Annotated in this window: 52 protein-coding genes and 3 pseudogenes (2 of these 55 running past the window's edge); 31 read left to right on the forward strand and 24 right to left on the reverse strand. The window is 55.9% G+C overall.

The features are described from left to right. The 4 genes from serS to A7P99_RS09930 form a co-directional block, all read left to right on the forward strand. Positions 1-129: the 3' end of a serine--tRNA ligase gene (serS, locus tag A7P99_RS01855; protein ID WP_067686326.1), read on the forward strand. The gene continues 1,164 nt to the left of window position 1, outside the view; 129 of the gene's 1,293 nt are visible here — the last part of the coding sequence; its start codon lies off the left edge, out of view; its stop codon occupies positions 127-129. Between the two features lie 72 nt (positions 130-201). Next, positions 202-1,035 (forward strand): PHP domain-containing protein, encoded by an 834-nt coding sequence (locus A7P99_RS01860; protein ID WP_067446903.1) that lies wholly within the window; start codon positions 202-204, stop codon positions 1,033-1,035. Between the two features lie 57 nt (positions 1,036-1,092). Further along, entirely contained in the window at positions 1,093-1,368 is a 276-nt protein-coding gene (locus A7P99_RS01865; protein WP_067444782.1) for a hypothetical protein, read from the forward strand. Positions 1,369-1,465: 97 nt separating this feature from the next. After that, on the forward strand, positions 1,466-1,633 hold the full coding sequence (locus A7P99_RS09930; RefSeq protein ID WP_153705441.1) for a hypothetical protein: 168 nt from the start codon (positions 1,466-1,468) through the stop codon (positions 1,631-1,633). Between the two features lie 106 nt (positions 1,634-1,739). Here the strand turns inward: A7P99_RS09930 and A7P99_RS01870 are convergent, their stop codons facing one another. Genes A7P99_RS01870 through A7P99_RS01880 form a run of 3 tightly spaced genes read right to left on the reverse strand, consistent with a single transcriptional unit; the run spans position 1,740 to position 3,458 of the window. Beyond that, the gene (locus A7P99_RS01870; RefSeq protein ID WP_067446905.1) at positions 1,740-2,657 is read right to left on the reverse strand and encodes a tyrosine-type recombinase/integrase; all 918 of its coding nucleotides are present in this window, start codon (positions 2,655-2,657) and stop codon (positions 1,740-1,742) included. After that, the gene (locus A7P99_RS01875; RefSeq protein WP_067439001.1) at positions 2,654-3,103 is read right to left on the reverse strand and encodes a thioesterase family protein; all 450 of its coding nucleotides are present in this window, start codon (positions 3,101-3,103) and stop codon (positions 2,654-2,656) included. The genes A7P99_RS01870 and A7P99_RS01875 overlap by 4 nt, the downstream gene beginning before the upstream one ends. Positions 3,104-3,131: 28 nt before the next feature. Then, positions 3,132-3,458 (reverse strand): thioesterase family protein, encoded by a 327-nt coding sequence (locus A7P99_RS01880; RefSeq protein WP_231866508.1) that lies wholly within the window; start codon positions 3,456-3,458, stop codon positions 3,132-3,134. A 162-nt stretch (positions 3,459-3,620) separates the two neighbouring features. On the opposite strand from A7P99_RS01880, the gene clpB reads away from it, so the two are divergent. Both clpB and A7P99_RS01895 read left to right on the forward strand, forming a co-directional pair. Further along, entirely contained in the window at positions 3,621-6,194 is a 2,574-nt protein-coding gene (gene clpB, locus A7P99_RS01885) for an ATP-dependent chaperone ClpB (protein WP_067527703.1), read from the forward strand. Positions 6,195-6,404: 210 nt separating this feature from the next. Then, positions 6,405-6,964, forward strand: a pseudogene (locus A7P99_RS01895) (tellurite resistance TerB family protein). A gap of 76 nt (positions 6,965-7,040) precedes the next feature. Here the strand turns inward: A7P99_RS01895 and A7P99_RS01900 are convergent. From A7P99_RS01900 to rluD, 5 genes are all read right to left on the reverse strand, one after another. After that, on the reverse strand, positions 7,041-7,628 hold the full coding sequence (locus tag A7P99_RS01900; RefSeq protein WP_067527707.1) for a YhcB family protein: 588 nt from the start codon (positions 7,626-7,628) through the stop codon (positions 7,041-7,043). A gap of 97 nt (positions 7,629-7,725) precedes the next feature. Further along, entirely contained in the window at positions 7,726-8,202 is a 477-nt protein-coding gene (locus A7P99_RS01905) for a DUF4279 domain-containing protein (RefSeq protein WP_067446915.1), read from the reverse strand. A 10-nt stretch (positions 8,203-8,212) separates the two neighbouring features. Beyond that, positions 8,213-8,716 carry a phosphatidylglycerophosphatase A gene (locus A7P99_RS01910; protein ID WP_067446917.1) on the reverse strand — a complete coding sequence of 168 codons (504 nt, stop codon included), beginning with the start codon at positions 8,714-8,716 and terminating at the stop codon, positions 8,213-8,215. Next, positions 8,709-9,695: a thiamine-phosphate kinase gene (gene thiL / locus A7P99_RS01915; RefSeq protein WP_067446919.1), complete on the reverse strand. Its 987-nt coding sequence runs from the start codon at positions 9,693-9,695 to the stop codon at positions 8,709-8,711. The genes A7P99_RS01910 and thiL overlap by 8 nt, the downstream gene beginning before the upstream one ends. 261 nt (positions 9,696-9,956) lie before the next feature. After that, entirely contained in the window at positions 9,957-11,075 is a 1,119-nt protein-coding gene (gene rluD, locus A7P99_RS01920; protein WP_067446922.1) for a 23S rRNA pseudouridine(1911/1915/1917) synthase RluD, read from the reverse strand. Between rluD and A7P99_RS01925 the strand changes: the two genes are divergently transcribed. From A7P99_RS01925 to A7P99_RS01955, 7 genes are all read left to right on the forward strand, one after another. Then, positions 11,074-11,883: an outer membrane protein assembly factor BamD gene (locus A7P99_RS01925; protein WP_067446924.1), complete on the forward strand. Its 810-nt coding sequence runs from the start codon at positions 11,074-11,076 to the stop codon at positions 11,881-11,883. The two genes, rluD and A7P99_RS01925, sit on opposite strands and share 2 nt — an antisense overlap. 86 nt (positions 11,884-11,969) lie before the next feature. Next, on the forward strand, positions 11,970-12,392 hold the full coding sequence (locus A7P99_RS01930) for a DUF4124 domain-containing protein (RefSeq protein ID WP_067446926.1): 423 nt from the start codon (positions 11,970-11,972) through the stop codon (positions 12,390-12,392). Positions 12,393-12,542: 150 nt separating this feature from the next. Beyond that, positions 12,543-13,385, forward strand: coding sequence for a J domain-containing protein (locus tag A7P99_RS01935; protein WP_067446928.1), 843 nt, complete (start codon positions 12,543-12,545; stop codon positions 13,383-13,385). A gap of 2 nt (positions 13,386-13,387) precedes the next feature. Next, a complete protein-coding gene (locus tag A7P99_RS01940; RefSeq protein WP_067446930.1) occupies positions 13,388-14,164 on the forward strand; it encodes a ferredoxin--NADP reductase in 777 nt (258 codons plus the stop codon). Between the two features lie 289 nt (positions 14,165-14,453). Next, the gene (gene aroG, locus A7P99_RS01945; RefSeq protein WP_067446932.1) at positions 14,454-15,506 is read left to right on the forward strand and encodes a 3-deoxy-7-phosphoheptulonate synthase AroG; all 1,053 of its coding nucleotides are present in this window, start codon (positions 14,454-14,456) and stop codon (positions 15,504-15,506) included. Positions 15,507-15,706: 200 nt separating this feature from the next. Further along, the gene (locus tag A7P99_RS01950; RefSeq protein WP_067446934.1) at positions 15,707-16,252 is read left to right on the forward strand and encodes an RDD family protein; all 546 of its coding nucleotides are present in this window, start codon (positions 15,707-15,709) and stop codon (positions 16,250-16,252) included. 170 nt (positions 16,253-16,422) lie between these two features. Next, positions 16,423-16,890, forward strand: a complete 468-nt coding sequence (locus tag A7P99_RS01955) for an RDD family protein (RefSeq protein WP_167508171.1) — start codon at positions 16,423-16,425, stop codon at positions 16,888-16,890. Positions 16,891-16,977: 87 nt separating this feature from the next. Here the strand turns inward: A7P99_RS01955 and A7P99_RS01960 are convergent, their stop codons facing one another. From A7P99_RS01960 to mnmC, 7 genes are all read right to left on the reverse strand, one after another. Further along, a complete protein-coding gene (locus tag A7P99_RS01960; RefSeq protein ID WP_067438959.1) occupies positions 16,978-17,832 on the reverse strand; it encodes a metal ABC transporter permease in 855 nt (284 codons plus the stop codon). Next, on the reverse strand, positions 17,825-18,700 hold the full coding sequence (locus A7P99_RS01965) for a metal ABC transporter permease (protein WP_067438956.1): 876 nt from the start codon (positions 18,698-18,700) through the stop codon (positions 17,825-17,827). Before A7P99_RS01965 ends, A7P99_RS01960 begins: the two co-directional genes overlap by 8 nt. Continuing rightward, positions 18,694-19,620, reverse strand: coding sequence for an ATP-binding cassette domain-containing protein (locus A7P99_RS01970; RefSeq protein WP_067446936.1), 927 nt, complete (start codon positions 19,618-19,620; stop codon positions 18,694-18,696). The genes A7P99_RS01965 and A7P99_RS01970 overlap by 7 nt, the downstream gene beginning before the upstream one ends. Next, positions 19,620-20,501 carry a metal ABC transporter substrate-binding protein gene (locus tag A7P99_RS01975; protein WP_067446938.1) on the reverse strand — a complete coding sequence of 294 codons (882 nt, stop codon included), beginning with the start codon at positions 20,499-20,501 and terminating at the stop codon, positions 19,620-19,622. The genes A7P99_RS01970 and A7P99_RS01975 overlap by 1 nt, the downstream gene beginning before the upstream one ends. A 633-nt stretch (positions 20,502-21,134) precedes the next feature. Next, positions 21,135-22,592: a phosphatidylserine/phosphatidylglycerophosphate/cardiolipin synthase family protein gene (locus tag A7P99_RS01980; RefSeq protein ID WP_067446940.1), complete on the reverse strand. Its 1,458-nt coding sequence runs from the start codon at positions 22,590-22,592 to the stop codon at positions 21,135-21,137. Positions 22,593-22,660: 68 nt separating this feature from the next. Next, on the reverse strand, positions 22,661-22,936 hold the full coding sequence (locus A7P99_RS10375; RefSeq protein ID WP_231863701.1) for an SMI1/KNR4 family protein: 276 nt from the start codon (positions 22,934-22,936) through the stop codon (positions 22,661-22,663). A gap of 344 nt (positions 22,937-23,280) precedes the next feature. Next, positions 23,281-24,831 carry an FAD-dependent 5-carboxymethylaminomethyl-2-thiouridine(34) oxidoreductase MnmC gene (mnmC, locus tag A7P99_RS01985; protein ID WP_067527709.1) on the reverse strand — a complete coding sequence of 517 codons (1,551 nt, stop codon included), beginning with the start codon at positions 24,829-24,831 and terminating at the stop codon, positions 23,281-23,283. 279 nt (positions 24,832-25,110) lie between these two features. Here mnmC and lon point away from each other — a divergent pair, with 279 nt between their 5' ends. The 3 genes from lon to A7P99_RS02000 all read left to right on the forward strand — a co-directional run bounded on the left by lon (position 25,111) and on the right by A7P99_RS02000 (position 29,863). After that, positions 25,111-27,549, forward strand: coding sequence for an endopeptidase La (lon, locus tag A7P99_RS01990; RefSeq protein WP_067686329.1), 2,439 nt, complete (start codon positions 25,111-25,113; stop codon positions 27,547-27,549). Between the two features lie 159 nt (positions 27,550-27,708). Then, the gene (locus tag A7P99_RS01995) at positions 27,709-28,014 is read left to right on the forward strand and encodes an HU family DNA-binding protein (RefSeq protein ID WP_161802039.1); all 306 of its coding nucleotides are present in this window, start codon (positions 27,709-27,711) and stop codon (positions 28,012-28,014) included. Between the two features lie 307 nt (positions 28,015-28,321). Further along, positions 28,322-29,863 (forward strand): peptidylprolyl isomerase, encoded by a 1,542-nt coding sequence (locus A7P99_RS02000; RefSeq protein WP_067527711.1) that lies wholly within the window; start codon positions 28,322-28,324, stop codon positions 29,861-29,863. Between the two features lie 89 nt (positions 29,864-29,952). Here A7P99_RS02000 and A7P99_RS02005 read toward each other — a convergent pair whose 3' ends face one another. Together A7P99_RS02005 and A7P99_RS02010 are read right to left on the reverse strand one after the other, a co-directional pair. After that, positions 29,953-30,822: an NAD(P)H-hydrate dehydratase gene (locus A7P99_RS02005; RefSeq protein ID WP_067686332.1), complete on the reverse strand. Its 870-nt coding sequence runs from the start codon at positions 30,820-30,822 to the stop codon at positions 29,953-29,955. An 80-nt stretch (positions 30,823-30,902) separates the two neighbouring features. Continuing rightward, complete coding sequence (locus A7P99_RS02010; RefSeq protein WP_067686335.1) at positions 30,903-31,463, reverse strand: pseudouridine synthase; 561 nt, start codon at positions 31,461-31,463, stop codon at positions 30,903-30,905. A gap of 227 nt (positions 31,464-31,690) precedes the next feature. On the opposite strand from A7P99_RS02010, the gene rph reads away from it, so the two are divergent. The 3 genes from rph (at position 31,691) to A7P99_RS02025 (ending at position 34,288) form a co-directional block, all read left to right on the forward strand. Beyond that, positions 31,691-32,425, forward strand: a complete 735-nt coding sequence (rph, locus tag A7P99_RS02015) for a ribonuclease PH (protein ID WP_067686340.1) — start codon at positions 31,691-31,693, stop codon at positions 32,423-32,425. A 227-nt stretch (positions 32,426-32,652) separates the two neighbouring features. After that, positions 32,653-33,261 carry a glutathione S-transferase N-terminal domain-containing protein gene (locus A7P99_RS02020; RefSeq protein WP_067686344.1) on the forward strand — a complete coding sequence of 203 codons (609 nt, stop codon included), beginning with the start codon at positions 32,653-32,655 and terminating at the stop codon, positions 33,259-33,261. A gap of 127 nt (positions 33,262-33,388) precedes the next feature. Next, positions 33,389-34,288, forward strand: coding sequence for a Dyp-type peroxidase (locus A7P99_RS02025; protein WP_067446956.1), 900 nt, complete (start codon positions 33,389-33,391; stop codon positions 34,286-34,288). 178 nt (positions 34,289-34,466) lie between these two features. Here A7P99_RS02025 and brnQ read toward each other — a convergent pair whose 3' ends face one another. Beyond that, the gene (brnQ, locus tag A7P99_RS02030; RefSeq protein WP_067446958.1) at positions 34,467-35,798 is read right to left on the reverse strand and encodes a branched-chain amino acid transport system II carrier protein; all 1,332 of its coding nucleotides are present in this window, start codon (positions 35,796-35,798) and stop codon (positions 34,467-34,469) included. Positions 35,799-36,091: 293 nt separating this feature from the next. Here brnQ and A7P99_RS02035 point away from each other — a divergent pair, with 293 nt between their 5' ends. From A7P99_RS02035 to polA, 8 genes and pseudogenes are all read left to right on the forward strand, one after another. Continuing rightward, the gene (locus A7P99_RS02035; RefSeq protein WP_067446960.1) at positions 36,092-37,528 is read left to right on the forward strand and encodes an MBOAT family protein; all 1,437 of its coding nucleotides are present in this window, start codon (positions 36,092-36,094) and stop codon (positions 37,526-37,528) included. Positions 37,529-37,953: 425 nt separating this feature from the next. Beyond that, entirely contained in the window at positions 37,954-38,976 is a 1,023-nt protein-coding gene (locus A7P99_RS02040; protein ID WP_067447366.1) for a DUF459 domain-containing protein, read from the forward strand. A 39-nt stretch (positions 38,977-39,015) separates the two neighbouring features. Beyond that, positions 39,016-40,200 (forward strand): SGNH/GDSL hydrolase family protein, encoded by a 1,185-nt coding sequence (locus A7P99_RS02045; RefSeq protein ID WP_067446962.1) that lies wholly within the window; start codon positions 39,016-39,018, stop codon positions 40,198-40,200. Positions 40,201-40,288: 88 nt separating this feature from the next. Continuing rightward, positions 40,289-41,038 (forward strand): Nif3-like dinuclear metal center hexameric protein, encoded by a 750-nt coding sequence (locus tag A7P99_RS02050; protein WP_067438917.1) that lies wholly within the window; start codon positions 40,289-40,291, stop codon positions 41,036-41,038. A gap of 298 nt (positions 41,039-41,336) precedes the next feature. Beyond that, positions 41,337-41,721 (forward strand): annotated as a pseudogene (locus A7P99_RS10195) (ubiquinol-cytochrome c reductase iron-sulfur subunit N-terminal domain-containing protein). Positions 41,722-41,745: 24 nt separating this feature from the next. Beyond that, a pseudogene (locus A7P99_RS02055) lies at positions 41,746-42,618 on the forward strand (cytochrome bc complex cytochrome b subunit); the annotation flags it as partial. 336 nt (positions 42,619-42,954) lie between these two features. After that, positions 42,955-43,701: a hypothetical protein gene (locus A7P99_RS02060; RefSeq protein WP_067446964.1), complete on the forward strand. Its 747-nt coding sequence runs from the start codon at positions 42,955-42,957 to the stop codon at positions 43,699-43,701. A 343-nt stretch (positions 43,702-44,044) separates the two neighbouring features. After that, positions 44,045-46,831, forward strand: coding sequence for a DNA polymerase I (gene polA, locus A7P99_RS02065; RefSeq protein WP_067686346.1), 2,787 nt, complete (start codon positions 44,045-44,047; stop codon positions 46,829-46,831). An 84-nt stretch (positions 46,832-46,915) separates the two neighbouring features. Here the strand turns inward: polA and lolA are convergent, their stop codons facing one another. After that, positions 46,916-47,533, reverse strand: coding sequence for an outer membrane lipoprotein chaperone LolA (gene lolA / locus A7P99_RS02070; RefSeq protein WP_153705466.1), 618 nt, complete (start codon positions 47,531-47,533; stop codon positions 46,916-46,918). A 331-nt stretch (positions 47,534-47,864) separates the two neighbouring features. Here lolA and A7P99_RS02075 point away from each other — a divergent pair, with 331 nt between their 5' ends. The 3 genes from A7P99_RS02075 to A7P99_RS02085 all read left to right on the forward strand — a co-directional run bounded on the left by A7P99_RS02075 (position 47,865) and on the right by A7P99_RS02085 (position 50,078). Beyond that, positions 47,865-48,512 (forward strand): HAD family hydrolase, encoded by a 648-nt coding sequence (locus A7P99_RS02075; protein ID WP_067438910.1) that lies wholly within the window; start codon positions 47,865-47,867, stop codon positions 48,510-48,512. 226 nt (positions 48,513-48,738) lie between these two features. Continuing rightward, positions 48,739-49,149, forward strand: a complete 411-nt coding sequence (locus tag A7P99_RS02080; RefSeq protein WP_067438907.1) for a hypothetical protein — start codon at positions 48,739-48,741, stop codon at positions 49,147-49,149. Between the two features lie 140 nt (positions 49,150-49,289). After that, positions 49,290-50,078, forward strand: a complete 789-nt coding sequence (locus A7P99_RS02085; protein ID WP_067446969.1) for a molybdopterin-binding protein — start codon at positions 49,290-49,292, stop codon at positions 50,076-50,078. A gap of 352 nt (positions 50,079-50,430) precedes the next feature. On the opposite strand, the gene ribD is transcribed toward A7P99_RS02085, so the two are convergent. The 5 genes from ribD to fabI form a co-directional block, all read right to left on the reverse strand. Beyond that, positions 50,431-51,522 carry a bifunctional diaminohydroxyphosphoribosylaminopyrimidine deaminase/5-amino-6-(5-phosphoribosylamino)uracil reductase RibD gene (ribD, locus tag A7P99_RS02090; protein ID WP_067686348.1) on the reverse strand — a complete coding sequence of 364 codons (1,092 nt, stop codon included), beginning with the start codon at positions 51,520-51,522 and terminating at the stop codon, positions 50,431-50,433. Positions 51,523-51,661: 139 nt separating this feature from the next. Then, positions 51,662-52,693 carry a Holliday junction branch migration DNA helicase RuvB gene (gene ruvB, locus A7P99_RS02095; protein WP_067446971.1) on the reverse strand — a complete coding sequence of 344 codons (1,032 nt, stop codon included), beginning with the start codon at positions 52,691-52,693 and terminating at the stop codon, positions 51,662-51,664. Positions 52,694-52,732: 39 nt separating this feature from the next. Beyond that, a complete protein-coding gene (locus A7P99_RS02100) occupies positions 52,733-53,188 on the reverse strand; it encodes a GCN5 family acetyltransferase (RefSeq protein WP_067446972.1) in 456 nt (151 codons plus the stop codon). 66 nt (positions 53,189-53,254) lie between these two features. After that, positions 53,255-54,883: a YdgA family protein gene (locus A7P99_RS02105; protein WP_067686350.1), complete on the reverse strand. Its 1,629-nt coding sequence runs from the start codon at positions 54,881-54,883 to the stop codon at positions 53,255-53,257. 167 nt (positions 54,884-55,050) lie between these two features. Next, the gene (gene fabI, locus A7P99_RS02110; protein ID WP_067446976.1) at positions 55,051-55,839 is read right to left on the reverse strand and encodes an enoyl-ACP reductase FabI; all 789 of its coding nucleotides are present in this window, start codon (positions 55,837-55,839) and stop codon (positions 55,051-55,053) included. A gap of 445 nt (positions 55,840-56,284) precedes the next feature. Here fabI and tldD point away from each other — a divergent pair, with 445 nt between their 5' ends. After that, positions 56,285-56,829, forward strand: partial view of a metalloprotease TldD gene (gene tldD, locus A7P99_RS02115; protein WP_067527954.1) — the 5' end (the start) only. The gene runs 907 nt beyond the window's last position; the window shows 545 of its 1,452 coding nt (coding positions 1-545); it begins with the start codon at positions 56,285-56,287; its stop codon lies off the right edge, out of view.

Below are 56,829 nucleotides of genomic sequence, written 5' to 3' on the forward strand. Positions count from 1 at the left end.
GGCTCCGGCTTGGCAGTAGGTCGTACCTTAGTGGCGGTGTTAGAAAACCACCAAAATGCCGACGGCAGCATCAACATCCCTGCTGCCTTGCGCCCCTATTTGGGCGGCGTGGACAAGCTTGTTCCCTAAGCCTAAAGGCTACCTGAAAACCTATTTTTGGTTTTTCAGGTAGCCTTCATGTAATATCAATTAGCTGACTAGATGATAGATTTACACTGCCATTCCAATGTTTCAGATGGTGCTCTGCCACCACGCGAAATGGTGAAACTAGCACACGCCAATGGTTGTACCTTGCTTGCGCTTACCGACCACGACCACACCGGCGGCCTGGACGAAGCACGGCAGGAAGCGCAAGCCTTGGGCATTCGGCTGATAAACGGCGTGGAAGTCTCCGTGAGCTGGCGCAAGCGCACCATCCATATCGTTGGCCTCAATTTCGATGACACCGATGCCGTACTGCAAAACCTGCTGGCCAGGCTGCGGCGCGGACGGCTGGAGCGTTTTTTGCGCATGGCGGAAAAGCTTGAGAAGAAAGGCCTTGCCGGTGCCTGCGAGGGCGCGCTCGCGCTGGTGCCCAACCGTGAAATGGCCAGCCGCACCCATCTGGCGCAATGGCTGATGGAACAAGGCCATGTGCGTAATAAACAGCAGGCTTTTAAAAAATATTTGGGTGATGGTAAACCTGGCTACGTAAGGCATGAATGGGCTACGCTCGAAGAGGCCGTAGCTGCTATTTTGGGTGCAGGCGGCATTGCAGTTGTTGCCCACCCCATCCGCTACGGCCTCTCTGCCACCGCTCAGCGTAATTTATTCACTGAATTTAAAGCGCTGGGTGGGCAGGCTATTGAGGTGCACAGCAGCACCACCGACTTGAACGACCGCCTCAACTACGCCCGCCTCGCTGAGCAACACGGCTTTCTGGCCAGCGCTGGTAGCGATTTCCATCGCATAGGCGACTTCGGCAGCGGTCGCCTCGGTGCATGCCCGCCACTGCCCGAGCGCTGTCGGCCGGTTTGGCAAGAATTTTGCTTGTAGTACTCCATTCACGCACTAATGCTTTGTGCACGGGAAAACGATATAAGGAAATGAACCATGATCAAACAGTTTGAAATCAACAACTATGTGAGAAAGCAGCTGCAAGACTACCTTACTGAGAAAAAGCTCACGCTGGAGCAGGCCATGGCTGAAGAAATAAGCAACAACGAAATTGCCGCCATCGTGCATGCCGGCCTGCCCGGCATGGTGCGCAAGATTTATTCCCTAGGCAAAATGCAAACCTTCTTCTGGGAAAAGCGCGAACTTATCCAGGGATTTATTGCAGACCGACTGCAAAGTGTGAATGGAGAAAAGACAAAAAAAGCTAAATAAGGTAACCTGCCGAAAAGTGTCAGGCTGTATTCCTCGTGAGGAAGGAATGTAGGACTGATAATCGAAGATTTTATTAATAATTAGAGGAGTGATAAATATGTTTTTGGTTTTACTAGCCCTGATTTTGGCCGGTGTAGTGGCTTTCTTCTTTTTCCGCAACCGTCGCATTGAACAGGAAATTGAGCGCCAGCGCCGTGAAGAGGAAATTGAGCGTATCTTGGAGCGCAAAAAACAGGAAATCGAGCAGAACAGAACGCTGAACTGATTGCTTGATTGGGCACTGCGCGCGCTATTGCTCAAATTGCCGAAAAAGGCTACCTGAAACCTTTAGGTAGTCCTTTTTTATATCGCACGCTGGCTAATAAGCAACACTATTTCTCTATTTTTCCTTCTTTATCTTGCATTGTTTCAGCTTTGGTTTGCTGCCGCTTGGCACGGGGGTGGGTATCATCGTACACGCGAGCGAGATGGTCGAAATCCAGCTTGGTGTAGTGCTGGGTGGTGGCGAGCTGACTGTGGCCGAGCAGCTCTTGTACAGCACGGATGTCGCGGGTGTTTTGCAACAGGTGGCTAGCATAGCTGTGGCGCAACATATGGGGACTGAGGTGGCAGCTGCCGTAACGGGCGGCGAATTGTTGCAGGCGTTTTTGGATTTGGCGGGCACCGAGGCGGCGGCCGGTACGGCCGGTGAAGAGGGCTGTTTCGTTGGGCGCGGCGGTACGGGTTTTCAGGTAGCCTTCGAGGGTGCGGATACTTTGAGCGGTGAGGGGAAGATGGCGTTGTTTGCAGCCTTTACCGGTGACGGCCACCCAACCGCTTTGCAGGTTAAGGTCGGCCAGGTTGAGAGCACAGGCTTCAGCAAGGCGCAGGCCGCTGCCGTAGAGCAGCTCAAAGATGGCAAGGTCTCGACTGTCGAGCAGATTTTCTGGGGCTTGGTCGAGGAGTTGGTTAAGCGGCTCGGCAGGTACAGCTTTGGGCAGGCGTTCAGGGGATCTGGGGGCTTTAAGACCGTGGGTGGGGTCGGTTTTCAGATAGCCTGTTCGCACCAGCCAGCGGCAAAATTGCCGCCAAGCGCTGAGGCGGCGGGCGATGCTGTGTGGGTGCTGGTTTTGTTGGCCAAGCTGGCGCAGGGCGGCGGTGAACAATGGTCGGGCAAGTGCGCTTTGCGGCTGAAAATTGGCCAGCCAGGCGAGGTCTCGGCGGTAGGCGGCTAGGGTGTGAGGGGAGTGGTTTTGCTGTTGCAGGCTGTGCAGCCAGGCTTCGATTTGTGCTATCCAACCGCTGCTCATTGCTCTGCTCTGTGGTGAGTAAAATGGGCGCGGAAGGCGGCGGGAGTATGCTCGATAAGCTGGGCGGCGTAGTTGAAAAACACCATGCCGCATTGTACGCGGGCGATTTCGGTGTGGTCGGCTGCCCGGGAGAGTTTGGCGAAAAACGGGAAACCGGCCTTGCCAATTTCGCCTAAGGCTACCTGAACTAGCAGCTCTTCGCCATGAAAGGCTTGGGCACGGTATTGCACGACAGCATCGGCCATAATCAGACCGGCACCGAAGGCATCGGTTTCAGTGCAGCCGTGCGCGGCAAGAAAGCGTAAGCGGGCTTCGTGGGCGATGCGCAAAACGGCATCGTTGGCAAGGTGGTTACCATAGTTGAGGTGGCCGACTTCTAGCATGATGCGGGTTTCAAAACAGAAGTGTTCCGGCAGGTTGATTTGGATGCGCTGAGCGGCTGGCATACTAGGGCTCCGCTGATTAAAAACCATGTTATCTTAGCATTTGTTGCCTAATTATTGAACGTGTTGCAACAACATTCTGTAAAAAGGCTACCTGAACTAGCAGCTCTTCGCCATGAAAGGCTTGGGCACGGTATTGCACGACAGCATCGGCCATAATCAGACCGGCACCGAAGGCATCGGTTTCAGTGCAGCCGTGCGCGGCAAGAAAGCGTAAGCGGGCTTCGTGGGCGATGCGCAAAACGGCATCGTTGGCAAGGTGGTTACCATAGTTGAGGTGGCCGACTTCTAGCATGATGCGGGTTTCAAAACAGAAGTGTTCCGGCAGGTTGATTTGGATGCGCTGAGCGGCTGGCATACTAGGGCTCCGCTGATTAAAAACCATGTTATCTTAGCATTTGTTGCCTAATTATTGAACGTGTTGCAACAACATTCTGTAAAACAGCTGTGTAAATACCTTGACAAAATCTGCTCCAAACCCATATGCCTTGCAAGAAAACAATATGCAAAGGAAATAATCATGCGATACGACAAATTAACCGCTAAATTCCAACAGGCCTTGCAAGAAGGCCAGAGTTTGGCCTTGGCTGCGGATAGCAGCTATCTGGAAGCAGGTTTCGTGTTAAAAGCCCTGCTTGACGACCAAAACAGCGGAACATCTGCACTGTTGGCTCATACGGGCGTGAACGTGCCGCAAGTGAAGCAGCGTTTGCAGCAACATTTAAATAGCCTGCCGAAAGTGTCCGGCCAGGGGGGCGATATTCTGCCCAGCCGCGAATTACAGGCGGTGTTGAATCTGACGGATAAGGCCGCCGTCAAACGCGGCGATGCCTATATCGCCAGCGAACTTTTCCTGCTCGCCTTGGTGCAGCAGAACGATGCGACTGGCAAAATCCTGAAAGAAGCCGGTGCGACCGAACAAAACATCAATGCCGCAATTGATGCGGTACGCGGAGGACAAAACGTGAACGATGCCAATGCCGAAGACCAACGCGATGCTCTGAAAAAATACACGCTTGACCTGACCCAGCGCGCCCGCGACGGCAAACTCGACCCCGTTATCGGTCGCGACGACGAAATCCGCCGCGCGATTCAGGTATTGCAACGTCGCACCAAAAACAACCCCGTGCTGATCGGCGAACCTGGCGTGGGTAAAACCGCCATTGTCGAAGGTTTGGCGCAACGCATCGTCAACGGCGAAGTGCCCGAATCCCTGCGCAACAAACGCCTGCTGGTTTTGGATTTGGCGGCATTGATTGCCGGCGCAAAATACCGCGGCGAATTTGAAGAACGCTTGAAAGGCGTGTTGAACGACTTGGCGAAAGACGACGGCAACACCCTGATTTTCATTGACGAAATCCATACCTTGGTCGGCGCTGGCAAAACCGACGGCGCGATGGACGCGGGCAATATGTTGAAACCAGCTTTGGCGCGCGGCGAATTGCACTGCATCGGCGCGACCACTTTGGACGAATACCGCCAATACATCGAAAAAGATGCGGCACTCGAACGCCGCTTCCAAAAAGTATTGGTCGGCGAACCCAGCGTGGAAGACACCATCGCCATTCTGCGCGGTTTGCAGGAACGCTATGAAATCCACCACGGCATCGACATCACCGACCCTGCCATCGTTGCCGCCGCAGAATTGAGCGACCGTTACATCACCGACCGCTTCCTGCCTGACAAAGCGATTGATTTGATTGATGAAGCCGCCAGCCGCATCAAAATGGAGTTGGACAGCAAGCCCGAGCAGATGGACAAACTCGACCGCCGCATCATCCAGCTAAAAATGGAAAAAATGCATGTTGCCAAAGAAAGCGACGACGCCAGCAAAAAACGTTTGGAACTGATAGACGAAGAAATTGACGGTCTGCAAAAAGAATACGCCGATTTGGACGAAATCTGGAAAGCCGAAAAAGCCGCGTCTTCCAGCACCGCCGACATCAAAAAACAGATGGACGACATTAAAATAAAAATCGAGCAGGCCAAACGCCAAGGCGACTTTGCCCGTGCGTCCGAACTCGAATACGGCGAGTTGCCGAAATTGGGCGCACAGTTGCAGGCGGCGGAAAGCAACCCCGACGGCAAAAAACAAAACAAACTCTTCCGCACCGAAGTCGGCGCGGACGAAGTGGCCGAAATTGTATCGCGCATGACTGGTATCCCCGTCGCCAAAATGATGGAGGGCGAACGCGACAAACTATTGAAAATGGAAGAAGTATTGCACCGCCGCGTGGTTGGACAAGACGAAGCCATGCGTGCTGTGTCCGACGCCATCCGCCGCAGCCGCTCCGGCCTTGCCGATCCGAACAAACCTTACGGCAGCTTCCTGTTCCTAGGCCCGACCGGCGTGGGTAAAACCGAGTTGTGCAAAGCCCTGGCAGGCTTCCTGTTTGACAGCGAAGACCACCTCATCCGCATCGACATGTCCGAATACATGGAAAAACACGCCGTTGCCCGCCTCATCGGCGCACCTCCGGGCTATGTCGGCTACGAAGAGGGCGGCTACCTGACCGAACAAGTCCGCCGCAAACCGTACAGCGTGATTCTTTTGGACGAAGTGGAAAAAGCCCATCCCGACGTGTTCAACATCCTGCTGCAAGTATTGGATGACGGTCGTTTGACCGACGGGCAAGGTCGCACTGTGGACTTCAAAAACACTGTCATCGTCATGACTTCCAACATCGGCAGCCAGCACATCCAACAAATGGGCACGCAGGACTACGATGCCGTGAAAGAAGCGGTGATGGAAGAAGTGAAAGCCTACTTCCGCCCCGAAATGATCAACCGTATTGATGAAGTGGTCGTGTTCCACGGCTTGGATCAGGAGAATATCCGCAGCATCGCGAAAATCCAGCTCAAAGGCTTGGAAAAACGTTTGGAAGCGCAGCACCTGCACTTGAAAGTAGACGATGCCGCTTTGGATTTGATTGCCGAAGCCGGTTTCGACCCCGTGTACGGCGCACGCCCGCTCAAACGCGCCATCCAATCGGAAATCGAAAACCCGCTGGCCAAAGCCCTGCTCGAAGGCAAATACGCACCAGACAGCACGATTCATGTGAAAGAAGAAGGCGGCAGATTAGTGTTTGCCTGATTTGAAGGCTTGAATGTTTGAAACAGCAGGCTACCTGAAAATGATTAAACCGATATTTTCAGGTAGCCTGCTTTACATCACGCGGGAAATGCGTTATGTGAAAACTACAGCAAGCTACAATTTCACACAAAAAGGAAACCATATGATATGGATTTCAATAACCTGCTCAACCAAGTATTTGGTGCCGTGCAGTAAAGCGGCAACCAAGTGATGTCTGATAACAATCCGCTCAACTCGTTCGGTGGCGGGCGTTAATCGGCGGGCTGGCTGCGATTCTGCTGAAAAAAGGCGGCGCGAAATCATTGCTGAAGGCCGGTTCGGCTGCTGCCTTGGGGATGATGGCCTATCAGGCCTACCAAAGCTGGCAGGGAGGCCGGCAAAACAACACGGTAGCCGCTTTGCCTGAAGCGGCTTTTGCAGCGCAGGGGCAGCCGGCTGAAGAGCGCAGCCGCGTGATTTTGCGCACCATGATTGCTGCCGCGGCTTCAGACGGCTTGATTGATGAAATGGAAAAGCAGCTGATTGCCCAAGAGGGTGGTGCCGATGCCGAATTGCAGCAGTGGCTGGCCAACGAATATGCCCGTCCGGCTTCTATTAACGAGCTGGCCGAGGCGGTGGGCGGTGATCAGGCGCTGGCTGCCGAAGCCTATTTGGTTGCCCGCGCGGTTTGCGGCGATTTGGTGCGCGGTGAGATTGCCTTCTTGTCCCGGCTGTCGCAGGCTTTGGGGCTGGATGACGGTTTGGTGGAGCAGTTGGAGTTGGCACAATAAAACACCAGCCGTTTGGTATAAGCAAAAGGCTACCTGAAAATTTTCAGGTAGCCTTTAATCCGTTCTGAACGAAGCATCACACCGCAGGCGGGGTTTCTTTGGCGGGTTCGGCGGCTTCATCTGCCGGGGCTGGAGCAGCCGGCTCAGCGGCAGGTACGGTTTCTTTTTCCGGGCTGGCGGCTGGGGCGGGTTCGGTGGTGTTGGCAGGATTGAACACGGTGGCATCGGCAGCGGCGTCGGCTTCGTCTAAGTCGTTTTGCAGGGGTACGGGCGCATCGTGCGGCACGAGTTGTACGCGCTGCTCGGCGTTGCCGGCATGGGCTTCCGGGGCTTGCTCGGCCAGGTAGGAGAGGGTAACGCTTTGGCCGCTGCGCTGTTCGAGCTGGCTGCGGTAGGCTTCGGGCGTCATCAATTCTTCGGCACCACGGCTCAGCTGGGCGAATACGTTTTGATAGCTGCGGGTGAGCTCGTCCACTGCTTCGGCGGTGTCGATAAAGTGGTGGTTTACGGCTTCGCGATAGTCTTGCAGGGCTTTTTTGGCTTCTTCCAATTCGGCTTGCTGTTTGCTGTTGCCACGTTTGAACAGCAGGGTGATGAGCATGCCGATAAGGAAGCCGCCGAGGCCGGTGAGGATAAATTGGGTAATGAGGGGCAGGTTGTTCATGGGATTTTCCTTTGTGGTGGACGGGCGGTATAGCTATTGTATAGCAATTTAGGCGGTTTGTTGCCTTGTGTAAAGGCTACCTGAAAAGTTTGCTGCGTTAATGCAGCACTCTCTGCGGATTATCTGCGCTGTGGCCGGTTTCTTCTTCGGGCAGGCCTTGGTAGATATCGAATTCGATGCGGGCACCCACGGCGTGGCAGAAGCTGATTACTCGGGGAGAAAAGCCGATGGCCGGGGTGGAGTCGCGCTCGTCGGTGCTCACGGTGAGCACAACCATCAAGTAGGCTTCGAGCCGGTGGGCTTTGGCTAACTCGGCAATTTTGTCTTGTACCGGCAGTAAGGCGGCGATGAGTTCGTCGGCGATTTCGTTTAGGCGGAACACGTCATCGCCACGCAGCACGGGTGTGCCGTATTGCCAGCTGGCATGCTGCAGCACTCTGCCGCCTATGCTGCTGCCCTCATACACCGCGCGGGTGGGGGCAAGATTGAGGGCGGCGCTGACGGCGTCGGGGGCGAAACCGCGGCCGGTGAGGGCGAAGTAGAGATAGCATTCGTTGAGGTTGGGCGTATCCATCGACTTATTTTCATTGGATTAAATAGACGGCGAGGCGGATAAGGAGCAGGCTCATCAGCGCGGCGATGATGTCGTCCAGCATCACGCCGAAGCCACCGCCCACTTGGCGGTCGAACCAGCGGATGGGCGGCGGTTTCACCGCATCAAAGAAGCGGAAGGCAGCGAAGGCGGCCAGCCACCACGCCCAAGATTGCGGCGTGAAGGCGAGCACCAGCAGCATGGCCACGATTTCGTCCCACACGATGCCGCCGTAGTCGTGCACGCCGAGGGTGGCTTCGGTTTGGTTGCAAATCCAGATGCCGACGGCAAACAGGGGCAGGCACAGCAGGGCGAGCAGCCAGCCGTCGATGCCCAGCGCCATCAGCGCGGCGGCGAGGGGCAGGGCGGGCAGGGTGCCGAAAGTGCCGGGGGCAATCGGGGCGAGGCCGCTGCCGAAGCCGAAACCGAGGAAACAGGTGGGGCGGCGCAGCAGCCAGGCGAAAGTGGGGCGGAATGCGGGTTTTTGTTTAGCCAAAGTGGTCGAATCCTAAATGGGAAAGGTGCAGTTCGCTGCCGTTGGTACGCAGCAGTTTCAGGTAGCCTGTGTCGTTGATGCAACCGATGCGGGTTACGGGCGTGCGGCTGCTTTCGGCCGCGGCGAGCACGGCTGGGCGCGCTTGCGGCGGGGCGGTGAACAATAATTCGTAGTCGTCGCCGCCGGCGAGGGTGAGCTCGTATACGGTTTGTTCGGGCAGGCATTGGCGCAGGCCGGGCGCGGTGGGCACCAGGTCGGCGTCTAGCTCTGCGCCCACGTTGGAGGCGCGCAGGATGTGGCCGAGGTCTTGGGCCAGGCCGTCGGAAATATCCTGCGCCGCCGTGGCAACGGGCAGCAGGGCTTGGCCGAGGGATACGCGCGGAGTGGGGCGCAGGCGGGCGGCTTCACATTCGGCAAACAGGTTTTCAGGTAGCCTGATGTTCTGCCAGATGTGGTGCAGGGCGGCGGCGGCCAGGCCGATTTGGCCGGACACCCAAATATCGTCACCATTTTGCGCACCGCTGCGACGCAGGCCTTGGCCCGCGGGCAGCTCGCCGGTGATGGCCACGTTGAAAACGAGATCGCCTTTGGTGGTGTCGCCGCCGATGAGGGTGATGCCGTATTGGCACAGCATGGCGAACAGGCTGCCTGAAAATGCTTCCAGCCAGCCGGGATTGAGCTCGGGCAGGGCGACGCTGAGCATCACCCAGCGCGGCCGCGCGCCCATGGCGGCCATATCGGAAATGTTTACGGCCAGGATTTTGTGCGCGAGGTCGGCAGGGGCGACATCGGGGAAGAAGTGGCGGCCAGCCAGCAGCATATCGCTGCTGAAGCATAAATCATGGCCGGGGCGCGGGCGGACGATGGCGGCATCGTCGCCGATGCCGAGCAGGAGCTCGGGGTCGGCCGGCTGTTCGGCAGTGAGGTATCGGTGGATGAAGTCGAATTCGCCGAGGGGTTTTGTAGTGGATTGGGGCATAGCGGGGTGTTTGGGTATAGGGTGGAGGCTACCTGAAAACGAAGTTTCCAAAGGAAGCTGAGTTTCTGCGAAGCTAAAACTAAGCTGCAACGAGGTTAAAACTAGTAGAGAGAGTTTCTGTGAAGCTAAAAATTTTCAGGTAGCCTTTGGTTTATGTTTTCGTTTTGCTGAAGCCGCAGTGTTTTGCTGCGTGGGAACTTGGCTTGGGCTGGGCTGGAGGATTGTTGTTTATTTCGTTGAAGCCGCATTTTCAGGTAGCCTCTAATCGCGCACGTAGATGGTTTCTACGTCGTAATCGTCGTTATCCCAATCATCTTCGTCATCGGGCTCGGCGGGGGGCAGGGTGTGGCTGAGGGCGGAATCCATGCCGCATTCCCAGCGCAATACGGAGAGCAGGTGGTGGATGTCTTCCGGCAGCGGGGCTTCGAATTGTACGGTTTCGCCACTTTCGGGGTGGACGAAGCTGAGCCGGTAGGCGTGCAGGGCTTGGCGGGCAAGTTGGTGTACGGCTTCTTTTACGGCATCCGAGCAGGGGTGGCGCGGGTTGCCGTATACGGGGTCGGCGGCAAGCGGGTGTTTGGCTTCGCGCATGTGCACGCGGATTTGGTGGGTGCGGCCGGTTTCGAGGGCGCATTCGATGTAGCTATGGCTCTGGTAGCGTTCGAGCACTTTGATGTGGGTAACGGCTTTTTTGCCGCCGAAGCCGACTACGGCCATTTTGAGGCGGTTGTGCGGGTCGCGGCCGATGAGGGTGTCGATTTTGCCGTCGAACGGCACGATGCCGTCGGCCACGGCACGGTAGATGCGCTTCACGCTGCGCTCTTGCAGCTGCTGCACGAGGCTGTTTTGTGCGGCCGGGGTTTTGGCCACCACCATCAGGCCGCTGGTGTCTTTGTCGAGGCGGTGCACGATGCCGGCGCGGGGGATTTCGGCCAATGCCGGGCAGTGGGCCAGCAGGCCGTTGAGCAGGGTGCCGCTCCAGTTGCCGGCGGCAGGGTGGACGACAAGGCCGGCGGGTTTGTTCAACACAATCACGCTGTCATCTTCAAACACAATATCCAGCGGCATGGGCTCGGGCGTAAAGGCAGCGGTTTCGTGGCTGTGCTGGATATGCACTTCCAAGGTTTCGCCGCCAATGAGCCGCTCTTTGGTGCGGGCAACCTGGCCGTTGAGCAACACGTTGCCGTCTTTAATCCAAGTGCTCAGGCGGCTGCGGGAATAATCGAGCAGCAGTTTGGCCAGCGCGGCATCGAGTCTTTGGCCGGCCAAATCGGTGGGCACGGTTAAATTTATACAATTTTCCGCGTCTGCCCCTGCCGAAAAGTCGAAATCATCGTTATAATCGGCGTCATTGTTGGTATAGGAAGAAATGTTCTGCATGAAAAAGATTCTTTTAGTTACCGGCCTGGCAGTGATGCTGTCGGCCTGCTCCAGCACTTCAACCACCGCTGTGAGCCAAGATGCCCAGATTACGCAGGATTGGTCGGTAGATAAGCTGTATGCCGAAGCGCACGATGAAATGGAGAGCCGCAATTATAGCCGTTCGGTGCGTTTATATGAAATTTTGCGGGCGCGTTTCCCCAACACCCGCCAAGCGGTGCAATCGCGGCTGGATACGGCTTATGTGTATTATAAAGACGAGCAGCAGCCGCAGGCGCTGGCGCATGTGGAGCAGTTTTTGAAGCTGTATCCCAACCATCCGAACACCGATTATGCGCTGTATCTGAAGGGCTTGATTGTGCTCAATCAAGACAAATCCATCTTCAACAAGCTGGCTTCGCAGGATTGGTCCGACCGCGACCCGAAAGCAAACCGCGAAGCTTATCAGGTGTTTAACGAGCTCATCACTCGCTTCCCCAATAGCAAATACGCCAACGACGCGCGCGAAAAAATGACGCGCTTGGTAGATGCCTTGGGTGGTAACGAAATGGCCATCGCCCGCTACTACATGCAGCGCGGCGCTTACTTGGCCGCCGCCAACCGCGCACAGGGGATTGTGAGCCGTTATCAGAACACGCGCTATGTGGAAGAGGCGCTGGCGATTATGATGACCGCTTACACCCGTTTGGAAAAACCGGAGTTGAGCAGCGACACCCGCCGCGTGTTGGCGCAAAACTTCCCGCAAAGCCCTTATTTGCAGAAAGAATGGCAGCCAAACGATATTCCGTGGTGGCGCTATTGGAAGTAGTATAGAACTTGGAGGCTAACTGAAAGCGGTTTTTCAGGTAGCCTTTATCAGCTAGAACGTCTTAACTTCAAAACAAGGATATGAAAATGAAAAAATTACCCCCTTTCTTCGCCGCCTGCCTGCTGGGCTTCTGTGCCGTAGCCAGCGCCACCACCTACGAATGCACCGACCGACAAGGCCGCCGCACCTACACCGCCACCCCCGGCCCTAATTGCCGTGCCGTCACCCTTGGCCGCGTGACCACCTATCCCGCCCCCGTAAGCACCGCGCCTGGCAGCCCGAGCTACAGCAGCCCAGCTGCCGCCACCCCAGCCGCCCAGCCTGCTGCCAATGAAAGCCAGCGCCAAGCCGCCACCGAGCGCCTGCGCCAAGCCCAGCAGAATCTGGAAGAAGGCCGCAAAGTGCGCTATGGCAACGAGCGCAACTACGCCCGCTATCTAGAGCGCATCGGTAAGCTGGAAGAGGAAGTGAACAAAGCCCAGCAGGAAGTGAACAACCTGAATAAATAAATCCGGTTGTGCTTTAATTTCTTGCAGTAACGTTTTCAGGTAGCCTTTGGTGTGATGCAGGCTACCTGAAAAACGAATCAACCCAATTTTTCCCGTTTAACATCCCACCCGATTTAACTTCGTTGCAGCTTACGCTTTCAGGTAGCCTTTATGCCCGCCATCCCCACGCACTACCGCAACCTGCGCGTGTCCGAGACCGCTTCGGATAAGGAGATACGCGAGGCCTACCGCCGCCTGTCGAAACGCTATCATCCCGATTTTAATCCCGACAATTCTGAAGCCCTGCGCATCATGCAGATGGTAAACAAGGCCTATGCTGTGTTGTCCGACCCCGAGCAACGCAAACGGCACGATGCCTGGATTGCCGCCCAGCGCCAGGCCAAAGCTACCAATCCCTTGCTGCAGCAAGCCGCTGCACGGCAGCAGGCCAAGCTGGTGCCTTGGGGGCAGAAGCTGAAAGCGCAGTGGCAGCGGCTGCGTGCCAACAAAGCATTTTGGCTGGTGTTCGGCACCGGCTTGTTGCTTGGGCTGCTCGTGTTGCAACTTTGGTGGTGGCTGGATAAAACTCCGGCTGCGCCTCAAGATACGCCTTCCGCCGTGAGCCAGCTGGCCGCCCAAGGCAGCGCCTACCAACGCCCGGCCAAAGCCCCCAACGGCAACATCTGGCCGTATTTTTCTGACTATATTTCAGGCTACCCTGTGGCCGCGCAAAACGGCATGTCTATCGCCAGCATTGCCAACCACGGCGCCGACCGCATGGTGGAGCTGCAAATGCAGCAAGACGGCAGCTGGCAAAACATCCGTACTTTCTACATGCCCGAGAAGGGGTTCTTCACCCTCTACGAACTCGGTGCCGGCCAATACCGCTTGCTCTATCTTGATTTAGACAGCGGCCGCCACACCCAAACCGATGTTTGGCAAATAGAAAAACAAAATGATGCGCCGGTGTACCCCGATGCCAGCATCACCCTCCCGCCCACACAGCAAGGATAATCATGAGCGCCTCTCCCGCCGCCAAATACACAGAAGAAACCGTACTTTGGGTAAAACGCCACACGCCCAAACTGATGAGTTTCGCCATCAGCCGCCCCGAAGAATACCGCTTTGCCGCCGGCCAATTTTCCCGCCTCGGCTTCCCCGAAGGCAGCGGCTTCATTTGGCGCGCCTATTCCGTGGTTTCCGCCGAATACGACGACACCCTCGAATACTTCGCCGTGCTCATCGAAGGCGGCCCCATGTCGGCTCGATTCGAACAGATGGAAGCCGGCAGCACCATCTTGCTCGACAAAACCGCCACCGGCTTCCTGCTGCCCGAACGCTTCCCCGACGGTAGCGACCTCATCATGCTCAGCACCGGCTCCGGCATCGCCCCCTTCCTCTCCATTTTGCAACAGCCGCAGATTTGGCAGCGCTTCGACCATCTCGCCCTGGCTCACTCCGTTTCCCATGCCAACGAAGCCGTGTTCAACCAGCATATCCGCGATTTGGCCGAACACCCATTAGTGGGCGAGTATTACGATAAACTGCGCTTCGTTCCCGTGCTCACCCGCGAGCAGCAGCCCGGCAGCCTCAGCCAACGCCTGCCGCAGCTGTTGGAAAACGGCAGCCTCAGCCAAGCCTTCGGCCTGCCGTTCAGCACCGAGCGCAGCCGCTTCATGCTGTGCGGCAATCCCGCTATGGTAAAAGACACTTTCCAAGCTCTGCTCAAGCTTGGCTTTGCCATGCACCGCAACCGCATCCCCGGCCATATAATGATGGAAAACGGCTTTTAATGCCTTTAACTAATATCGGAAATTGCAAGGCAGGATGTTGCCAACGTTTTCAGGCAGCCTCAATTAACAGGCTACCTGAAACCGATTTTTGGCTCGCAAGATTACAGGCTGGCTGAAATTCATCAGAGCTAACGAGATGCTGATAAACCACAGGCTCGTGCATCAAGCATCTATTAATTCTCAAGTATCCTCAAAAGCCCATCCAAGGCTACCTGAAAATTAAGCCCTTGCCACCAGCCGCTGCTCAGTCCACAATAAGACTCTTCCCCACGAACAGCAAAACACAGCCATGAGCCATTCCCAAGCCTTCAGCCGCACCGACGACGTACGCATCCGCAGCATCAGTGAGCTGCTGCCCCCCATCGCCCACCTCTACGAATTGCCCATCAGCGAAGCCGCCACCGATTTGGTGGAAACCACCCGCCATCAGATTGCCGACCTGGTGCACGGCCGCAATAAACGCCTGCTCACCATCATCGGCCCCTGTTCCATCCACGATCCCAAAGCCGCCCTCGAATACGCCCAGCGCCTGTTGCCCCTGCGCAAAAAATACGAGAAAGAGCTGCTTATCGTGATGCGCGTTTATTTTGAAAAACCGCGTACCACCGTGGGCTGGAAAGGGCTCATCAATGACCCTCATCTCAACGGCACCTTCGATATCAACTTCGGCTTGCGCCAGGCCCGCCGCCTGCTGTTGGATTTAAACAGCCTCGGCGTGCCCGCTTCCACCGAATTTCTCGACATGATCACCCCGCAGTATTATGCCGACCTCATCTCCTGGGGCGCCATCGGCGCGCGCACCACCGAAAGCCAGGTGCACCGCGAGCTTGCCAGCGGCCTATCCTGCCCGGTCGGCTTCAAAAACGGCACCGACGGCAATCTCAAAATCGCCATCGATGCCATTGGTGCCGCCTCTCACCCGCACCACTTTCTTTCCGTCACCAAAGCCGGTCACTCCGCCATCGTCCACACCGCCGGCAACCCTGACTGCCACGCCATCCTGCGCGGCGGCAAAGAGCCGAATTACAGCGCAGAACACGTTAAAGCCGCTGCAGAACAGCTGGCCAAAGCCGGCGTAACGCCCAAATTGATGGTGGATTTCAGCCACGCCAACAGCCGCAAAGACTACACCCGCCAAATAGAAGTGGCGCACGATGTGGCCGTGCAGCTGAAAAACGGCGAGCAAAACATCATGGGCATCATGGTGGAAAGCCACTTGGTGGGAAGCCGCCAAGACAAACCCGAAACCTACGGCCAAAGCATTACCGATGCCTGCATCGGCTGGGATGCCACCGAAAAGTTGCTTGCGCTGATGGCCGAAGCTAATCGCGGCAGAATATGAGCAAAGCGGCTTTTGCCGATTTTTTACTAAATACAATGCCTCCAATACGCTTCAGATAGCCCAATACAACAAAAGGCTACCTGAAAACCTATAAATATTTACAAATTACACCAAACTGTTAGAATCTATAATTTTTCAACGATGCCATTAACCTGCAGGGCAGGAGCAAAGGTTTGCGGCTGCCTGAGGGAGATACACTTATGCAAGATTTCCGTGAAAACCCAAACGAGGATTTCCGCCAAGCCTATGCTTCCACCGCATTGGAAAATGATTTATTCGATAACGGTAAAATGGAAGTGGATCTGGCCAGCCCTTGGCAGCGGATAGGTGCACGATTGCTAGATATAGTGATTTTTGCCGCTATTTTTATGGTCTTCTTTTTTGTTATCGCAATTTTTATCAAAGATTCGATGATGGTTATCGGACTTAGTTTGCTCTTCGTTTTCGCCTTTGGTATTTACCAAATGGTCATCATGTCCCGCGATGGGCAAACGATAGGTAAAAAAGCCTTGAATATCCGCGTGATCACTGAAAATGGCAACAACCCCGGTTTCGTTAAATATTGCTTGGTGCGCGAATTTGGCTACAACTTCATTTTTACCCTTATCGGAATTGTTAGCAAATCATTGGCCAATTCGCTGGCACTTATCGCCACCATCGCCTGTATCGTGCTGCTGTTTATGGAAAGCCGCAACCGCCAAACCTTACAGGATTTGCTGGCAAAGACATTGGTCATCAAAAACTAAGCCATTTTTTATTCATACACAAGGCTACCTGAAATCATTTTCCCGCTTTCAGGTAGCCTTATTTATCTGCCCTAATTTGAGGACAAACCATGCAAAACTTCCGCCAAGCCTATCGGCCTCCTCAATCAGAAGCCGCACCGCAGGCAGCGGATCGGATGAAGGAAGTAGAGTTGGCCGAGCCGTGGCAACGCTTGCTGGCCGGGGCAATCGACCGCATCCTGCCTATTATATTTTTCATTCTTACCATAACGGTTGGTGCGAACCCACGATATGCACGTGCCAAATTGCTGTGGTTGTATGATTCTATACTAATCATTGGTTGTCTAACTGTGCTGTCATTTCTCTGGCAGGCTGTTATCATGAGTCGAAGCGGTCAGAGTATCGGCCAGAAAATCCTGCGTATCCGTGTGATTACGGATACCGGCGAGAACCCGGGCTTTGCTAAATATGTGCTGGCGCGCGAAGTGTTTTTCTTTGCCGTTTTGCTTTCGCTATGCGGGCTGCTCAGCGGCCTGGGTTTGGGCCACATTATCTATTGTGCTGTGCAATTGCTGTACCTGATTATGCTATGCCGCAAGCGCGGCAATTATCAAACGCCGCAGGATTTGATGTTGCAGACTTTGGTGGTGAAGGTGTGAGTGCCGGCATAACGAAAGGCTGACTGAATCATTCAGGTAGCCTTTCGTATTATGGTGGGCGGATATGAAACTTGTTGTGGCGAGGTTTCAGCTAGCCTCTACTACTTCCTCCTTGCCAAACGCCTGCCGCAGTTTGCTCCAGATGAGGGCGAGCAGAAATAGGATAGCCTGCAAAATCACGATACTGGGGCCGGTGGCGGAGTTAATGTGGTAGCTGAGCAGGGTGCCGGCGAGGCAGGTGAGAACGGAGGCGGCCATGACGATGATCATCATGTGCTCAAAGCGTTTGGTAAGCAGGAAGGCGGTGATGCCGGGGGAAATGAGCATGGCCACCACCAGCACTACACCGGCCACCTGCATGGCGGTGATGATGGTAAGGGCAAGCAAGGCAAGTAGGCCGTAATGCAGAAGCTGCGGGGATAGGCCGGCGATGCGCGCTTGGGCAGGGTCGAAACAGTAGAGCATGAAGTCGCGCCGTTTGAGCAGCATGACCAAGGCCACGGCGGTGCAGATGGCGAAGGTTTGCAGCAGCTCTTCGCGGCTCACGCCCAGCACGTTGCCGAACAGGATGTGGGTGAGGTGTTGGTCGGTTTCTACTTTAGTAAACAATACGAGACCGAGCGCAAACATACCGGAGAAGACGATGCCCATCACGGTATCTTCTTTGAGGCGGCTGTTGTTTTTCAGGTAGCCTACTCCCACGGAACAGAGCAGGCCGGAGACAAATGCGCCGATTTGCAGCGGGATACCGAACACGAAGGCAAGCACAATGCCGGGCAGCACGGCGTGCGACACCGCGTCGCCCATCAGCGACCAGCCTTTGAGCACCAGATAGCAGGACAACAGCCCGCATGTGATGGATACAATCAGCGCGGTGAGCAGGGCGTTCTGCATGAAGGGGAAGGCGAGCGGCGTGGCAAACCAGTTGATCAGCTCAGACATAGCCGGCCTCCGTTTCTTCGGCTGCCTGTGGCGCAGCGCCGAATTTTTGCCGCAACAGGCCGTACTTGGGCGCAAACACGAAGGAGAACAGGAACAGCAGGCTTTGCAGGGACACAATCACGCCGCCGGTGGCACCATCGAGGAAAAAGCTGATGTAGGCGCCCAGGGCACAGGTAAGTATGCCGAGCGATACGGCAATCAGCACTAGTTTGCCGAAGCGGTCGGTAAGCAAGTAGGCGGTGGCGCCAGGAGTAACCACCATGGCAATCACCAAAATCGCACCCACAGTTTGCAGCGCAGCCACCACGCAGGCGCTGAGCAGACAGAAAAACAAAATTTTATAGCGCAGTGGCGAGAGGCCGACAGCCACGGCTTGAGTTTCGTCAAAAAACACCAAGAGCAAGTTTTTCCAAGTGGGCAGCAGAAACAGCAGGCATACGCCAATGATGATGGCTACCTGAAAAATATCTTCGTCGGCAATGCCCAAAATATTGCCCAACACAATTTCCTGCACGTTTACCGCAGTCGGGTTCACCGACACGATAAACAGGCCGATGGCGAAAAAAGTGGTGAAGATAAAGCCGATCACCGCGTCTTCCTTCAGCTGCGTGATGGCACGTATCCACAAAATCGACAGTGCTGCCAAAATGCCGGATACAAACGCGCCGGCAGAATAGGGCAAGCCGAGCGCATAGGTAACCGCCACGCCAGGCACCACCGAGTGCGATAGTGCGTCGCCAATCAGCGACCAGCCTTTGAGCATTAAATAAGACGACAAAAACGCGCACATACCACCCACCGCCGCGCTCAGCACGATGGCCTTCACCATGTATTCATAGGCAAACGGCTCCAGCAGCATCTCTAGCATGAACTTTCCCCTTCACTGCCGTTTTCCTGCTCCGCGCCGCTGCCTTGGGCATCGCTGCAGCAAGGTACGGCTGGTGGATCATTTTTGGCTTGGCCGTAGAACACGGCGGGGCGTTCGTCGTCGGTAAGTACAGTGAGTACACGGCTATCTTCGTCATCGTGCAAATCGCTGCCGGAGAGGCGGAAGTGGCGCAACACGCCGCCGAAGGCCAGCTCGAGGTTGTGTTGGTTGAAAGTGTGCTCAGTGCAGCCGGCAGCCAGCACGGTGCGGTTGATCATCACCACTTGGTCGCAGAAGTCCGGCACCATGCCGAGGTTGTGGGTAGACACCAAAATCAGATGCCCCTGCTCGCGCAGCTGGCCGAGCAAATCCACAATCGCGTCTTCGGTTTTCACGTCCACGCCAGTAAACGGCTCGTCCAGCAAGATAATCTTGCCCTGTTGCGCCAGCGCGCGCGCCAGAAAGACGCGTTTTTTCTGCCCACCGGAGAGTTCGCCGATCTGCCGCTGTGCCAAATGGGCAATGCCTACCCGCTCCATAGCTTCCTGCACCTTACGTTTGTCTTCCGCCTTAGGCAGACGCAAGAAATTCAGGTAGCCATAGCGCCCCTGCATCACCACGTCGTACACCGACACGGGAAATTGCCAATCCACTTCCTCGCTCTGCGGCACATAGGCCACTAGGTTGCGCTTGAGCGCCTGTGGTACGGGCAGGCCGCACAGGTGGATGTTGCCCGACTTCAGCTTAATTTGCCCCATCAGACTTTTAAACAGGGTGGATTTGCCGCTGCCGTTTACGCCCACCAGCGCGCAGGTAGTGCCGCCTTGCAGCGTGAAACTCACGTCACGGATGGCCGTGTGGCCGTTGCTGTAGCGAACCGTTACCGATTCAACGCTGATGGAGGCGGCTTGTTCAGACATTATTTTCCAAATCCTCTAACAATGGTGGAAACCGTGGTGTTGAGCAGGTCGAGGTAGGTCGGCACCGGGCCGTTTTTGGCGGAAAGCGAATCCACATACAACACACCGCCGTATTTGGCACCGGTTTCGCGCGATACCTGCTGCATCGGGCGCGGCGATACGGTGCTCTCGCTAAACACTACCGGAATATGATTTTGCCGCACAGTGTTGATCACGCGGCGCACCTGCTGCGGCGTACCTTGCTGCTCGGCGTTAATCGGCCACAGATACACTTCTTTGAAACCATAATCACGTGCCAGATAGCTGAACGCGCCTTCGCTGGTTACCAAGAAACGCTGATTTTGCGGCACGCGTGCCAGTTTTTCGCGCAAAGGGCGGTCTAGGTTGCGGATACGCTGGGCATAAGCGGCGGCATTGCGGGTGTACGCTGCTGCATTTTGCGGGTCGTACTTAATTAGTGCGTTTTTAATGTTTTCCACATAGATTAAGGCGTTGCGGGTAGACATCCAAGCGTGCGGGTTGGGCGTGCCACGATAAGGACCTTCGTGAATTGACATCGGCACAATACCCTGCGTTACCACCACTGCCGGCTTGTTGCGCACGTTTTGGAAGAACCGCTCAAACCAGCGTTCCAGGTTCAGTCCGTTCCACAACACCAAATCGGCAGATTGGGCTTTAGCAATGTCTTGCGGTGTGGGCTGGTAATCGTGGATTTCTGCGCCCGGCTTAGTAATCGATTCCACCACGGCCGCATCGCCCGCCACGTTTTGGGCAATATCCTGAATTACGGTGAAGGTGGTAACCACTTTGAATTTAGCATAGGCCGGTGCAGCAAAGCCCAAGGCGGCCAACAGACAGAATGCAGATAATAATCGGCGCATTGTTTTCTCCTAAATTAAGTTGAGCTAATTAAATGGACAACTAAAGCAAAGATTTTGCCTGCTATAGTAAAATTCCTGAAACAGATACTTCATTTGGCTCGCTTTAACTGTACTCCTGTACTGCCTGCAACTCGCCGCCTTGTATCAGGTTCAGGAATTTTACTATATTAGCGCAAATAACAACTATTATCAATTATTTTATTATGGATTTTATATAACAACAGGAAAAACCAACAGAAACAAAACAGGTCTATACTGTATACGGGATTATTTTATTCGCATTTTACCGTGCCGTGCTAACAATCATTGCCATATGCAATAGCCTCTTTGCCAATTTAAATGAAGCAACCCAACCAGACTAGCAAACAGTTTTTACTGTTTTTACCGTCTGCTTTGTTATCTTGTGTTAATTTTGTCCGGACAGGCTACCTGAAAATTGAAAATCAGGTTTTTTTAGCTAAAACTTTTATTTCTTCCTACTGCATTTGCATTGGTTTGCCGTACTACTGCGTTGTTTGCAGCTTGCCGCCTTGCATGAAAAATATGCTTCAATTATAACTTCATTGAAGCTAACGCTTTAGTTTCGCAGAACCCAGCCTTAGCTGTATCAAAAAGTTGTTTCAAGTAGTCCTTCTATTCAACTGGACGATCTACCTTACTAGTGCGCTTGTGGCGGCGGAAGCGCCACAATTGGCGCACAGCGTGGACGGTGGTGGAAAGCCCACCGGCCAGCAGCAGGAATATCAGAGGCACCACCAACAGATAAGGCGCAAACCACAGCAGCAGCACCAGTGCCAGCATACCAATGCCCAGGCTCAGGTAGGATTTGGCTTCGTTTTCATCCACCGTGCGCGTGCCGTAGAAGTTGCCGCGAAACATGCTGGAAAGCTGCAGCAGCTGGCGTGCTGCTGCTTGGGCACTCTGGCGACTGTGCCGCTTCTTGGAGAGCACTTGGTGGCGCCGGCGTAGGGCGGCACGGCGTTCACTGCTGTTGAGCACAATTTCGGTGGCGTTAGTAAGGTCTTGCAGAAACATCTGCTCCAACTGGTACACCACCACTGCGTCTTCGATTACCACGTCTAATTCACGATTGAGATACCAGCTGGCAAAGTTGAGATTGGTCGAGCCCACGCGCGCCCATTGGCCGTCGGCAATGGCACTTTTGGCATGAATCATCGGGCCGTCCCATTCAAACACGCGCACACCGGCCTCCAAGAGGCTGCGGTAGCGGATGCGCGACACGCGGCCTATCCAGCGTATATCGGAAGTGCGCGGCACCAGGATGCGCACGTCCACACCGTCGTTGGCGGCGTTGATAAGGGCTTGAGTGTAGAGGCGGGTGGGCATGAAATAGGCATCGGTAAGCCACAGGTTGCGCCGCGCTAGTGCCAGCGCGTTCAAATCCAGCCGCATCATATTGTTGTTGCTGGGCGTGGTGGCCACCACGCCGGCGCGCACCGTACCAGCGGCGGTGCCGTCATAAGGGGTGATGTTTTCAGGTAGCCTTTCGCCTTGCGAGCGCAGCGTGTCGGACAAAGCCTGCGCTACTTCGGCCACCACCGGCCCCTGCAGTTTCAGCCCGGTATCGCGCCACGGCGCCACGCCTGTGGCCGGATTGCCTTCCCAGGCGGAAGACACACACAATCCGCTCACGAAGGCGGTGTGGCCGTCTATCACGAAGGATTTGCGGTGGTTGCGCGAGAGCAGGCCGATGCCGCTGGCAAAACCAGGCGGGTTGTAGGCCACCACTTGCGCGCCGGCCTGCTTGAGCGGTTCAAAAAAGCGGCACACAGCCGGCCACAGGCTGCCGATCCAATCGTACACCAGCACCACGTTCACGCCCTGGCGGCATTTTTCCACCAGCAAATCGCGCAGCCGCACGCCGAAATCGTTGGCGGCGAAAATATACATTTCAATCAGCACATAATGCTCGGCAGCAGCCACCGCCTCCAGCCAGGCGGGAAAGTTCTCGCGGCTGTCTTGCAAGAGTTGCACGCTGTTGCCGCCATGCATTTCGCTGCTGCTGGAGCGCGCATGCAGCTGGTCAAGCAACGGCTGCGGGTGGTCGAGGAGGAGGGTGCGGTTGGGCATGGTGTATTTCGTGTGGGTTTGGTTTGTTTGAAGTTTCAGGTAGCCTTTTAACCAGATTGGTTTGCTATCTAGTAATCCAATTTTTGAGCCAGCACGGCGGCAAGGCTGCTGCCAACAGGAACGTCTAGGTAATCTGAGCCTGAGTCTTTCATCACAATTAAAGGGTTGAGCTGCCCGAAATCGTAACAATAGAACACGCCTCCACCATTGAATGCAATCGGCAGCAAATTAGGCGCGTAATACCAGAACTGGTAGCTAAAATAATAAGATACAATTTCTGCTGGTGAGAGTAGCCAAAATCCTGCCCATTGCCCGTGATACCGCCGCGCACGGAATATTGCCAAAGCTGCATTAGCTCATTGGGGATATATAAAGTGGGGCGGCAGGCAATATCCGGTGGCGCTAAGTTGTGCTGCGTAAGATTCAAGATAGTTTAATGCATTGGCGTGTTCGGCTTCGGGCAAAGGGGCACGGAGTGCGGCAATGTCGTTTGGCGTGGCAGGAGGGTGTCGGTCGTGAAATTCAAATGATTGATACCACATTGCTTTATTCCTTCAATAGTTCTTCAATGAAATATGCTTGCAAAAGGATTTGCAGGCATTCCAGCTGGCCATATGGGGCAAATCAAGCCAGTAGCGCAACGAAAGACTATTCTGCTGCTATTACATTTTCAGGTAGCCTGTAGCCTTTAAGTTTGCCGATGGATAATGCGGCGGATCAATAGTCGGTTGGGAGCGAGGGCGGCGGCCACTTCTGGTTCGGTTGGTAGCGGCTGCCCCAATAGCTGTGCAGCTACCAGTTCGCTACACAGCGGGGCGGTGGCGAGGCCGCGGCTGCCGTGCCCGCTGTTCACAAACAGGCCGGGCAGGTGGGGGCAGGGCAGGTCGGGCAGGCGGTAGTTTTTATCATGGGAGAGTTTGGCGTATTGCACGCGCATCGCTGCCCAGTCGCCCAACGCGCCCACGGCGGGTAGATGGTCGTAGCAGTCGGCGCGCACGGCGGCATGGCCGGATTGGTAGGCGGGCAGGGCGGCGGCGAGTTCGGGCGAGAGTTGCGCCAGTTTGGCGTGGTTGCCGTCGTCTTCTGCGGCACGCAACTCGCTGCTTTGCTCGTTGGGCACGAAACTGGCGCCGAAACAGTGCTGATGACGATATTCCGGCGAAATATAGGCATCGGCGCTCAGGGCGCAGCGCAACCGACGGCTGAAGGGCGAGGCATCGGCCAGGCTGGTTTGGCCGCGGATGAATTGCAGCGGCAGGGCTTCGGGCAGGATGTCGGCCAATTGCTCGGCGCCACAGCAGAACACGATGTGGCTACCTGAAAAAGTCTGCATGCCTTGCGGCGTTTGCACGGCAAGCCGCCATTCGCTGCCGTGGCGTTGCAGATTGGTGAGGTGGTGTTGCGTGAGTACCCGGATGTGGGGGGATTCGAGCAGGGCGGCGGCGAAGGAAGGCGGGTTGAGCCAAGCGCCCTGCGGCCAAAACAGGCCGCTCTGCCCGCCCAGCGGGATGCCGGAGCGTGCTTCGGCCTCGGCGGGGCTGACGGCGTAATAAAGATGGCGGTTGGCGCGTTGCTCGGCCAGCTCGCGGTTGCGGCGGATTTCGCTCTGATTGTGGTTGAGGTGCAGCACGCCGCAGGCTTGCCAATCCGGGCTATTGGGCAGAAGGTGTTCGAGCAGGCGGCGGCTGTAGCCGTAACTGCCGAGCAGGAGGCGGGTTTGTAGGGTGGGGTGAGCGGAGATTTTGGCGTAGAGCAGGCCTTGCCGGTTGCCGGAGGCGGCGCGGGCGGGCTGATTGTTTTGCTCGAGGATTAGGCTGCTGATGCCACGTCGGGCGAGGGCGTGGGCGGTGGCCGCGCCGGCAATGCCGCCGCCGATAATCAGTACACGTTCCACAGGGATGGGCGGCGGGGCAATTTGCCAGGGCTTGCTTGGGCTAGCCTGTTGCGGTACAGGCGAACTGTTTTGCCAAACCAGTTCGCCGAAGCCGTATTGCGCCAACCCGGCGGCCGCGGCGGCGGGCAGCAGATAAATATCGCGTTGCAGCGGGTTGGCATCGGCGGGGATAAAGTTGGCGGCGAAGGCGGCGCAACTTTTCAGGTAGCTTTTATCGGGCTCATGGAGGCTACCTGAAAAATCGTCGCTGAGAAAAATGCAGGCAGCACGGGGATGCTGGGAGATGGCGGCGGCAAGCTCTTGTTCGGCGGGGATGCCTTGCCAGATGAGGGCGGGGGTGGTCATGGCGTTTGCCGGCTGGTGCGGGCGGGAATGGGAGACGGGAGGCAGTATAGACAGAAGCAGCTGGTGGCGGCAACTTTGGCTTGGCGCGTTTCGGCGGCATCAGGCAAAAGGCTACCTGAAAGCCTAGTGTCAACAAAATTCAAACCGCTGCCAGTTTTCAGGTAGCCTTTTACAAACTAAACTTCTCCGAATGCTTGAAATGCGCTTGGCTGCCCCCAATTTGCCGGGCAATGAAGCTTTAGCCATCCTATTCAACTGAAAACAATAACCGAGAAGATAATGACCCAATCCCAGCATAACCCCGCTGAAATCCGCACCTTGCCGATGTTGCCGCTGCGCGACGTGGTGGTGTATCCGCATATGGTGCTGCCGCTGTTTGTCGGCCGCCCCAAATCCATTGCCGCGCTGGATGCCTCCATCGAGCAAGACGGGCCGGTATTCCTTTTGGCGCAGAAAAATCCGGCCAACGAAGACCCCGGCACAGACGATTTACACACCATCGGTACGCTGGCCAATATCCTGCAAGTGCTGAAATTGCCCGATGGCACGGTAAAAGTGCTGGTGGAAGGCATGCAGCGCGCCCGCGCATTGGCCGTGAACGACAGCGGCGATTATTTCCAAGCCGAAATTGAAGTGCTGGCTGCCGAAGAAAATACTGATAGCCACGACTACGAAGCCCTGCGCCGTACGCTTTTGGCGCAGTTCGACCAGTTCATCAAGCTCAACAAGAAAATCCCCGGCGAAGTGGCCGGCACCATTCACGGCATCACCGACCACAGCCGCCTGGTGGACACCATTGCCGCCCATTTGCAGCTCAAGTTGGAGCAGCGGCAGGAGATTTTGGAAATCACCGATGTGGCCGAGCGCATGGAACACCTGCTTGGCCAGCTGGAAGCCGAGTTGGACATTTTGCAGGTGGAAAAACGCATCCGCGGCCGGGTGAAGCGGCAGATGGAAAAATCCCAGCGCGACTATTATCTGAACGAGCAGGTAAAAGCGATTCAGAAAGAGTTAGGCGAGGGCGATGAACGCGAAGAGCTCGACCAACTTGAACAGCAGGTGCGTGAAGCCGGCATGAGCAAGGAAGCGGAAGAAAAAGCGCTGGGCGAAATGAAAAAGCTGCGCATGATGCCGCCGATGTCGGCTGAGTCTTCCGTGGTGCGCAACTATATCGAAACGCTGGTAGACATTCCGTGGAAGAAGAAAAGCAAGGTTAGCAAAGATATTGTGCAGGCCGATTTGGTGCTCAATGCCGACCACTATGGCTTGGAAAAGGTAAAAGAGCGTATTTTGGAATACTTGGCGGTGCAAAAACGCATGAACAAGCTCAAAGGTCCGATTCTGTGCCTGGTGGGCCCGCCCGGCGTGGGCAAAACCTCGCTTGGTCAATCTATTGCCAAGGCCACCGGCCGTAAATATGTGCGCATGGCTTTGGGTGGCATCCATGACGAGAGCGAAATCCGCGGCCACCGCCGTACCTACATCGGCTCGATGCCAGGCAAAATCATGCAGAATATGATTAAAGCTGGCGTGAACAATCCCTTGTTCCTGCTGGACGAAATCGACAAACTCGGCCGCGATTTCCGCGGCGATCCGGCCAGTGCGCTGTTGGAAGTGCTCGATCCGGAGCAAAACCACTCCTTTGCCGACCACTATGTGGAAGTGGATTTCGACCTGAGCAACGTAATGTTCCTCGCCACTTCCAACAGCATGGACATCCCGTCCGCGCTGCTCGATCGCATGGAAATTATTCGACTCTCCGGCTACACCGAAGACGAAAAAGTAAATATTGCCATGCAATATCTCGTGCCCAAGCAGATTGAACGGAACGGAGTGAAGAAAGGCGAAATCGATATTCAAGAAAGCGCAGTACGAGACATCATCCGCTACTACACCCGCGAAGCCGGCGTACGCTCGCTTGACCGCGAAATCGCCAAAATTTGCCGTAAGGTGGTGATGAAGCAGGTATTGGAGCAAGACAAAAAAGCCAACACCAAACGCGCTGCTGCGCCGCAAATCGTGGTGGTGGATGCCGCCAACCTGCACGAATACCTCGGTGTGCGCCGCTTCGATTACGGCGTGGCCGAAAACGAAAACCGTGTCGGCCAGGTTACCGGCCTGGCGTGGACAGAAGTCGGCGGCGAGCTGCTTACCATCGAAGCTGTTGCGCTCAAAGGCAAAGGTAATATTTTGCGCACCGGTAAGCTGGGTGATGTGATGCAGGAATCTATTTCTGCCGCTTGGAGCGTGGTGCGCTCGCGTGCCGAAGTATTGGGCATTGCACCGGATTTCTACGAAAAAACCGATATTCATGTGCACGTTCCGGAAGGTGCTACGCCCAAAGACGGCCCCAGCGCCGGTATCGGTATGACGCTGGCCATCGTGTCCTCGCTCACCGGTATTCCCGTGCGTGCCGACGTGGCCATGACCGGTGAGATCACTCTGCGTGGCGAAGTATTGCCCATCGGCGGTTTGAAGGAAAAACTACTAGCTGCTCTGCGCGGCGGCATCAAGCATGTGCTGATTCCGCAGGAAAATGTGAAAGATTTGGAAGAAATTCCGCAAAACGTGAAAGAAGGGCTGGAAATCCATCCGGTGCGCTGGATTGACGAAGTGCTCTCCTTCGGCCTGGAATACCAGCCGCAACCTTGGCAGGACATGCTTGCGGCCGAACCGAAAACCCCGGCGAAATCCGGCGGCCACGCCACCAAGCATTAGGGAGAAAGTGGCAGGCTTTGTTGTGTGAAAGGCGCAAACCTGCCACTTTAGCTGAAAATAGCCGCCTGCCAGCCGTTTATTTGCTTGACCGATGATTTTGAACTTGCTATAAAGCAGCCTGTTGCAGACAAACGCATTGGTGCCGACCACAATCGGCCGATTCTTCATTACTCCTCAACTAGAAAGGGACTTAACGTGAACAAGTCTGAATTGATTGAAGCGATTGCCAAGGAAGCTGACATTTCCAAGGCTGCTGCCGGCAAGGCACTGGATGGTTTTACCAAGGCTGTTACCACCGCTCTGAAAAAAGGCGACACCGTAACTCTGGTGGGCTTCGGTACTTTCTATGTGGGCGAGCGCGCCGAACGTAAAGGCCGCAACCCGCAAACTGGTAAAGAACTGATTATTCCAGCCGCCAAATCTCCGAAATTCCGTGCAGGTAAAGCGTTGAAAGACGCGCTGTAAACCGCACCTTCTTGCATAAATGAAAAAAGACAGGGCTTTCTGCCTGTCTTTTTTCTTGCCTATGTTTTCAGGTAGCCTCTTATGCTTGGCAGTGCAGCGGAGGATTCTGGCATTAAATAAACTGTTTGGAGTTATATCGCGGATTAAATTTGCTTTCGATACAAGGCAGCGAACCGCAGATGATATTCACAGTGCAGTAAAGTCAGCCAAGGCCATCGAGAAAGTTAAGTTAATTCGCTATAGCCCGCCACCCGCAGAACCGTTACAATACTGCATTTAATTTTCACCACGTTTCCTTTTTATTTTTATGTTTGCCATCGTCGAAAAACACCGCCGCCTGTCTCAAGTGCTCCTGGGGCTGATTACTGTTACCTTTGTGGGATTCGGTGCTCAAACCCTCACTTCTGGTATGCACAGCAGCTATATCAGCAAAATCGGCAACACCCACATCACTGCCGATCAAGTGCAGGAACTGTTAAGGGAAGCGCCGCGCCATAGCGACCAACCCATCAGCAAAGACGATGTTTACCAATCGCTGGTGCAGCAGGCCTATTTCGATCAGGGTGCGGCAGAACTGGGCGTTGGAGAACTTTCTATTGAGCAAATCAAGGGCGTGATTACGCGCGATCCTTCATTCCAAGTCAACGGCCAATTCAGCTCCGAGCAATTTCAAGCTTACCTGCGCCAAAGAGGTATTACTGAAGACCGGCTGATTGACGAAATGCGCAGCCAATACCGCCGCCAAACCCTTATCAGCCTGCTGAGCAACGGCAATATCGTTAGCGACAGCCAGGCAAACCAAATCCTTGCTCTTACCGGCAGCGAGCGCGAGCTGCGTACTGCGCCCTTCAATGCGACCGATTTTGCCAGCAAAGTACAGCCTACTGATGCCGCCTTGCACAGCTATTTTGAAGCCAACAAAGCCAAATATGCCTTGCCTTTGGCAGTGAAACTTGAGTTTGTTGATTTGAACGTGGAAGAGCTGGCCAAACAGCAAACTGTGAGCGCGCAGGAATTGCAAGAAGCCTACCGCAATCTGCCCACCGTCGCCAGCGAAGCCAAACCGCCGTTTGAGAGCGTGAAAGCTCTGTTAGAAGAGAGCGTGCGTCAACGCAAAGCCGCACAAGCCTTGGGCAATGCACGCGAGCAGTTGGCACAATTGGCTTTCGACAATCCGGACAGCCTGCAAAAAGTAGCGCAGGAAATGAAGCTGCCGCTGCAAAAACATGAAGAATGGCTCAGCCAGCCCGAAGCTGCCGCCGCCAAGCTGCCGCAAGCCGTGCAGGAAGCCATGTTCAGCGCCGAGGTGATCGAGCGCCGTCACAATTCTGAAGTATTGGATATGGGCAACGGCGTATTGCGCGTGTTGCGTGCTACCGATGTGAGCAAGGCCCGCAATCAAAGCTTTGAAGAAGCCAAGGAAGCGGTGCGTAAGGATTATGTGGCCGTGGAGAGTGCCAAGCTGGCACAAGCTGCCGCTGCTCAAGCCTTGAGCAATCTGCAAGCCGGTAAGGCAGTGGATAACCTGCAATGGAGCAATCCGGAAAAAGCCAGTGCCACCCAGCTGCAACAAGCCGTTGGCCTGCAAAACTTTGCCGCCATCGTGAAAGCCCATCCGCAAAACGGCAAACCCGGCTACGCAGTGATTACCCTGCCCAACGGTAATGCCGCCTTGGTGGAGGTACGCGCCATTAGCCTGCCGGAAAACAGCAAACAGCAGTTGCCGGAGCTGCGCCAACAAGTTGCTGGGCGCAATACTGAAGCATTCTACCGTCAATATCTGCAAGTGCTGCAACGCAAATACCCGATACAGCATGGCTCGCAGAAATTGGATCGGGATGAAAACTGATTGATTTTGCCGCTTGAAAAAGCTACCTGAAAGTTTCAGGTAGCCTTTCTATTGCTGCAATTATACTTGGAGCAAGCCGACGATTCAGCTTAACCCGCTGCCAGATTGTGCAGCTCACGCACCGCATCGGCAATCTCGCCCGCCGTCAGGCCGATGGGGCCGATGCCTCGGGCAGCCAGCAGCTCTGCCGCCGTGCCGTGCATCCATACTGCCGCGCAGGCCGCATCTTGCATGGGCAGATGTTGTGCCAGCAGGGCAGCCATCAGACCGCTCAATACGTCGCCGCTGCCGGCGGTGGCCAAGCCGGGGTTGCCGCTGTCGTTTTCATACACAATCCGCCCGTCTGGCGTACACACCAAGGTTTTCGCACCTTTGAGCACCACATAGCTGCCGTAGCGCTCGGCAATATTGGAGGCCGCCAAATAGCGGTTACCCTGCACCTCTTCCACTGTAATACCCAGCAGGCGTGCCGCTTCCAGCGGATGAGGTGTAAGCACCACATTATTGGGCAAAAACATTGTTTCTACCGCCAGCAGGTTCAGCGCATCGGCATCCAGCAGCAGCGGTGCATCAGTATGGATGGCCGCTGCCGTGGTCTGCTCCAACAGCTGACGCGAGGCATCGCTCATGCCCAAGCCGCAGCCAATAGCGTAAACGCTGATGTCGCGCCGCTGCACCAGCTGCGCGGCGGTGGTGATCATGATTTCCGGATAATTAGGCAGATACGGTATCGGCAGGCTGTTTTGCGCAAAACCGAGCCATACTTTGCCCGCCCCGCCTTTCAAGGCCGCACTGGCCGCCAGCACACCGGCGCCGGCCATGCCGGCCGCGCTGCCCACCACAGCCACCGTGCCGAACGTGCCTTTATGGCTGTCTTCCGCGCGTGGTTTGATTAAAAGGGGGAAACGGAAACGGGCAGTATGCTGCCACTGCGCCAACTGCTGGGATAAATCTGCCATATCAAACCTCGTGTTATTCAATTAGACAAATGCCAAGCAAACGGCATACCGAGAGTACGGCCATTACGCCGAATATTGAGCTAGGGCAAACACGGTGCGGGCCGCCATTGACCCGGGGCCAAATCCAGCTGCCACAAATCCAGCCGACCGATGCCCACACGCACCAGCCGCAGGCAGGGATAGCCCGCTTTGGCCGTCATACGGCGCACTTGGCGGTTTTTGCCTTCGCTGATGCGGATTTCCAACCAAAAATCCGGCACGCTCTTGCGCACCCGAATCGGCGGCACGCGCGTCCACAGGCGGTCGGTTTCCGATTTTTCAGGTAGCCTGATCTGCGCCGTGCGGGTCACGAAATCGCCCAAATCTACGCCGTGCCGCAATAAATCCAGTTTTGCTTCGTCCGGGCTGCCTTCGAGCTGCGCCCAATAGGTTTTCACCGTTTTGTGGCGCGGATCGGCAATTTTGGCTTGCAGGCGGCCGTCGGCCGTGAGCAGCAGCAGGCCTTCGCTGTCGGTGTCCAGCCGACCGGCAGGATAAACATCGGGCAGGTTGATAAACTCTTTCAGCGAGCGGTGTTTTTCGTGCGGGCTGAATTGGCAGATAACCCCATAGGGCTTGTTGAAAACGATTAAATCAGACATGGTGTGCAGGCCGGTTGGGGTTTCAGGTAGCCTTTTGGGCTGGAGTGGCTAGATTATATAGCTGAAATCAAAGCTATTCTAGCCACCTACGCCCGTATTTCCAAGCAATGCGAGCCATCCGGCGGTATAATCTGAGGCTACCTGAAAACGCAAGCTGCAACAAAGTTGGAGCGTAGCGAAATTTCTGCCAAGCCAAGGCCTAATTCCATCTACATAGCGAGAACACCATGTCCCCAGCCCCCATCCGCACCGGCCGTGCTGCCGACCAACTGCGCCCCATCAGCATCACCCCCCACTTCCTGCCCCATGCCGACGGCTCTGTCCTGATTGCCTGCGGCAACACCAAAGTGATCTGCACCGCCAGCATCGACGAATCCGTTCCACCCTTTCTACGCGGCAAAAATCAAGGCTGGGTAACCGCTGAATACGGCATGCTCCCCGCCTCCACCGCCAGTCGCATGCGCCGCGAAGCCGCCCAAGGCAAGCAATCCGGCCGTACTCAGGAAATCCAACGCCTAATCGGCCGCTCCCTGCGCGCCGCCGTAGATTTGAGCTGGCTGGGCGAACGCCAAATCCTGATCGATTGCGACGTAATCCAAGCCGACGGCGGCACCCGCACTGCCAGCATCACCGGCGCATACGTCGCACTGCATTTGGCTGTGGGCAAGCTCTTGGCCGCAGGCAAACTCGCGCACAACCCAATCCGCGAAGCCGTGGCCGCCATATCGCTCGGCATCGTCGGCGGCGTGCCCCTGCTTGATTTGGACTACCCCGAAGACTCCGGTTGCGACAGCGACATCAACCTCGTAATGACCGCCTCCGGCAACATCATCGAAATTCAAGGCACTGCTGAAGGCGCCGCCTTCAGCCCCGCCGCTCTCACCCAACTGCTCGCACTCGGCCAAAAAGGCATCGCCGAACTGCTGCAACACCAGCAAGCCGCCATTGCTGCTGCCGGCTAAGGCTACCTGAAAGCCGGTTTAACGCCGCAATCCATTTCAATTTCGTTGTAGCAGTATTTTCAGGTAGCCTCAAAGCGCGCAACAGGCTACCTGAAAACGAAGCTTCCGAAGGAAGATGAGTTTCTACGAAGTTAAAACGAAGTTCCCGAGGGAAGCTGAGTTTCTGCGAAGCTAAAACCTAGCTGCACCGAAGTTAAAACAAACTGCAATCAAAACGAAGGAAACCCATGAAACTCTACACCAGCCCCACTTCCCCCTATGGCCGCCTTATCCTGCTTGCCGCCCTGCTGCGGCATGATCTCGGTTTCGAGATTGCCTATACCAATCCGTGGGAAAACCCTGCCGCGCTCCAAGCCCTCAACCCCTTCTCCCAAGTGCCCGTTCTGCAAATCGACAGCAGCACCGTGATCGGCAATAGCCCGTTTATCTTGGACTTCCTGCTCGGCCACCCCCTGCACACCGCCGAGCAAACCGCCACCGCCGCCTTTGCCTTCTCCCTGCTCGACCAGCTGGTGAAACTCTTCGGCCTGCAAAAATTCAAAGCCGAAAACACCCCCGACCACCCGCTCACCGAACGCGCCCGCGCCGCCTGCATCCGAGGCCTGGCCGCTGCCCCGCAGCTGGATGCCGCCAGCGGCGATGTCGCCCACCTAGCGCTGGGCATGGCCTGGGTGTTCATGCAATACCGCCTGCCCGATTTGCAGCCCCACCTCAGCCCCGCCAACCAAAACGCATTGGCACAATTCACCGCCCGCGCCGACGTGCGCGCCGTGTCGCCGGAAAACTTGGAAACCCGCCCCGCCACCTTGGCGCAACTGCGGCAGGGTTTGGTTTAGCCCTATCCGTATTCCCGCCGATACGGCAAAGGCTACCTGAAAAACAGCGCCGCCGAATTTTCAGGTAGCCTGCCGTTATAGTGCGTACATCGTCCAAACAATACCAAGACAAGAAAGGATCACCAGCATGAGTACCCCGCAAACCGCCATCATCCCGGAAACCATCACCGCCGCCATTTATATCGAGGCCGACGTGCGCGACGACGCCAAAGTGAAAACCGCCTGCCGCGAAGCCCTCGCTGCGCTGGCCGACTGCCAAACCCGTTTCCCCGGCCACGATTTGGGCATGACCATCGCCTTCGGTGCAGACTTCTGGCACGGCCTGAACCACAGCGGCGAAGGCGAAGAAATCCGCCCCTTCGTGCCGCTGGGCAACGGCCTGTGCCCGGCCACCCAGTGCGATTTGATGATCCATATCCAATCCACCCACACCGGCCTGAACTACCTGCTGGCGGAAAAAGTGCTGGCCGCTTTCGGCGAATCGCTTGAACTGAAAAACGAAACCCACGGCTTCCGCATGCCGGAAGAGCGCGGGTTGGATGGCTTTGTGGACGGTACGGAAAACCCGCACGGCGATGAAGAAATCGCTTCCGTCGGCATCATTGCCGAAGGGAAAAGCGCGGGCGGCAGCTATGTGGTGCTGCAACAATACCTGCACGACCTGAAAAGATGGGACGGCATCAGCGTGAAAGAGCAGGAGCAGGCCGTTGGGCGCAGCAAAGCCGACAACATCGAATTTGCCCGTGAAGACCGTTTGCCCGATTCGCACCTGGGCCGCACCAACATCAAAGAAAACGGCGTTGGCCTGAAAATTGTGCGCCGCAGTCTGCCTTTCGGCCAAGTGAGTGGCGAGCACGGCCTGCAATTCATCGCCTACAGCGCCAGCCTGCACAATATCGACGAGCAGCTGAAATTCATGTTCGGCGAAAAAGACGGCAAAATCGACCTGCTGCTGAAATATATGTCCACCGCCAAACGCAGCGCCTACTACTACGCACCGAGCGTGGAGCGCCTGGCTGATCTGTGATGCTGCGGATTGGTTTGGTTGGCCGACAATACAAAGGCTACCTGAATTTCAGGTAGCCTTTAATCTAATTGAGAACATGGGTTGGCTTGCTACAAAAGGCTACCTGAAAACATTGCGGAACAGCGCCGCGTTTGTTTCAGATAGCCTTACTTATCTCGCTATCAAGCAATCTAATTAATCAAACTGTTTTCTGATCAGCCGGTTTACCGCCGGCCATTTTGCCGATGATGCCGCCGAGCACAATCCCGGCCAGGGCGAAGGGCAGCCACTCCAGCGAATAGGCTTTCAGCGGCAGTTGTTCGGTAAAGCCCGCACCGGCCACGGAGAGGATGGAAACCGCGGTAGCCAGGCCGGTGGCGAGGCGGTGGGCAAGCAGTGGCATCGGGCGGATGAAGTTGTCGATAATCAGCAGCAGCAGGATGGTCATAGCAATCGGGTAGAGCACCATCAATACGGGCACGGATTTGCCGATAACAGCGCTTAGGCCTTGGTTAGCCAGGATGAAGCTCACGAGGGTTACGGCGATGACGTAGCTGCTGTAGCGGATGCGCGGGAACAGGCCGTAGAAGAATTCGCCCACGGCAGTAACCAGGCCGACCGAGGTGGTAAGGCAGGCGAGGGTAACGATGATGCCGAACAGAATACGGCCGAAGCTGCCGAAGGTTTGGTAGGCGGCGGTATTGAGCAGGAAGGAGCCGATATCTTGCTGTTTGGCAGCTAAGTCTGCCAGGGTGTCGGGCGACACGGGCAGCCGGTTGCTCACCCAAGCCAGGCCGACATAAATAATAGCCAGCGATATTGCGGCGATGATGCCGGCCACAAAAGTTTGCTTCATCACCACTTGGTTATCGCGCTGATCCGCTGGCATTTTGGCCTTAATGGCGTTGATCACAATCACGGAAAAGGCTACGGAGGCAAGCACGTCCATGGTTTGGTAGCCACCGATAAAACCGGCCAAGAAGGCGGATTGGTCGCCAAAATTGGCAGCCGGCATGGTGGGCGGGTTGCCGTAGAGCCACCACACGGATTTGCCGATCAGGGCAAGGATGGCGACGAGCAAAGCGGGAGTGAGGATGGCACCGATGCGTTCGACCATTTTGGAAGGGTTCAGGCTCAGCCACAGGGTAATGGCATAGTAAACCACGGTAAAGGCAAGGAGCGAGCCGCTGCCGGCTTCGCCGATAAAGGGCAGCACGGCCATTTCATAGGAAGTGGCGCCGGTGCGAGGGATGGCGAAGAAGGGGCCGATGGTGAGATAAATCGCCATCAGGAAAATAACGGCAAACCAAGGGTGGATGCGGGTGAGGGCGGTTTTGTAGCCGTTATGGTAGAAAGCGCTTACCACGATGCCTAACAGCGGCAGGCCGACGCCGGTGATCACGAAGCCGAGGAGGGTGCTCCAGAATTCGGAGCCGCTATTGAGGCCGAGGGTGGGCGGGAAAATCAGGTTGCCGGCGCCAAAAAAGATGGCGAACAGCATAAAGCCGATAATAAAGGTGTTTTTATTCATGATGTTCTCTGGTAGGCTACTATTGCTTGGATATGGCCGATAGCTGCGGTAAAAAGGTATTATGATACCGAATCGGCTGTTAAAGGGATAGGGCGGCTGGCTAAACGGATTTTGGCTTCGTTGAGGCTTATGCTTTCAGGTAGCCCTTTTGAAGCTACCTGGGAAAAGCGATCTGCCTGAAACCAAATCTACACGGCACAGAAGATGTAAAAGGCTTTATCCCGGCAGAAGGACACAGTATAATTCAATAATTTCGCCAACGAATTACCCCTTTCTTTCTTTGCGCTGATTTTATGCCGCTGCTGTCAATAGAATTTGCTGCCTTTTTCCTGTGCTTCTTCCCTGTTTACTGGCTGTTGGCCAAGCGGCCGCGCTGGCAGAATTGGCTATTGCTATTTGCTGGGTTGGGTTGGTTGTGGCATTTGCATTGGGGGTTTGCCGTGGCCGTGCTAGCGTTTTCACTGGGTACTACGTTGATTGCTGCCGGTCTGTCGCAGGGAAGGGGACAGACGGCGCGTCGCAGATGGTTCACGGTTGGCGTGCTGCTGGCGATGTTGAATTTGTCGTTTTTCAAATATGTGGATTTCTTCCTGCCGCTGTTGCAGCGAAGCGGGCACGATGCGGCACTGGGTATTCTGATGCCGCTGGGTATTTCCTACTATACTTTCCAGGGCGTGGCTTATCTGGTGTCGCTTTACCGCAATGAAGACGTACGGCTCAAATGGCGCGAGCTTTTGCTGTATTTCAGCTTTTTCCCCACCATCACTTCCGGCCCGATTGCCCGTACCGGCCAATTAAAAAGCATCTATGGCACAGACGGCGGCATGGCGGCGCAAATCCGCAGCGAACAGCCGCGCACCATGATCCGCCCGGCGTTGGCTATTGGCCTGATTGTGCTGGGTATCTGCAAAAAATGGTGGCTGGCCGGGGCGCTAGGCGGCAACTGGGTGGATCCAGTGTTTGAAAACCCGCTGCAATACGACTCCATCACAGTGCTCACTGCGATGTATGGCTACACCGTTCAACTATTTATGGATTTTTCCGGCTACACCGATTTGGTGGTGGGCATGGCTATGTTGCTCGGCTTTCAGCTGCCGCAAAACTTCGCCATGCCACTGCGCGCGTTTAATCTGCGCGATTTTTGGAACCGCTGGCACATCACGCTCTCCACCTGGATTCGCGACTACATCTATATCCCGCTGGGCGGCAGCCGCAAAGGCTGGCGGCGCACACAAATCAATTTGATGATTGCCATGCTGCTCTCCGGCATCTGGCACGGCCATGGTTGGAATTTCCTGCTGTGGGGCGCGTTGCACGGCGTTGGGCTGGTGGGGCTGAATATCGGTGATAAAATGCTGGGCGGGCGCGAGAAACTGTCCGGCTTGTCCCGTTTTGGTAAACTAGTAGCGGTACTGTTTACCGTAAACTTTGTCTGTCTCACCTTTGTAGTATTCCGCACTGAAAGTCTGGCCGATACCGGGCTGATGTTCCGATCGTTGTTGGGTGGAGGCGGCAGTGGCGTACCGGAATTGGAAACCTTATTAGTGCTGGGTGCGATGGTGTTCGCACTGGCCGCCTACGGCCTCTTATCCAAGCTGTTTGACAGCGCAATAGTGCTCTTGGAACGCCTGCCAATGTGGATATGGCCGCTACCGATGGGTGCCGCCATGTGGCTATTGATGGTGTTTGCCCCTTCCGGCATTCCGGGCTTTATGTATGCCAACTTTTAATAACCATAATAATAAGAAAGGATTGGGCAGTTATGAATCCCAGCAAAGCCAAACGCAGAGCCAATAAGAACAAACACCGCAACAAAGCCGCACGCCGCAAATCTAGTACAAAAAAACGCCCTGAGCAGCTGGAATTACCGGTATCTGTATCGGAGCAGGTAGCAACCAACCCCAATTCGCAAGCCAAACCCGCAGCCAAAGCGGCCAAAACCGAATCCGCATCGCTAACCCATTTTCAGGTAGCCTCAGGCAAAACAACCAGAGCAGGGCACAAAACGCCGCAGCGCAAACCGAAACCTGCACAATTTGCTACCGTGCGTCCGGCCAAAACCGCTCACTCCGTGGCCGACGCAATCGGCATCCCGAGTGCAACACCGGATAACCAAAGCAAGCCCACTTCCCCGGTGTGGCGGCTGTATGCGGCTATGCTGCTCACTGCACTGTTCACCGTGTGGTTTAGTCAAGATTCTATCAACGCCTATTGGCAGCAAACCTACCACCGTGCTAGCCCTTTGGAAAAATTAACCGACTATGGTTGGTGGCGTAACGGCAGCCGTTGGCAGCAGGCAGCCTTGCAGCGGCATGAAGCTGCCCTAAGCTGGCTGGAAGCCGAAAACAAAAGCTGGCGCGAGCAGCACGCCACCGCACACATCCCGCCGGGTGTAGTGTTACCCACAGCATCTGCTGTACCGCCCGAAACCAGAACCAAATCCGCTTCCGAGCCGGCTGCGGCACAAAACACCGCATCCAAACCACTGCACGAGTGCGTGCAGCTTTCAGCAGGCGACAAAGTATTCTTTGCCGGCGATTCCATGATGGAAGGTGTAGCGCCGCATGTACAGAGATGGTTGAGCAGCCAATACGGCATCGACTCACTCAACCTCAGCCGTCAAAGCACTGGCCTTTCGTACCCCAGCTTCTTCGACTGGCCGGCCACCATAGAAAAAATTTTGCGGGAAGATCAAAAAATCAAGTTGCTGGTGGTGTTCCTGGGGCCAAACGACCCTTGGGATTTCCCCAATCCTGAGCCGGGCACCCAAAGCTACCTGAAATTCCAAAGCCCTGAATGGGAACAGGTTTACCGGCAGCGTATTGAACGCATTGTTGTTGCCGCCAAAGCAGCTAACGTTCAGATTATCTGGCTGGGCATTCCGCTGATGAAGAGTACCCGCTTCAATGCCCAAATGCGTTACTTAGACAGCCTATTTGCCAGTGAGCTGGCCGGAAAAACCATCTGGTTACCTACCGACAAAATCATGGGTGGCGAAGATGGGAAATACCGAGACAGCATCAGCATCAACGGACAAACCGTCCGTTTGCGCAGTAAAGACGGCATTCATTTCACCATAAAGGGGCAACAGCTTCTGGCCGACCAGATAGTAGGCCGCATCGACTATCAGCCCACCAATTCCGTTGCGCCCGCCACCCCACCGCCTCCGAAACTGTGATGGCGAATAGAAAATCATAATTTAAGGATAGCTACAGTAATGTTGTTTTCCAAAAAAGGCCGCCAACTGGCCTTAATGACTGTCTGCCTGCTCGCCTGCCAGGCCTGCAGCGCCGAAACCGCCGCCCAAGGCTCTTCTGAAAAAGCCGAGCTCACCAACTACGGCAGCTGGCAGCCCGTGTGGCTCGACAAGCTGCAACGGCTCAACCGTGGGGACGACGTGAAATTCCGCATCATCCAGCTGGGCGACTCTCATACCGCCGGCGACTACTTCACCAACAAATTGCGCACCCGCCTGCAACAACAGTGGGGTGATGGCGGCATCGGCTGGGTATATCCCAACACTGTATCCGGCCAGCGTAACGCCCAAGTGCTGCATGGCAGCAGCGGCTGGCAGGTGTTGAGCAACCGCAACGCCCGTGCCGAATTCCCATTGGGCGGTATTCTTAGCCGCTCCTCTGGCGGCAGCGGTAGCGTAACCGTTAACCCCCGCAACCCTATCAGCGAAGCCCAACAAATCACCATCACCGCCCGCCCCGTGTTTGCCGACAGCGAACTTAAAGTGTACGGCGCGCAAGGCAGCCAAGTCGCCTCCCTGCCCAATCTCGGCAGTAACGCTTGGCAGTATTTCTCCTTCACCTCCCAGCTGCCGCTCAGCTACCGAGCTCAAGCTGGCGATATTTGGGAAATCGGCCACATCAACATCGAAAACAACCGCCCCGGCGTAACCGTATCGGCCATGGGCATCAATGGCTCGCAGCTCTCCCAATGGAGCGGCTGGCGCGCCGATTGGCAGCAGGATTTGTCTGCCACCCAGGCCGATTTGGTCATCCTGGCCTACGGCACCAACGAGGCGTTTAACAGCCATCTCGACATGGCGCAAACCAAACGCATCTGGGCCAATACCATCCATAAAATCCGCGAAGCCCTGCCTGGTGCCGGCATCCTGATTATCGGCGCACCTGAGTCGCTTCAAGGACGGCACGGCCAATGCGGCCAACGCCCGCCTTATCTTGACGCCATACAGCAAATGCAGCGCGAAGTGGCGCAGCAGGAGCAAATTTTGTATTGGTCGTGGCAGGCTGCTATGGGGGGCGCGTGCAGTATGAAAAGCTGGATGGCACAAGGCTTAGGCGCGCGCGACGGTGTGCATTTCACCGCTCAAGGTTACCAAACCGCTGCTGGCAAACTGGCCGACGACATCATCAAACTGGCCAATAAATAACCCGCCCAAACAGATTTCAGGTAGCCTTAGATACGAGGCTACCTGAAAATACAATAGACCCATTACCCATTCGCTCCGGAGCCCAACCGTGCCGCAATGCCAAGACATCATCCGCTGGTGCAACGAATTTTTGCGCACAGCCGAATTTCACGACTATGCCCCCAACGGCTTGCAAGTGGAAGGACGAGACGAGGTGCGCAAAATCGTGTGTGCCGTTACCGCCAGCCAGGCCGCCATCGATTATGCCGTGGAGCAGGATGCTGATATGCTCTTGGTGCACCACGGTCTGTTTTGGAAAAGCGAGCCAGCAACCATCACTGGCTGGAAACACCGCCGCATCGCCACGCTTATTCGACACAACATCAATATGGCCGGCTACCACCTGCCGCTTGATGCCCACCCCGAAGCGGGTAATAACGCACAGCTGGCAGCACGCATGGGTTGGCGCATCGAAGGCCAAACCGGCGAGCAAAACCTAATAATGTTCGGCACACCAGAGGCAGAGGCAGACGGCCATGCACTGCTGGCTAATCTGGCTGAGTGCTTGGGACGCAAGCCGGTTTCCGCCGGCGATTTGTCGCGGCCGGTGCGTAAGCTGGCCTGGTGTACCGGCGGGGCGCAGGGTTTTTTCCAGCAGGCGATCGATATTGGTGTAGACGCCTTCGTTACCGGCGAGATTTCCGAAGCGCAATACCATTTGGCGCAGGAAAACGGTGTGCTGTTCGTGAGTGCCGGCCACCACGCCACCGAACGTTACGGCATCCAGGCGCTGTCGACACGGTTACAGCAAGAATGGCCGCTGGAATGCCTGTTTTTTGATGAAGACAATCCAGCCTAAGTTTAAGTTGTCATGTAATCTTTACATCTTGCTTTTCAGGTAGCCTTGGATGCATTTTTATCATTTGAACAAGTTGTTACATTGTTGCACTTATGCCCATGCTCCCCGCTGCGGCAAGACAAATCTTTACTTTATTTTAAATATTTCTTTAAGTGTTGATTTAGGTTAAGTTAAATCACGCCGCTGCGCTATTGGCAGGATAAGGCCTTTGCAAAGTTGCCTCTTTGCGACGCCACAACGGCTGTTGTGCAAAAGCCTTGGTATTTCGGTATTTTTAAAGTATTAGGATGATTGAGTAATGACTAACCAAGAAATCAATCAAGAACAACGGCGCTTTTTGGTACTGGCCACTGCCGGAGCCACCGGTGTGGTGCGCTGGGGGTAGCCAAGCCTTTCGTTGTCAGTTTTTCCCTTCGGAAAAGGCCAAAGCAGCCATTGCGCCGATCGACATCGACATGAGAAAAATTGAAACCGGCCAGTTGGTTACCGCCGAGTGACGCGGCAAGTGGATTTGGGTGCACACTGGAAAGGCGGCTTCTTTTGCCTGTGCTATGGCTCCAAATTCGACTTGGTCAGCCGTGCGTTCAAAGGAATGCCAGCGCCGTCTAATCTGGTGATCCCTCCTTATAAATATCTATACTGAAACCACCATCCGCGTAGCTGAAGACAGCTTATACCGATGAACAAATCATGACCAATCAAACTACAACCTAAACCAATACCATCTGCCCGCCACACTTACTGCGGTAGAATATATCATACGAGATGTGTCTGACGGCTGGATTATCCGCTATATGTACTCCTCGGCACTTCGTTGTTCTTCATCGTGGTGTATCTGCTATATTCCGCGGCCTGATTTACGGCTCGTTCAAAAAACCGCGCGAGCTCGTGTGGGTGTGTGGCGCGCTGATTTTCCTCGCCCTGACGGCGGAAGCCTTTCAGATGTCGTTTGGGGGCACGCAGGTAATCATCAACCTGTTCGGTGCCATTCCCGTAATCGGCCCTGATTTGTCCACTTGGATTCGCGGCGACTTTAACGTTTCCGACGTTACACTCAACCGCTTCTTTGCTCTGCACGTGATGGCCATGCCGCTGGTGCTGGTCGGTTTGGTGGCGGCGCATTTGATTGCGCTGCACGAAGTAGGCTCCAACAACCCAGACGGCGTGGCAATCAAGTGTAAATCAAAAAGCTGAAAGACGAAAACGGCATCCCGCTCAACAGCGGCGTCCCCTTCCATTCGTATTACCATGTATAAAGATATTTTGATTCCTGATTGTGTTCTGCTCCATTATGTTCTTCGCTCCTGAAAACGACCGCTTCCTCGAAGCGCCCAACTTCAACGCGGCCACCTCACTGAAAGCTCCGGAGCACATCGCCCCGGTATGGTATTTCACCTCGTTCTACGCCATCTTGCGCGCCGTTCCCTTCCGGGCACGTAGATGTGAGGTGTAACCGGCATGGATGCGGCAGTGATTCTGATTGCCCGCCTGTCTGGCTCAACCGCTCGCCGGTAAAGTCTGTGCGCTACCGTAACACCACCTTCAAAACCTTGCTGGTGCTGTTCCTGTTCGCCATCATACTGCCGCTGGCCTACTTCCTGAAGAAGGAATAAAGGAATACTGGAAAAACGTGCACTAAGCATACCGCAGCAAGAAACACAGCTTGAAAACAGCTTGTGTTTTTTGGGGAAAGAGGCTACTTGAAAAGCTGAAACGACAGTTTAATTTCAGGTAGCCTCAAATCAGTCCAGGCTACCTGAAACCATAAACCACTAACAAAGAAAGCAAGCCGCAGGCCGAATGCTGGTATCTAACAAAGCGCCTGATATACTGAATACTTCAAATCACAGCAGCTATATTTTTAGGTAGCCTCAAACTGATTCAGGCTACCTGAACCCCAATCAAAGAGCCACCGAATGCAAGCCTTTATCGAAGAAGCCTACCAGCTGTTTGCTCCCTATACAGTCCGCTTCCCTCTCAATATCTGCACCTGCGAATGCTGCACGCCTAAAGACTGCCAACGCGAACTGCTGCGCTACCGATTACGCGAGATTCCTGTCAACAACCTGGCCGGCTATCTGGGCAGCGTGCCGCTGGCAGACGAAGCCGCCACCGCGCGCGATATGAAGCATTTCCTGCCACGCATTTTGCAGGCCTTGGTAAACGACGAAGATGTGCGCCCCACCGATGAAATGCTGCTCGACAAATTGCGCTGCGACCTGCCCGAATGCTGGCCGGAAGATGAAATCCGCTGGCTGCACCGCTTCGCTGCCGCCTGGTTTGCACACCAAATCGCCGCCCCACGCTACGAAGGCTGTCTGTCCACGTGGCTCGTCATGTTCCACTTTGCGGGCCTAGACGTAACCGACAAGCTGCTCGCCCTGTGGACACAGTCTGCTTCTGAAACCAACGCCCTGCGCGAATTTATCGGCTTGTATCTGACCATACCCTATGGTGCAAACGAACCGGACTGGTATAAAGCCTGTTATCTCCCCGACCATCGCCCGCATCGTGAGTATCTAGTCACCAAACTTTCTGTCTGGTTTGCTGACCCGCACACCCGCGCCACCTTTCGCCGAGCCTCTGAGCAAGCCTTGCTGGCCGGCCGTGAAAAGCCGGAAGAAACCCTGCTGTGGGAACAATGCTACAACTGGCTGGCTTGAAGACTACCTGAAAAACCGGCCGAGCAATTTGAGCCACATAGCAATTCACGTTATTTGAGCTTTACTGCTGCACCGCTTGCAACCAACCTTGAGCTTACTTCCAGAGTAGGGCAGCATTACCACTTTGCTTGCCAATAAAAAGCATCTTCTGAATAAAAGCAAATCCGTCATCCATCCTCTAAAAGGCTACCTGAAATTCTAGCGCCGCTGTTTTCAGGTAGCCTTTCTTCCACCTGCCAAAGGCTAGCTGCAATCTGCCGTTCGGTTTTGGCTGGCTTTCAGGTAGCCTGCTTATTGTGCGCTATAATCCCGCTGTTTTCATTTCACACAAACGGTTGCCCAAATGCGCAAAACCCTCCTCCTCGTTGACGGCTCTTCTTATCTCTACCGCGCTTATCACGCGATGGCGCAGTTGTCCGCGCCTGACGGTGCGCCGACGGGTGCGCTTTATGGCGTGTTGAACATGTTGCGCCGACTGCGGGCGGATTATGTGCACGATTATTGCGCGGTGGTGTTTGATGCGAAGGGTAAGAATTTCCGCCACGAGATGTTCCCCGACTATAAGGCGACGCGCCCGCCGATGCCGGACGATTTGCGCCCGCAGGCGGAAGCCTTGCCGGATTTGGTGCGGTTGATGGGTTGGCCGGTGCTGGTGATTCCACAAGTCGAAGCGGACGACGTGATCGGCACGCTGGCGGCGATGGGCGGCGAAGCGGGTTGGAATGTGGTGGTGTCCACCGGCGATAAGGACATGGCGCAGCTGGTGAACGAGCGCGTAACGCTGGTGAACACGATGAGCGGCGAAACGCTGGATATTGAAGGCGTGAAGGAAAAATTCGGCGTGCGCCCCGACCAAATCCGCGATTATCTCGCGCTGATGGGCGACAAGGTGGACAATGTGCCGGGCGTGGAAAAGTGCGGTCCGAAAACGGCGGTGAAATGGCTGAAAGCCTACGGCTCGCTGGCCGGTGTGATGGAACACGCTGCGGAAATCAAGGGCAAGGTCGGCGAAAACCTGCAAGCCGCGCTGCCCCAACTGCCGCTGTCGTATGATTTGGTAACGATTAAAACCGATGTGGACTTGCACGCGGAGCTTTCAGACGGCCTCGAAAGCCTGCGCCGCACTTCGCCGAAATGGTCGCAGCTTGCGGTCGATTTCAAACGCTGGGGCTTCCGCACTTGGCTGAAGGAAGCGGAAAGCCGTATGCACGAAGCGGCGGACGGCGATTTGTTCGGCAGCGATACGATAGGCGAACAGGCGGCGTTGGACATGGAAACGTCGTCTGAAAGGCTACCTGAAAAAGCTGTTGCACCCGAAAAGCTGGATTATCAAGCCGTTACCACCGAAGCGCAGTTTGCCGCCTTGTTAGACAAACTGTCGCAGGCAGACACAATCGGCATTGATACGGAAACCACTTCCCTAGACGCAATGAACGCCGCGCTGGTCGGCATCAGCATCGCGTTCCAAGCAGGCGAAGCGGTTTACATTCCCGTAGGGCATAGCCTGACCGCCGCACCCGAACAGCTCGATTTGCAAGACGTATTAGGTCGTCTGAAACCGCATTTGGAAAACCCCGCCCTGAAAAAAATCGGGCAAAACCTCAAATACGACCAACACGTTTTCGCCAACTACGGCATCGCGCTGAACGGCATTGCCGGCGACGCCATGCTCGCCTCCTACATCATCGAGAGCCATCTCGGACACGGCTTGGACGAATTGTCCGAACGTTGGCTGGGCTTAGAAACCATTACCTACGAATCGCTGTGCGGCAAAGGCGCGAAGCAAATCGGGTTTGCCGACGTCGCCATCGAGCAGGCGACCGAATACGCCGCCCAAGACGCCGATTTCTCCCTGCGCCTCGAAGCGCACCTGCGCACGCAAATGGACGCCAAACAGCTTGAAATGTATGAAAAAATGGAGCTGCCCGTCGCGCAGGTATTGTTTGAAATGGAACACAACGGCGTGCAAATCGACCGCGCCGAACTCGCCCGCCAAAGCGCGGAACTCGGCGCCGAGCTGATGAAGCTCGAACAAGAAGCCTACGCCGCCGCAGGTCAGCCGTTTAACCTCAACTCGCCCAAACAGCTTCAAGAAATCCTGTTCGACAAAATGGGCATTCCCACCAAAGGCCTGAAAAAAACCGCCAAAGGCGGCATTTCCACCAACGAAGCCGTGCTCGAACAGCTCGCGCCCGACTACCCCCTGCCCAAAATCATCCTGCAAAACCGCAGCCTGGCGAAACTCAAATCCACCTACACCGACAAACTGCCCGAAATGATTTCCCCCAAAGACGGCCGCGTGCATACCACCTACGCCCAAGCCGTCGCCATCACCGGCCGCCTCGCCAGCAACAACCCCAACCTGCAAAACATCCCCATCCGCACCGCCGAAGGCCGCCGCGTGCGCCGCGCCTTCACCGCACCGCAAGGCAGCGTCATCGTTTCCGCCGACTATTCCCAAATCGAGCTGCGCATCATGGCACACCTCTCCGGCGACAAAACCCTGATTGCCGCATTCCAAAACGGCGAAGACGTACACCGCCGCACCGCCGCCGAAGTATTCGGCATCGCCTCCGAAAACGTCTCGTCCGAACAACGCCGCTACGCCAAAACCATCAACTTCGGCCTCATTTACGGCATGGGCCAATACGGCCTCGCCAAATCGCTGGGCATAGACAACCTGTCCGCCAAAACCTTCATCGACCGCTACTTCGCCCGCTACCCCGGCGTCGCCGAATACATGCAGCGCACCAAAGAACAAGCCGCCGCCCAAGGCTTCGTCGAAACCCTGTTCGGCCGCCGCCTCTACCTGCCCGACATCCATAACAAAAACGCCAACGCCCGCGCCGGAGCCGAACGCGCCGCCATCAACGCCCCCATGCAAGGCACCGCCTCCGACCTCATCAAACGCGCCATGATAGACGTGTCCCGCTGGCTGGTTTCAGGTAGCCTGAAAAGCAAACTGATCATGCAGGTGCATGACGAATTGGTACTGGAAGTGCCTGAAGCCGAACTGGATTTAGTCAAAGAAAAACTGCCGCAGATTATGGCGAAAGTGGATGAAGGGATGTTGAAAGTGCCGCTGGTGGCTGAGGTAGGCGTGGGAATGAATTGGGAAGAGGCACATTAAAAAGGTTAGTTACATTTATTGATTAACACAAAAAGGCTACCTGAAAATTTCAGGTAGCCTTTCATCTCAAGTACTAAACTGCTCTTACTGCGTCAGCACATCCACACCCTGCGGCGGGGTAAAACGGAATTGGCTGCGGGAGAGGTTGGATCTGGTATTCAGATTGTTGAATTTGATAGTGGTTTGGTTGCCAAAGCTGTCTTTTAGGCGCATTTCGGCCAGATCGTCACCTTTGAAGCCAAGGCGGATGTATTGGTAGCCGGCGTTGGAATGCTTTGGCGTGGCCAATACGTAGTCGATGCCGCCGGCGGAGCCGTCTTCTTTTAGGGTGTAGCTGGCGGAGAGGGCGTCTTTATTGGAGAGGATGGCGGCGGGGCTGTCGCCGATGGCTTGGTTTTGCGCGGTTTTGGTGATTTGCGCCAAATCAATGTCGTAGAGCCAAATGTGGCTGCCGTCGCCTACGATGGTTTGTTTGTAGGGGCTGGTATATTCCCATTTGAAGAGGCCAGGACGTAGGATGCTGAAGCGGCCTTGGGCATTGCGGGTTTTGTTACGGCTTTGCACGCTTTGGCTGAAGCTGCCGCTGATGCCGTCGGTGTCGGCGTTGAATTTTTGCAGGGCTTCGATGCCGCCGGCCTGGGCGCTGCCGATGGCTATTGCCAAAACGGCTGCGGCAACAAGGCGGAAGGTTTGGTTTTTCATCATTTTTCCTTTGTGCGAATCAAAACGGAATACGGCGCATTGTACCAGCTTGGGCGGGGCAGGGCAGGGCGGTGGGAATTGTGAAGATAGCAGGGCAAAGGAATTTTTCCGCTGCGGCAAGGCATTAGGCAAAATAGGGTGGCGAATTTTTAACCGGATTTTATTCCTGCGCTATAATTCACGGCTGCGGTAAGCGGCGGAAAAGGTTGCGGTAGATGCAGCGAGCCGCAGACAATACAGATAACACGGTAAGGCAAGCCAACGCGGTAGCATCCTCATTTTAATTCACTATACTTTTCAGGTAGCCTCATCCGCCTTCTTGGAGAACCTTATGATTCAAGCTGTATTATTCGATTTAGACGGCACATTGGCAGACACTGCGCTGGATTTGGGCGGCGCGCTCAACCGCCTCTTGGCCAGAAACGGCCTACCCGCCGTACCGATGGCGCAAATCCGACCAGTGGCCAGCCATGGTGCCAACTATCTGATTAAGCTGGGCACGGGCATTGAAAAAAGCCACCCCGACCACTCGCGCTGGCGGCAGGAATACCTGGCTGAATACGAACACGGCTTTTGCGATGAAACCGTGTTGTTTGAAGGCATCAACCCCATGCTCGAGCAGCTCGCCCGCCGCCGCATTGCCTGGGGCATCATCACCAATAAGCCGCACCGTTTCACCAGCCTGCTCGTGCCCAAGCTGGGCTTTATCGCCCCGCCTGCCGTGGTGGTGAGCGGCGACACCTGCGCCGAGTCCAAACCCAGCACGCTGCCGATGCACCACGCCTGTCGGCAAATCGGCATTGCACCTAAGCGCTGCCTGTATGTGGGCGATGCCGAACGCGATATGGTGGCGGGCAAAAACGCCGGCATGGCCACAGCCTTGGCCAACTGGGGCTACATCGCCGAGAGCGACCAGGTGCACGAATGGCCGGCAGATGCACGGCTGGATGCGCCCGGGCAGATTTTGGATTTACTATAGCCGAGTAGCTTAACCTTTACCTAATGGAGAACGTCTTAATGAAGAAAATTAGCTTATTGCTGCCTATTTGCGCCACACTGGCCTTGAGTAGCTGCTTTATGTCGCAGAAATCGTAAATCATGCACCGCGAAGAGCTGTATAACGCACAAGACCAGGCTCAACTACGCATTTACGGCCAATACGGCCACGATGTGGTGCACATGATCCCGAACAGCAGCTGCGAACAATGGGCAGAAAACAAGGCCGACGCCGCCACACCAGATTTACTGGTGGCCTGCCGCGCCGCATCCGCAACCTTTCGGTGGGCATGCCTACCACTCAGCGCAGCAACACTGTGAATGCCGATACCGGCGTGGTGTTCCGCGAATCGTATAAAGAATTTGTTGTGCCCGCCAGCAAACCGCTGGTGCTCGATGGCGCGTTTCCCAGTAAAACCACCAGCCAGGTACACCGCTGTTACACCGCCAGCAGCCTCACCCCGCAGGCTGGCAAGAATTACGAAATACAGTATTCGCGCGGCGGGAACAGCTGCGATGTGGCTGTAGTGGAAATCCTGCCGCGAGCCGAAGGCGAAGTGCACCCCACCCGCCCTGCGCCCATCCTCCAGTATTACCCGATGCCGGGAATCAGCTATTAAGCAAAAAAATCTACCTGAAAGTGCAGGTTTCGGAGACGCTCAAGCAGCAATCCAATTTTCAGATAGCCTGTTATTTGCATAGAGGCTACCTGAAAGCATCAACCATAGCTTCAGGTAGCCTTCCTTCCCAAAGAAACCTCATGTCCTTTTCCCTTATCATCATCGGCGACGAAATCCTGCACGGCAGCCGCCAAGACAAACACTTTGCCTTTTTCAAACAGCTGCTCAAAGAGCGCGGCCTGCTGCTCGATTCCGTGCAATACCTGCCCGACAATCGCCAACTCCTCGTCCACCGGCTGCGCCAAAGCTTTGCCGAAGGCCTGCCCACCTTTGTTACCGGCGGCATCGGCAGCACGCCGGATGACCACACCCGCCAAGCTGCGGCCGAAGCCCTCGGTCTGCCGCTGGCGCTGCACCCGCAGGCCGCTGCCAACATCGAAGTCGTATCCCTCAAACACGGCGACAGCCTCGGCAGCATCGGCCACCAAATCCGCCTGCGCATGGCCGAATTCCCCCAAGGCAGCGGCCTGCTTCCCAATCCCTACAACAACATCGCTGGTTTTTCCATCCGCGAACACTACTTCCTGCCCGGCTTCCCCGTAATGGCACAGCCCATGGCAGCTTGGGTACTCGACGAATACTACGCCCATCTCCAACACCAAACCGAACGCCGCAGCGTCAGCGCTTGGATCGACTTGCCCGAATCCTGTATCAGCTCCCTGATGGCCGACATCGAACAGCACTACCCCGGCATCCGCAGCTTCAGCCTGCCTGCCACCCCCACCACCCAGCAGCGCTACCGCCTGCTGTTCGGCCTCAAAGCCGAAGGGGAAGCTTGTAGCCGGCTGGATGCAGCTTGGCAGACAGCCGAAGCCGGCTTGAAAAAGCAGGGCGCCACACAGATTGAGCTGGCGCCGGAAGACGTGTAAACAGAAAGAAATCGGTTTCAAGTAGCCTTCAGCATGATTGAGGCTACCTGGAATTTTTTATAACTAAAGCACTTCATACTGCTTTATCTCGCTTTGTTGTACTAGCTGTACTGTCTGCGGCTCATTGCTTTGCGTGAAACAATAATTATTTCATACATATACCTTAACCACGCTGTCAATCGGAATATCGGATTCGAGGCCCTGGCTTACAGGAGCGGCAACATAAAGGCTACCTGAAGCTATTTTCTTCCTTACTACGCCGGCGAGGAAATCTTATGGCAACAAAACCAGTCACTAGCTGCTTAGTGATAATACAAGAATGGAAACAAATGGCGGCAAACATGCGGGCATTTCAACCCCGCCAATTTTGCAGCACCCATTTGATGTCGTCACCCAGCTGCTCGACGCTTATGGTGTGCCAATTGGACTCACAGCTGAGAGCGGCAGGGTTTTCAGGTAGCCTGAACAAGGTGGATGATTGCGTGCCGCCGAGCAGTTTGGGCGCTTGGTAGCAGACGATTTCGTCCACCAAATCCTGCGCCAAAAATGCGCTGCCCAGTGTGGCTCCGGCTTCCAACATCAGCTCGCCGATGCCGCGAGCGGCCAAATCGGCCAGCACGGCACTCAGGTTGAGCCGGCCTTGGGCGTCAGCTTTCAAACGGCAGATTTCGGCGGCGGCGGGCGCGGGGCTGTCGGACAAGGTATAGATGAGCGTGGGAGCGCTGCCGTCGAGCAGATGGCTACCGGCAGGCAGGCGCAGGCGGCTGTCGAGCAGTACGCGCAGCGGGGCGCGCAGGGTGGGGAAGTCGCGCACGGTGAGGCGCGGGTTGTCGGCCAGAGCGGTGCCGATGCCGGTGAGCACGGCGCAGCTTTCGGCGCGCTGGATCTGCACATCGTGCCGCGCGGCTTCGCCGGTAATCCATTGGCTTTGGCCGTTGGCAAGCGCGGTTTTGCCGTCGAGGCTGGCGGCGGTTTTCAGCTTCACAAACGGGCGGCCGCGTTCGATGCGGGAGAGGAAGCCGCGGTTGAGCTGCCGCGCTTCGCGTTCCATCAGGCCGCAGGCTACCTGAATGCCGGCGGCTTCAAGCATGGAGAGCCCTTTGCCCGCCACCAGGGGGTTGGGGTCTTGCATGGCGGCTACCACGCGGCGCACACCGGCGCGGTTCAGGGCTTCGGCGCAGGGCGGAGTGCGGCCGTGGTGGGCGCAGGGTTCGAGGGTAATATAGGCGGTAGCGCCTTGCGCGGCGCTGCCGGCCTGGCGCAGGGCGCGCACTTCGGCATGCGGCTCGCCAGCCTTGAGGTGGAAACCTTGGCCGACAATCTGCCCGCCCTGCGCAATCACGCAGCCGACACGCGGATTGGGCGAAGTGGAGAAACGGCCTTGCCAAGCAAGGGCAATGGCTTGCTGCATCAGGGCGTGGTCGGCGGGGGAGAATTGGGGCATTTTGAGTAAGGGGCGGATAGGGGAAACGGGGTAAATAAGGTTTTCAGGTAGCCTTTAAACGGCAAGAAAGGCTACCTGAAAACGAAGCAAAGCGAAGTTTCTGCGAAGCTAAAAAGATGCCGATGGTTTCAGGTAGCCTTCAAGGCTTAAACGGCAGGCCGAAGTGGCTGTAGCTGCGTTCGGTGGCCACGCGGCCGCGCGGGGTGCGCTGGAGGAAGCCTTGTTGGATGAGGTAGGGCTCGATCACGTCTTCGATGGTGTCGGAGCTTTCGCCGATGGCGGCGGCGATGTTGTCCAAGCCGACGGGGCCGCCGGCAAATTTGTGCAGCACGGCTTCGAGAAATTTACGGTCCATCATGTCGAGGCCTTCGTTGTCCACATCGAGCATTTGCAGGGCGGCATCGGCTAGGGCGGCATCCACTCGGCCGTTGCTTTTCACTTCGGCATAGTCGCGCACGCGGCGCAGCAGGCGGTTGGCAATGCGCGGGGTGCCGCGGCTGCGACGGGCGATTTCGAAGGCGCCGGTATCGTCGAGGCTCATTTGCAGTAGGCCGGCGGAACGGGAAACGATGGTGGCGAGGTCGGCGCTGCTGTAAAACTCGAGGCGGGAGACGATGCCGAAGCGGTCGCGCAGGGGATTGGTGAGCATACCGGCGCGGGTGGTAGCACCAACGAGGGTGAAGGGGGGCAGGTCGATTTTCACGCTGCGGGCAGCGGGGCCTTCGCCAATCATGATGTCGAGCTGGTAGTCTTCGAGGGCGGGGTAGAGGATTTCTTCCACCACGGGGCTGAGGCGGTGGATTTCATCGATGAAGAGTACGTCGTGCGGCTCGAGGTTGGTGAGCAGGGCGGCAAGGTCGCCGGCGCGTTCGAGCACGGGGCCGCTGGTTTGGCGCAGGTTCACACCGAGTTCTTTAGCGATGATGTGGGCAAGGGTGGTTTTGCCCAGGCCGGGTGGGCCGAACAGGAGGGTATGGTCGAGGGCTTCGCCGCGCTTTTTGGCGGCTTGGATGAAGATGCCGAGCTGCTCTTTGGTTTTGGCCTGGCCAATGTAGTCGGCGAGGGTTTTGGGGCGCAGGGCGCGTTCGAGCTGCTCTTCCTGGCTGGAAATCTGGCGGGCGGTGATGAGGCGTTCGGGTTCGGCGGCGGTGAGGGAATCGGTGTGGAGCATGATGAGGAAGGGGTTTCAGGTAGCCTTAGTGGTTTAATTTCATTGCGGTTTTGTTTTAGCTCCGCAAAAGCTCTGCCTTGGCTTCGCCAAAATATCACTTTCAGGTAGCCTGTTGGCGAGGAAGGCTTCGATTGATCCGGGCTGGCGCCGGCTGTTTTCCAGCCATTCCGGCAGCCATTCAGTGATGCGTTCGCCGATACGGCGGATGAAGGTGCCGGGCTGGGGTTCGTCGATATATTCTTGCTGGCGTACTAGGACGAGCGGATCTTCGCTGCCGGGTTGTTGCCGGGCAAAGGCGAGGGCTTCGGCATGGGTGGCGAAAGCATGGAAGTAGTCGTCGCCTTCATATAAATCGGGGACGCCGCGCTCGGGATGGCACCATACGCGGTATTCGAGCACGTCATCGTAGAAATAGCCACTGCCGGAATGGCAGTGGGCAGGGTAAATACCCACTTTTTCAGGATAGGTGGCGGGCGGGTAGGGGGATTGGCTCATTTTGTGCGGTGCTTGTTTGGAAAATAATCAGAAGGCTACCTGAAATGGCAGCCTTCTGTTGCTGGGCTAGGGGGCAGATGCGCCCTTCGGCGGGACGGAAGCGGCCGAGGCGGTGGCAGGCGCAGATGCCGGCGTGGCCGGGGTACTGGAATCGGCGGGCAGGGAGCTGTCGGGCAACAGGTTTTCATCGGCTTGCGATTCGATGCGTTTGCCGTTCATGCTGAAGGTTTTGTTGCGCACGACGATGTGGGTGCTCACGATTTGGTTGCCGTCGATTTTCAGGTAGCCTTGCCGCGCCATGCTTTCGAGCACGCTGTCGAGCCACAGGCGCACGGCTTCTTTGATTTCGTGGTCGGCATCGGGTAGGGAGGGATCGACACTGATGTAGTTTTTAGCTTGGGCGACGGTGAGCCGCTCGATCACTTGCTGCGGTACGGCAATGTGGAAATCGGCATCGGTTTGGGCGAGCATTTTGTCAATGTCGTTCAAATCAGCGGTAGTGAGGTTGCTGAATTTGAGTTCGCCGTTGCCGCTGATCATGCCTTGCGGGGTGGTGAGGTCAAACTGTTTGAGCCGGATAACGGGGTCGTTGGTGAAAAGGCCGGCGGCTTCGTTGCGCAGGGCGGCAAGCAGGGCTTCGCGCATTTGCTCGTCGCTGAGGCGCTGGGTGATGAGCTGGTCGCGGCGGGTTTTGAGCGCGGCGAGGCTTTCGGCATCGATGTGTTCGGCGCTCACATGGATGGCCAGCGGGCCGTAGTTGTCGCTGCCGTAGTTGAGCTTGGCGAAGCCGAATTTGCCTTCGGTGTTCACCCAGCGGCCGTCTTGATCCATGCGGGTTTCGATTTGCAGGTCGTTGAGGGTGATTTTGGCGGGCGGCACTTGGCCGTAGGGGTTGATGAAGCTGCCGATTTGCAGGTCGGACACCATGTTCAGCACATCGTTAAGACGGATGTCGTAGTTGATGCTGTCTTTCCACTCCACTTCCACCTGGCCGAGGGTGAGCTTGCTGCTGCCCAGGGCCAGGTTGTGACTGCCTTCGCGGGTTTCGGTGTGCAGCTGGAGGTTTTTGTAGGAAACGCTGCCTTTGTCGGCCAGGGTGATGGTGAGACCGGGGTTGTTCAGGCTGCTTTGGTATTCGGTGAAGTATTTGGCGTAGTCGGTGCTACCTTCGAGGCCTTGCCAATTAATGGCGATGCCGGAGAGCTCTTGGTATTTGAAAGCAGGCACCTGCCAAGTGAGGCGGCCGTTGCCGTTGAGTTGGATCACGTTGCGCAGGCTGGCAGGGGCTTGGCTACCGAAGAAGCGTTGCAGTATTTCGCGGCTTTCGGGCTGGAAAACGAATTCGGTGTCTACCACGGCACGCACAGGCATGCTGCCGTTGGCAAACAGGCTGTGTTTGATGTTGCTCTCCAGCGTGATGGGCTGGGTGAGGATGGTTTTAATGTTGTCGGGCAGTTTGTCTTGCAGCTGAGCCAGGAAGGTGGGCTTGAAGCGCACCACGGTGGTTTCGTGCGAATTGAACCAGCCGCGCTCGTAGCGACGGGATTCGACTTGCAAGAAGGATGTGTGGCTTAGGATTTCATGCTGTTTGTTCAGGCTTTGTTCGGCTTTGATGCCAAGATAGTAGGGCGCGCCGAGAAGCAGAGCAGCCAGCAGCAGGATGAGGCCGGAGAACAGCCAAAGGAGTTTTTTCATGCAACAACCAAAATGCGTGATATTAGGAAAGCGCAAGGATAACACCAAAACGGGGCACTGTCTTGGTGCTGGGCAAGCAAGAGGCTACCTGAAAACGGATTTTTACTTTCGTTAAAATTGTTTTCAGGTAGCCTGTGTGCCCTTAACGGGCTAAATCGGGCGGAAAATTAGGCGCCGGTGCCGCTTAGGGCGTTGATGCTGTAGCCGCCGTCCACGTAGGTGATTTCGCCAGTGATGCCGGAGGAGAGGTCGGACAGCAGGAAGGCGGCGGTGTTGCCCACTTCTTCGATGGTTACGTTGCGACGCAGCGGGTTTTGCGAAGCAACGTGGTTGAGCAGGCGGCCGAAATCAGCGATACCGGCGGCAGCCAGGGTTTTAATCGGGCCGGCGGAAATACCGTTGCAACGGATGCCTTCGGGGCCGACGCAGGCGGCAGTGAAGCGGATGGCGGCTTCCAAGCTGGCTTTGGCCATGCCCATTACGTTGTAGTTGGGTATGGCACGCACGGCGCCCAGATAAGTGAGCGCGAGGATGGCGCTGTTGCGGTTGCGCATCATCGGGCGAGCAGCTTTGGCCAGCGCGGGCAGACTGTAGGCAGAAACATCGTGTGAAATTTCAAAAGCTTCTCGGCTGATGCTGTCTAAGAAATCGCCGCTGAGAGCTTCTTTGGGCGAGAAGGCGATAGCGTGCACCAGGCCGTCGAGACCATCCCATTTTTTGCCCAGGCCAGCAAATACTTGTTCGATTTCGGTGTCGTTCTGCACGTCGCAGCGGAATACCAAATCAGAGCCGAAATCGGCCGCTATTTTGCGCACACGCTCTTCCAGTTTGTCCACCACATAGGTAAACGCCAGCTCGGCGCCCTGTTTGCGACAGGCTTTGGCGATGCCGTAGGCAATAGAACGCTCGGAAATCATGCCAGTAATCAGGATTTTTTTGCCTTGCAAAAAGCCCATTTTTCTTGTCCTCAGGGGAAATTGTCTGTACAGGCTGCTTGATTTTCAGGTAGCCTGCACTCAAAATCGGGGCATTATAGCTTAATTTAGGTTGGCAGAGTAAATCCGAAGCTGTTTTGCGAGAGTTGCGAACAGCCGAAACCCGCTGTTTTTGGCAGCGGGCTTCAACTTTTCGGTTTTGAATATTGGGATGTTAAACAATTGGTTTCGCTAGGCGCACTCCTGTAGAATTGGGTAGATATAGCTTCTTCAGCTATGCCCCATAAGAAAGGGCATGGCTATTATACATAAGCGATAATTGCTATCAATATTTAGATAGGAAATATTTTTATCGATACTCCTAAAATGTGATTTATTTTCGCAATTCTGCCAACAGACAAAATACGAGCTGCTGCCCAACCGTTATATAATGCCGCCCGACTTTCGTTTTCAATCCTTTAACGCCATGAACACAGCGCACTCCACCATTTCCGTACAACTGCTGCATGCCAACCAACTGGGCACAGACGAAATCGCCCGCGCCTTATCTGCCATTTCCACCCACCAAGTGGACTATGCCGACATCTACTGCCAGCGCACCGCCTATGAAAGCTGGCATTTGGAAGAGGGCATGGTGAAATCCGGCAGTTTTCAGGTTGATCAAGGTGTGGGCGTGCGGGCGGTGTCGGGCGAGAAAACGGCGTTTGCCTATGCCGACAGCCTAAGCCCGGCCGTATTGCGGCAGGCGGCAGAAGCGGTACGTACCATCGGTGCAGCGGGGCAGGAGCGGCAGGTTAAGCTGGCTGGTTCAGCCAGCCGCCAGCAGGTTGCACTCTACACACCGGACAATCCGATTCCCGGCTTAGACTCTGCTGCCAAGGTGGCGCTGCTCAACCGTGTGGAACAGCTGGCCAAAGCTGCCGACCCGCGGATTGTGCAAGTGATGGCAGGGCTGACTTGCGAACACGATTTAATCTATCTGGCTCGGCTGGACGGCATCACCGCTGCCGA

The organism is Eikenella sp. NML120348 (assembly GCF_001648435.1).
GTDB lineage: Bacteria > Pseudomonadota > Gammaproteobacteria > Burkholderiales > Neisseriaceae > Eikenella > Eikenella exigua.

Bases quoted from the DNA above. Each gene is read 5' to 3' on its own strand.
- A7P99_RS01860 (WP_067446903.1), top strand. From the start codon at position 202: ATGATAGATTTACACTGCCATTCCAATGTTTCAGATGGTGCTCTGCCA.
- A7P99_RS01865 (WP_067444782.1), top strand. From the start codon at position 1,093: ATGATCAAACAGTTTGAAATCAACAACTATGTGAGAAAGCAGCTGCAA.
- A7P99_RS09930 (WP_153705441.1), top strand. From the start codon at position 1,466: ATGTTTTTGGTTTTACTAGCCCTGATTTTGGCCGGTGTAGTGGCTTTC.
- A7P99_RS01870 (WP_067446905.1), bottom strand. From the start codon at position 2,657: ATGAGCAGCGGTTGGATAGCACAAATCGAAGCCTGGCTGCACAGCCTG.
- A7P99_RS01875 (WP_067439001.1), bottom strand. From the start codon at position 3,103: ATGCCAGCCGCTCAGCGCATCCAAATCAACCTGCCGGAACACTTCTGT.
- A7P99_RS01880 (WP_231866508.1), bottom strand. From the start codon at position 3,458: ATGCCAGCCGCTCAGCGCATCCAAATCAACCTGCCGGAACACTTCTGT.
- clpB (WP_067527703.1), top strand. From the start codon at position 3,621: ATGCGATACGACAAATTAACCGCTAAATTCCAACAGGCCTTGCAAGAA.
- A7P99_RS01900 (WP_067527707.1), bottom strand. From the start codon at position 7,628: ATGAACAACCTGCCCCTCATTACCCAATTTATCCTCACCGGCCTCGGC.
- A7P99_RS01905 (WP_067446915.1), bottom strand. From the start codon at position 8,202: ATGGATACGCCCAACCTCAACGAATGCTATCTCTACTTCGCCCTCACC.
- thiL (WP_067446919.1), bottom strand. From the start codon at position 9,695: ATGCCCCAATCCACTACAAAACCCCTCGGCGAATTCGACTTCATCCAC.
- A7P99_RS01925 (WP_067446924.1), top strand. From the start codon at position 11,074: ATGAAAAAGATTCTTTTAGTTACCGGCCTGGCAGTGATGCTGTCGGCC.
- rluD (WP_067446922.1), bottom strand. From the start codon at position 11,075: ATGCAGAACATTTCTTCCTATACCAACAATGACGCCGATTATAACGAT.
- A7P99_RS01930 (WP_067446926.1), top strand. From the start codon at position 11,970: ATGAAAAAATTACCCCCTTTCTTCGCCGCCTGCCTGCTGGGCTTCTGT.
- A7P99_RS01935 (WP_067446928.1), top strand. From the start codon at position 12,543: ATGCCCGCCATCCCCACGCACTACCGCAACCTGCGCGTGTCCGAGACC.
- A7P99_RS01940 (WP_067446930.1), top strand. From the start codon at position 13,388: ATGAGCGCCTCTCCCGCCGCCAAATACACAGAAGAAACCGTACTTTGG.
- aroG (WP_067446932.1), top strand. From the start codon at position 14,454: ATGAGCCATTCCCAAGCCTTCAGCCGCACCGACGACGTACGCATCCGC.
- A7P99_RS01950 (WP_067446934.1), top strand. From the start codon at position 15,707: ATGCAAGATTTCCGTGAAAACCCAAACGAGGATTTCCGCCAAGCCTAT.
- A7P99_RS01960 (WP_067438959.1), bottom strand. From the start codon at position 17,832: ATGTCTGAGCTGATCAACTGGTTTGCCACGCCGCTCGCCTTCCCCTTC.
- A7P99_RS01965 (WP_067438956.1), bottom strand. From the start codon at position 18,700: ATGCTAGAGATGCTGCTGGAGCCGTTTGCCTATGAATACATGGTGAAG.
- A7P99_RS01970 (WP_067446936.1), bottom strand. From the start codon at position 19,620: ATGTCTGAACAAGCCGCCTCCATCAGCGTTGAATCGGTAACGGTTCGC.
- A7P99_RS01975 (WP_067446938.1), bottom strand. From the start codon at position 20,501: ATGCGCCGATTATTATCTGCATTCTGTCTGTTGGCCGCCTTGGGCTTT.
- A7P99_RS01980 (WP_067446940.1), bottom strand. From the start codon at position 22,592: ATGCCCAACCGCACCCTCCTCCTCGACCACCCGCAGCCGTTGCTTGAC.
- mnmC (WP_067527709.1), bottom strand. From the start codon at position 24,831: ATGACCACCCCCGCCCTCATCTGGCAAGGCATCCCCGCCGAACAAGAG.
- lon (WP_067686329.1), top strand. From the start codon at position 25,111: ATGACCCAATCCCAGCATAACCCCGCTGAAATCCGCACCTTGCCGATG.
- A7P99_RS02000 (WP_067527711.1), top strand. From the start codon at position 28,322: ATGTTTGCCATCGTCGAAAAACACCGCCGCCTGTCTCAAGTGCTCCTG.
- A7P99_RS02005 (WP_067686332.1), bottom strand. From the start codon at position 30,822: ATGGCAGATTTATCCCAGCAGTTGGCGCAGTGGCAGCATACTGCCCGT.
- A7P99_RS02010 (WP_067686335.1), bottom strand. From the start codon at position 31,463: ATGTCTGATTTAATCGTTTTCAACAAGCCCTATGGGGTTATCTGCCAA.
- rph (WP_067686340.1), top strand. From the start codon at position 31,691: ATGTCCCCAGCCCCCATCCGCACCGGCCGTGCTGCCGACCAACTGCGC.
- A7P99_RS02020 (WP_067686344.1), top strand. From the start codon at position 32,653: ATGAAACTCTACACCAGCCCCACTTCCCCCTATGGCCGCCTTATCCTG.
- A7P99_RS02025 (WP_067446956.1), top strand. From the start codon at position 33,389: ATGAGTACCCCGCAAACCGCCATCATCCCGGAAACCATCACCGCCGCC.
- brnQ (WP_067446958.1), bottom strand. From the start codon at position 35,798: ATGAATAAAAACACCTTTATTATCGGCTTTATGCTGTTCGCCATCTTT.
- A7P99_RS02035 (WP_067446960.1), top strand. From the start codon at position 36,092: ATGCCGCTGCTGTCAATAGAATTTGCTGCCTTTTTCCTGTGCTTCTTC.
- A7P99_RS02040 (WP_067447366.1), top strand. From the start codon at position 37,954: ATGCTGCTCACTGCACTGTTCACCGTGTGGTTTAGTCAAGATTCTATC.
- A7P99_RS02045 (WP_067446962.1), top strand. From the start codon at position 39,016: ATGTTGTTTTCCAAAAAAGGCCGCCAACTGGCCTTAATGACTGTCTGC.
- A7P99_RS02060 (WP_067446964.1), top strand. From the start codon at position 42,955: ATGCAAGCCTTTATCGAAGAAGCCTACCAGCTGTTTGCTCCCTATACA.
- polA (WP_067686346.1), top strand. From the start codon at position 44,045: ATGCGCAAAACCCTCCTCCTCGTTGACGGCTCTTCTTATCTCTACCGC.
- lolA (WP_153705466.1), bottom strand. From the start codon at position 47,533: ATGAAAAACCAAACCTTCCGCCTTGTTGCCGCAGCCGTTTTGGCAATA.
- A7P99_RS02075 (WP_067438910.1), top strand. From the start codon at position 47,865: ATGATTCAAGCTGTATTATTCGATTTAGACGGCACATTGGCAGACACT.
- A7P99_RS02080 (WP_067438907.1), top strand. From the start codon at position 48,739: ATGGGCAGAAAACAAGGCCGACGCCGCCACACCAGATTTACTGGTGGC.
- A7P99_RS02085 (WP_067446969.1), top strand. From the start codon at position 49,290: ATGTCCTTTTCCCTTATCATCATCGGCGACGAAATCCTGCACGGCAGC.
- ribD (WP_067686348.1), bottom strand. From the start codon at position 51,522: ATGCCCCAATTCTCCCCCGCCGACCACGCCCTGATGCAGCAAGCCATT.
- ruvB (WP_067446971.1), bottom strand. From the start codon at position 52,693: ATGCTCCACACCGATTCCCTCACCGCCGCCGAACCCGAACGCCTCATC.
- A7P99_RS02100 (WP_067446972.1), bottom strand. From the start codon at position 53,188: ATGAGCCAATCCCCCTACCCGCCCGCCACCTATCCTGAAAAAGTGGGT.
- A7P99_RS02105 (WP_067686350.1), bottom strand. From the start codon at position 54,883: ATGAAAAAACTCCTTTGGCTGTTCTCCGGCCTCATCCTGCTGCTGGCT.
- fabI (WP_067446976.1), bottom strand. From the start codon at position 55,839: ATGGGCTTTTTGCAAGGCAAAAAAATCCTGATTACTGGCATGATTTCC.